The sequence below is a fragment of the Sciscionella sediminilitoris genome (assembly GCF_000737195.2).
GTDB classification, from domain to species: Bacteria; Actinomycetota; Actinomycetes; order Mycobacteriales; family Pseudonocardiaceae; genus Sciscionella; species Sciscionella sediminilitoris.
This window is the reverse complement of the sequence record NZ_JALM01000013.1, coordinates 56321-112989: the sequence shown is the minus strand read 5'-3', so window position 1 is coordinate 112989 and position 56669 is coordinate 56321. Positions and strand designations below refer to the sequence as shown.

The following is a 56669-nucleotide window of genomic DNA, read 5'->3' as shown; positions in this document are numbered from 1 at the left end:
GCCGCCCTCGATCGTCACCGATCCGGACAACGCCGCCTCGCTGCGGCTGGCGCACCGGCTCGGATTCGCCGAGCACCGCAGGCGGATCCGGGACGGGCACCCGGAGGTCATCCTGCGGCCTGCCGGTACGCGGCGACCGTCTCCTCGGCACACCGGCGCCAGGTGAACCCGGCCGCGTGGTTGCGCCGGGCCATCCAGGTCCCCGGTTCCGGTTCGGCGTCCAGTACCTCGGCGAGCGCCGCGCCGAGCGCTTCCGGTTCGCCGTAGGGCACCAGGGTGGCGTGCCCGCCCGCGACCTCGCGCAGCGCGGGCACATCGGTGCACACCACGGGGACATTGCAGGCCAGTGCTTCCAGTACGGGAAGGCCGAACCCCTCGTCACGGGAGGGAAGCACCAGCGCCGCGGCACCGGCGACCACACTGCGCAGGTCCACATCGGACAGATACCCGGTGCGCAGTACCCGGCCCTCGGTACCCGCGCGGTGCGGACCGGCGAGCACCAGCGGGGGCAGCTCGGGACGTGCGGCGTGCGCGGCGATCAGGTGCTCGATTCCCTTGCGTGGCCCGTGATCCCCGACGTGCAGCAGATACTCGGCGGGCAGCGCGAGCTTGCCACGCAGCACCTCGGTCGGCGGGCGCGCGGCGAACCAGGCCGGGTCCACGCCGAGCGGGGTCACCCGGATCCGTTCCACGGGCACCCCGAGCCGGTCCACGACCTGCTCGGCGACCGCCTGCGTCGGGGTGCACACCACCGCGGCCAGTTCCGCGCCCTTGCGCACGAGCGCGGGCAGCCGGGAGTCCGCGGGCGGCAGATCCTCGGGATGGTCGAGGAAGGCGAGATCGTGCACGGTGAGCACACCACCGGCGGCCAGCGAGCGAGGCAGCACGAAATTGGTCCCGTGCACCACATCGGTCGGCCCGGCGAACAACTCGATCGGTGGCATCCGCCCGCGTTCCCAGCAGCGGCGCAGCAACCGCGCCGAGACCGGCATCCCGCGCGCGGTGACCTCGTGCGGCAGCGCCGAACGCAGCCTGCGCCAGCCGCGCAGGGTGAACGCGACCGCGCGCACCCGGACATCCGAGCGCGAGGCCAGTTCCTCGGCCAGCGCCGCCGTGTAGTGCCCGACACCGGTGCGGTTGCCGAGCAACGGGGTGCCGTCGAGCAGGACCCGGACGCGATCAGCTGCCACGGCGGCTCCGAACGTTCGAGGCGAGTTTGCGTACCCGGCCACCGGCCCGCTTGCCGAGCTCGCGCACCCCGCCCGCGGCAAGGTATTCGCGCACCAGGCCGATGTCCCGGAGCACGCCCTGCGCGAGGGTCAGCGGGGCGGGCTCGGTCAGCGGTGCCGCCCCGGCGAGCCGGTCCGCGGCCGGTCGCGGGTTGCGGCAGAACGCCAGCAGCGGGGCGAGGGCGTGCTCCCAGGTGAACCGTTCCCGGACGGCGGCGATGTTGTGCACGCAGTCCTGCGCGAAGGATTCGTCATAGAGCACCGAGGCCAGTGCCGCCGCGAGCGCCTCGGCGTCCTCGGCGGGAACCACCGAACCCAGGCGCTCGGCGCGGACCAGGTCGGCGAAGGAATCCCCGTCGGTGGTCACGATCGGCAGCCCGGACCACAGGTAGTCGAGCACCCTGGTGCGGAACGCGAATTCGGTTTCCACGTGCTGGAAATGCGTCGTGACCCCGGCATCCGCGTCGAGCAGCCAGTTCTGCCGTTCGGTGTAGGGCACCCAGCCCTCGTTGAAGAAGACGTGTTTCCCGGTGAGGCCGAGCGAACCGGCAAGCTGCCTGGTGCGCACCGCGATCTCCATGTCCGGGACATCCGGATTGGGGTGGCGCATGCCGAGGAACACCAGCCGCACATCGGGGTGCTCGGCGCGCAACCGGTCCACCGCCCGGATCAGGGTGAGCGGATCGAACCAGGAGTAGACCCCGCCCGCCCACAGGATCACCTTGTCCCGCTCCCCGATCGCGGGAAAGGCGTCCCGGATTCCCGGGCCGTTCCGGTGTGGCTGCGCGGCGGGCAGCCCGAACGGGACCTCCGCGATCAGCGAGCGCATCGTCGGATCGGTGTCGTAGATCCCCGGGCCGATCCGGCCGAGCGCGGCGAGATGCCCCAGCCAGAAATGCCGCTGCCGTTCCGAGGCGCAGAGGAAGAAATCCCCGCGGCGCAACTGGGTGTTGAGCACCTCGGTCACCCCGGCCACATCCGCGCCGCGCTGCGCCTCCGGGGCCTGCTTGCTCTGTTCGAGCAGTTCCAGGTGCATCGGATCGTAGACATCGCAGACCAGGATCGTGCGGGAGTCCATCCGCGCGAGCTCGGGCACCATCTGCAGGGTGTGCCCCTGCAGCACCACCACATCCGCCCAGTCCACGTGCGCGTGCAGTTCCTTCGGCGTGCACGCGTGCACCTCGAAGCTCGCGTCCGGGGGCGCGTTGTTCGGGTTCACCGAGACCAGCCGGACCGTGTGCTCGACCGCCAGGACCTCCGCGGTGTGCCAGGCCCGGATCGCGGGACCGGCCATCCGCTCGGCGACCGCGTCCCCGGTGAGCACCGCGATCCGGCGCGGGCGGCCGAACACCTCGCCGATCCCGAAGACCTCGGTGAGAATGTCGTGCGCGGCGAGGTAGCGCGGCAAGGGATAGGCCGGCTCCAGCGCCTTGCGCATCAGGGTGACGAGGTCGGCATCGGTGCGGGTGCGCTCGCGCTGCTCGAGTTCGCGGGACTCGCGCAGGTGCGGCAGCAGTTCCACGAACTGGTCGATGGCGAACACCCCGGCCATCGTGGGGCGCGGTACCGAGAGCAGCGGGGCTTCCTCGCCCGCCCGGTTCATCTCCAGCTGCGTGGCATCGAGGTCACCGCGCGCGGTCGCCCTGCGCACCGCGAGCGCGAGTGCGGCGGGCAGCACCCTGGCCAGCGTCTCGTCCTCGAGGTTCTTGTACAGCGCGCACAGGGCGTTGCGCTCGAGCAGGTACAGCTCCCGCGCGGAGTCCTTGCCGTCCACATCGGAGACCGCGGCGTGGTGCCGGTGATAGGCGACCGATCCGGGTTCGAAGCGGAACCGCCAGCCGCGATTGTTCAGCCGCCAGCCCAGATCCACGTCCTCGTAGAACATGAAGAACCGCTCGTCGAAGCCCTCGAGCTCGGCGAACAGTCCCGCGCGCACGAACATCGCCGCCCCGGTGCCGAACAGCACATCGCGCGCGGTGTCCCGTTCCGGGGCGTCCGGCTGACCGCCGCCGTGCGAGTACCCCATGCCGAACCAGGTGAGCCCGGCGTCGGTGAAGTCCACCCGCTCGCCGTCCCAGTCCAGCACCTTGCTCGCCACCGCACCGATCCCCGGCTGGCTGGCGAGCACCTCGACCGCTGCGCTGACCCAGCGCGGATGCGGGCGGGCATCGGAGTTGAGGAAAGCGAGCACCGAACCCCTCGCGTGCCGCGCGCCGAGATTGCAGCCACCGGCGAACCCGGTGTTCCGCGGGGACTCGATGAGCGTGGCCCGCTCGCCGAGCGCCGCGCGGATCCGTTCCGCACTGCCGTCCCCGGAAGCGTTGTCCACGCAGATCAGCTCGAGCCGCTCGGCCGGGTAGTCCAGCTCGGCGGCGAGCGCGCGCAGACACGTGATGGTGTGCTCGGCGCCGCGATAGTTCACCACGACAACCGAGACCAGTGGCAGTACAGCGTCAGTCAATGCGATCCCCTCGGGCGTCCGCGCCGATCCTAGCCGCAGCACCGGAGCTCGCCGCGCGCCACACCCGGGCCCGCCCGCGGCGCGCGATCCGGCCGACCGCCCTGCGCTCGGCGAGCAGCCGCGGCGCTGCGAGCAGTAGTTCCCCGAGCACCCGCAGCCGCAGCCGCGGCGCGAAGTTCGGGGTCGCCGGGAGCCCGGGTTTGAGCGCCAGCAGGGCGAACTTCGCCAGCTGGGCGCCCACGACCGTGGCCGGGGCGCACCGGGCGAGCATGAACAGCCGGTTGCGCTCGTTCCAGTGGTGGAACCGCCAGGAACCGGGCCGGGTCGAGGCGCCGTGCCGGTGCCGGGCGCGGGCCTCGTTCGCGTGCCGGATCCCGTACCCGGCAAGACGCAGCCGCCACGCCGTGTCGGTGTCCTCGTAGTAGCAGAAGAACTCCGCGGGCACCCCGCCGACCGCGTGCAGTGCCCCGGTGCGCAGCAGCACCGCACCACCGCAGAAGCCGAACGGCTCCGCGTCCCCGGTGAGGTCCAGCCCGTACCCGTCCCGGTCCAGCGCCGTGCCCGCCGAGGTGACCGCTCCCCCGGCGTCCACGAGCACCGAGGAGACCGCGGCGGCATCGGGATGGGCGTCCAGCTCGTCCTCGAGCGCGGCGAGCCAGCCCGGTTCGGGGGCGGCGTCGTCGTTGAGCCAGGCGAGGTATTCGGTGCGCACCTGCCCGAGCGCGGCGGCGATCCCGCCCGCGTAGCCGGTGTTCACCGGCAGCCGCAGTACCTCGTGCCCGGCCAGCAGTTCCGCGGTGCCGTCGTCCGAGGCGTTGTCCACCACGAGCGTCCGATGTGGACGTTCCTGGGCGGCGAGGGCGGCGAGGCAGTCCCGGACGTGCTCGCGCCCGCGCCAGGTCACCACCACCACGGTCGTCCGGGTCCGCATAGGGTGCCATTGTGCCTGAGCTCGTCCTGCTTGCCGATCAGCTGCTCGCCCCGGTCCCCGGCGGCACCGGGCGCTACACGCGCGAGCTCGGCGCGGCGCTGGCCGCGACGGCACCACCCGGCTGGACGGTGCGCTCGGTGGTGCCGCGCTGCGCGGATCCCACGGTGGCCGCGATCGAGGGGGTCGCGGGCCCGAGCGTGCTCGCCTTGCCCCGCCGGGCCCTGATCGCGGCCTGGGAGCGGCGGATCCCGCTGTGGCCGGGCGGCGATTCGGTGCACGCCCCCACCCCGCTCGCCCCGCCCGCGCGGCACGGCAAGGGGCTGGTGGTGACGGTGCACGATGCCGTCCCGTTCACCCATCCGGAGACGCTGACCCCGCGCGGTGCGCGCTGGCACCGGAAGGCGATCGCACAGGCAGCGCGCGCGGCGGACACGATCCTGGTGCCCACCGCCGCGGTCGGCGCGCAGCTGGGCCCGCGGATCGGCGGCACACCGCTGACCGTGGTCGGGCACGGCAGGACCGCGGCGCTCGCGCAGCCACCCGGGGACGCGGCGGCCATCGCGGCGCGGTTGCGGCTGCCGCCCGAGTACCTGCTGATGATCGGCACCGTGGAACCGCGCAAGGGCGTCGAGGTGCTGCTGCGCGCGCTCGCCGAGCCGGGCGCGCCCGCGCTGCCGCTGGTGCTCGCCGGGCCGCGCGGCTGGGGGCAGGTCGAACCGGACCGGCTCGCCGCCGGACTCGGGGTACCCGCTCCGCTGGAGCTCGGCGCGGTCACCGATGCCGAACTGGCCACCGTGCTGCACCGGGCCGCGGCCCTGGTGGCGCCGAGCCGTTCGGAGGGCTTCGGTCTCCCGGTGCTCGAGGCGATGGCCGCCGGGGTCCCCGTGGTGCACTCGAACGCGCCCGCCCTCGTCGAGCTCGCGGACGGCACCGGGCTCGGTTTCCCGGTCGGCGACGCCCACGCCCTGGCCGCCGTACTACGCGATGTGTTCGAGAACACGGCGGCCACCGCGGCACGGGTCACCGCGGCCAAGGCCCGCGCGAAGGCGTTCACCTGGGCGGATTCCGCGGCGCGGGTGTGGGCCGCGCATCTGGAGGCGCATCACGTTCGGTGCCCGGGGTGAGGGAATCTCGCCGTAGCCGACCACCGAGGGTTGTCCACGTCGTACCCTGCTGCACGTGACGGTGTCAGATCCACGTGTGCTCATCGACGCCACCGCGGTCCCCGCTGATCGAGGTGGCGTCGGCCGTTATGTGGACTCCCTCGTCGCCGCCCTGGACGCGGACGGTGCCCGGCTCGCCGTCGTCTGCCAGCCGCGGGACACCGAGCTCTACGCCGGACTCGCCCCGCACGCCGAGGTGGTCACCGCGGCCGAGTCGGTCGCCACCCGTACCGCCCGCCTGGTGTGGGAGCAGGTGCAGCTGCCCAGGCTGGTGCGCTCGCTCGGCGCGGATGTGCTGCACTCCCCGCACTACACGATGCCGCTGGCCAAACAGGCCGCCTCGGTGGTGACCATCCACGACGCGACCTTCTTCACCGGCGCCGCGATGCACTCCACGGTCAAGGCGATGTTCTTCCGCACCTGGACCCGCCGTTCACTGGCCGCCGCCGAACTGTGCGTGGTGCCCTCGGAGGCGACGGCGAACGAGCTGGTCCAGGTCGCCGGGGCGGACCGGGGAATGTTGCGGGTGAGCCCGCACGGGGTGGACACCGCGACCTTCCATCCGCCGTCCCCGGAGGAGGTCGCCGAGGTCCGCGCGCTGCTCGATCTCGGGGACGCCGAGTTCATCGCGTTCCTCGGCGCGCTGGAACCACGCAAGAACGTGCCCGCGCTCATCCGCGGATTCACCGAGGCGAGCGCGCACCGCGCGGAACCGCCGGTGCTGGTGCTCGCCGGGCAGCCCGGCTGGGACGGACAGGTCGAGCGGGCGCTGGCCTCGGTGCCGCGGCGGTTGCGGGTGCTGCGCGCCGGATATCTGCCACTGGATCTGCTCTCCGGATTCCTCGGCGGGGCGGGCATCGTGGCCTATCCGAGTTTCGGGGAGGGCTTCGGTCTTCCCGTGCTCGAGGCGATGAGCTGCGGCGGCTGCGTGCTCACCACCGACCGGCTGGCGATCGGCGAGGTCGGCGGGGACGCGGTGCACTACCGGGGAGTGGGCGCCGGGGACATCGCGGCCGGACTGGACGAGCTGCTCGACGATCCCTCGCAGCGTGCCCAGCTCGGTGCGGCCGCGCAGCGCAGAGCCAAGGAGTTCTCCTGGGCGACGACGGCCGCGCAGCACCGCGAGGCCTACGCGCGCGCCGCCGCCCGCTACCGGCGACGGTGACCGGCGCACGGCGCCGCGATGAGCTCGGGCACAATAACCAGCCGTGGACTCCCAGTATCGCGACCAGTACGGCGAGGAACTCGCCGTTGTCACGGTGACCTACTCGCCGGGTGAAACCCTCGACGCGATGTGCGAATCGGTGACCAAGGCGACCGAACGCGCAGTGCGGATCATCGTCGCGGACAACGGATCCACCGACGGCGCACCGGAAAAGGTGGCCGCGGCACGGGACAACGTGACACTGGTGCCGACCGGGAGCAACCTCGGCTACGGCGGCGGGATGAACCGCGGGGTCGCCGAGCTCGGCCCGGAGTACGGCTGGGTGGTCATCTGCAATGCCGACCTGTTCTTCGGCGAGGGCAGCATCGACGAACTGCTCACCGCGACCGAGCGGTGGCCGCGCGGCGGCGCCTTCGGTCCGCTGGTGCGCGAGGTGGACGGCAGCGTCTACCCCTCGGCCCGGCTGCAGCCCTCGCTGTGGCGCGGCGCGCTACACGCGGCACTCGGCGCGGTGTGGCCGGACAACCCGGCCAGCCGCGGTTACCGGCAGTCCGACACGGCGGTGACCGAACGGACCGCCGGATGGCTTTCCGGTTCCTGCATGCTGCTGCGCCGCGAGGCTTTCGAGCAGATCGGCGGCTTCGACACCCGGTATTTCATGTACTTCGAGGATGTGGACCTCGGCGACCGGCTCACCTGCGCGGGCTGGCTGAACGTGTACGTGCCCAGCGCCGAGATCACCCACATCGGCGGGCACTCCACCAAGCAGGCTTCGGCGCGCATGGTGCGAGCCCACCACGACAGCGCCTACCGTTACCTCGCCGACCGGCACCAAGGCCCGCGCTGGCTACCGCTGCGCCTGGCGATCAAGGCCGGACTCGCGGCCCGCGCGGCCCTGCAGATCCGCGCGGAACGGTAGTTCGCCGAGGACCTTTCGGCGGTATGGCCGCTGTTACCACCCTGCCAACCGGCACTGCGGCGGCCCCGCCACGCAGGCCACCCGACAACTATCAATCCAAACCGGACAGACGCTCGGAGAGCGATCGCGGCTTCTTCGGCTGCTGCGCCACGGTCGGGATGAGCCCGCCGAGGTCGGTGGTCGGCTCGTCCTCGGCGACCCGCTGCTCGGCGTGCGGCGCCGCGGCCTGCGGGCGGTGCACGGGCTGGGTGGCGCCTTCGCGCACGTCCCGCACCGGCTGGGTGGTCTCCTCGCCCTCGCGCGGCGCGCCCGGGGCGGGAATCGACTGGGTGTCCTGCTCCTCGACCCTGCGCTGCGCCTCTTCCACGACCGAGCGGCGGATTCTGGAGGTCGCGGAGGCATCCATCGGGGAGGTGGCATTGATGGGGGTGACGACACCGCGCCGCAGAGCACTGGCGCGTTCGAGCACCGCATCCGCCCGATCGCGGGGGTCCATGGCGACCTCCCTTTTCACGCCGCGCATGCTGACGGCGATACGGTTAACTCCTCTGCGTAAAGCGTATCGCCACCAGGGCCCGGTGTCAGGACAAGGAGCGGAATTCGGCATGTCGTCAGGGACAACCGTCAGTGACGTCGACGCGGTCGTGCTCGTCGGCGGCAAGGGCACCCGGTTGCGGCCGCTCACCCTCGCCACTCCGAAACCGATGCTGCCGACCGCGGGGGTGCCGTTCCTGCGTCATCTGCTCTCCCGCATCGCCGCGGCCGGGGTGCGCCACGTGGTGCTCGGCACCTCCTACAAGGCCGAGGTGTTCACCGAGTACTTCGGCGACGGCGAGGAACTGGGGATCGAGCTGGAGTACGTGGTCGAGTCCGAGCCGCTGGACACCGCGGGCGCGATCCGTAATGTCGCCGATCGCTTGCGGCACAAGGATGTACTCGTGTTCAACGGGGACATTCTCTCCGGGGTCGATCCGCGCGCGGTGCTCGCCACGCACCGGGAGAATTCCGCGGACGCCACGCTGCACCTGGTGAAGGTGCACGATCCGCGCCCGTTCGGTTGCGTGCCGACCGATGACGAAGGCTGGGTGACCGCGTTCCTGGAGAAGTCCGCCGATCCGCCCACCGATCAGATCAACGCGGGCTGTTACGCGTTCCGCCGCGAGGTGATCGAGGACATCCCGGCGGGGCGGCGGGTCTCGGTGGAGCGTGAGACCTTTCCCGGACTGCTCGCCGCGGGTGCCCGGGTGCACGGCCACGTGGATTCCTCCTACTGGCTGGATCTGGGCACCCCCTCGGCCTTCGTGCAGGGCGCGGTGGACCTGGCTACCGGGCTCGCCCCGTCCGCGGCGCTGCCCTCCGCGCCGGGCGAGGCGATCCTGCTCGAGGATGCGGTGGTGTACGGCACGGTCACCGGGGGCTCCACGATCGGGGCACGCACCGAGATCGGCGCCGAGGCCCAGGTGACCGCTTCGGTGGTGTTCGACGACGCCCAGGTCGGCGCCGGGGCGCTGGTGCGCCGTTCGGTGATCGGCGCGGGCGCGCGGATCGGCACCGGCGCGGTGCTCGACGGGGCGGTCATCGGGGACGGTGCCGAGGTGGGCCCGAACTGCGAACTGCTCTGCGGGGCGCGGGTGTGGCCGGGCGTGCAGCTTCCGGAAACGGGGATCCGGTTCTCCAGTGACGAGTGAGCGCCGCTGGCGGCCGGGGTACCCGCTCGATGTGCACGCGGTGCTCGCCCCGCTGCGCAGGGGTTCCGGGGACCCGGCGTTCCGCACCGAGCGGACCGGTGCGGTGCTGCTCGCCCGCAACACCCCGCAGGGCCCCGCGCTGCAGCGGATCGCGCAGGCCGGCGGGGAGATCGCGGTACGGGCGAGCGGGCCGGGCGCGGACTGGTGCCTGGAGACCGTGCCCGCGCTGCTCGGCTCCGGCGATGACGATTCGGCGTTCACCGCGCACCACGGTCCGGTCGCCGAGGCGCGGAAACGGTTGCCCGGGCTGCGGCTCGGCGCGACCGGGCACCTCTGGGATGTGCTGCTCGCCGCGATCCTCGAGCAGCTGGTGACCGGGCACGAGGCGCGCCGTTCCTGGCGGGAACTCGCCCGCGGGCACGGCACCCCGCTCGGCGAGGGGATGCACACCGCCCCCGCCCCGGCGACCGTGCGCGGGCTGCGCGACTGGGAATGGCACCGCTGCGGGGTGGACGGGGCGCGGCGGCGCGCCATCCAGCGGGCCGCCGTGGTCGCCGACCGGCTGGAGCAGGCGGTGCGGCTGCGCGGCGAACCCGGGAGGGCGCTGCTGTGCAAGGTCCCCGGGATCGGGGTGTGGACCGCGGCCGAGGTCGCCCAGCGCGCCTGGGGCGATCCGGACGCGGTGAGCTTCGGGGACTTCCACATTCCGAGCGTGGTCGGGCACGCCCTGCTCGGGCACGATCTGGACGACGACGGTCTCGCCGAACTACTCGAACCGTATGCCCCGCAGCGTCATCGCGTGGTGCGTTACCTCGAGGCCGCGGGCTGGCAACGCCCCCGCTTCGGCCCGCGCAGTCCGGCGCGCGACTACCGTGATCGCTGATGGACATCGAATACCGGTGGCGGGACACGGTCACCGACCCCGAACTCGTGGAACTGACCCGCGCGCACGGCGGGAATACCGAACCCGGCTGGTGGGACCGGATCCGCCCGCACAGCCTCGGCTGGGTGAGCGCGCGCACCGGTCAGGGACGGCTCGTCGGTTTCGTGAACGTGGCCTGGGACGGCGGTGATCACGCCTTCCTGCTGGACACCAAGACCCATCCGGAGCACCAGCGGCAGGGCATCGGCACCGCGCTGTGCGGGCACGCGGCCCGGGGCGCGCACCGGGCCGGCTGCGAGTGGCTGCACGTGGACTTCCGCCCCGAACTCGCCCCGTTCTACTTCGACTCCTGCGGGTTCACCTCGACGAGCGCGGGGCTGATCGATCTGACCCAGTTCCGGGTGTGAGTTCCGCGCAAAGCACAATGGGCCGGATGGAGGAACAAACCGAGCACGTCGCGTTCGATGAGATCGGCGAGCGCTACGACGAAGCATTCACCCAGCGCTCGGCTCAGATCGCGGCGGGGGCCTGGCTCACCGACCGCACTGGTCCTCGCTCCCGGGTGCTCGACCTCGGCTGCGGCAGCGGCTGGCCGACCGCGCAGCAGCTCGCCGAGGGCGGTCTGGACATCGTCGGCGTGGACACCTCCGAACGCATGCTGGAGAAGGCCCGCGAACGGGTCCCCTCCGGTGAGTTCGTGCACGCCGATATGCGCGAACTGCCCGAGGACATCGGCCGCTTCGACGCGGTGACCGCCTTCTTCTCCCTGCTCATGCTGCCGCGCGCGGACATCGACCGGGTGCTGGCCACGGTGCGCTCGCTGCTGCACCCCGGCGCCCCGTTCGCACTCGGCATGGTGGACGGCGACCTGGACGACACCCCTGGCGAGTTCTTCGGGGTCCAGGTCCGGTTCAGCGCCTACCCCGAGGACGAACTGATCGCCGTGGTGCGCCGGGCCGGGTTCACCGTGGAAACCGTGCAGCGCCAGGAGATCGAGCTCACCCCCGGCGAGTTCGAGGACCAGCTGTACCTGTACGCGGTCGCCGAATGATGCACGTGTGTTTCGTGTGCACCGGCAACATCTGCCGGTCCCCGATGGCCGAGTCGGTGCTGCGCGCGAAGCTCTCCGAGGAGGGCATCGAGGACGTCACGGTCAGCAGCGCGGGCATCGGGCCCTGGCACGCGGGTGAACCGATGGACGAGCGCGCCGCGGCCGTGCTCGCCGAGGCCGGATACGACAACGAGCACCGGGCGGCGCAGGTCAACCCGAACCACATCGAGGCCGATCTGCTGCTCGCCATGGATTCCGGGCACCGCCGCGCCCTGCTGCGCGCCGCCGATCCGGACCGGGTGCGGCTGTTCCGCAGCTTCGACCCGCTTGCCGAGGATCCCGAGCCCGAGGTGCCCGATCCCTACTACGGCGGCGAACACGGGTTCACCGAACTGCTCGCGTGCATCGAGCGCTGCATGCCAGGCTTGCTGGGGTGGATCAGGACGGCGTGAACATCCAGGCCCTGCTCGGTGAGCGGTACGCGAACGGGCGCGGGGCGGGCGAGCTGCGGCTGCCCGACGGGCGGCTCGCGGTCGCGAAACGGGCGCACGCGCGCGGGGCGAGCCTGGTCGAGGCCGCCGGGCTGGACTGGCTGCGTTCCTCGGGAACGGTCCGGGTGCCCGAGGTGTACGCGGCCGACGAGCAGTGGCTGCTCACCGAGCGGATCGCGGAAGGTTCGGCCGGCGCACCGGCGGAGTTCGGCGCGGCACTGGCCGGGCTGCACGCCAGCGGGGCACCCGCGTTCGGCGCGGTGGCCAGTGCCCAGGAACTCGGCGGGTGGATCGGCACCGCCCCGCTGCCGCTCGCGGAATCCGATTCCTGGCCGCGGTGGTACGCCGAGCACCGGGTGCTGTACTACCTGCGCCTGGCCGTGGACCAGGGCAGCATCGACGCCGAGGGGGCCCGGCTGATCGAACGGGTGGCCGAGCGGCTTCCCGAGCTCGGCGGCCCGCCCGAACCTCCCGCCCGGCTGCACGGGGACCTGTGGAACGGCAATGTGCTCTGGGACGGCGCCGGGCAGGCCTGGCTGATCGACCCGAGCGCGCACGGCGGGCACCGGGAGGCCGACCTGGCGATGCTGGCCCTGTTCGGCTGCCCGCGGCTGCCCGAGATCCTGGACGGGTACACCGATCGGTGGCCGCTCGCGGACGGCTGGCGCGAGCGGATCCCGCTGCACCAGTTGTTCCCGCTGCTCGTGCACACCGTGCTGTTCGGCGGCGGGTACGCCGGATCGGCCCGCAGGGCGGCACTGGCCGCACTGCGAATCGGCTGAGGGGCTACCGTGAAAGGGTGCGGTTGCGGTTTCTGCTTCGCCCCGGATGGCTGGCCACGGTACTCGGTGTACTCGTGTTCGCCGGCGCGTGCTTCTGGATCCTCTCCCCGTGGCAGTTCGGCCGCAATTCCGAGCGGGAACAGCAGAACTCCGCAATCACCAGGGCACTCGACTCCGATCCGGTGGCGCTGAGCTCGCTGCACGGGGACCCGCAGAGCAACGCCTGGCGCGCGGTCACCGTGCGCGGGCACTACCTGCCCGGTAAGGAGGTGCTGGCCAGGCTGCGTTCGGTGGACGGGAATCCCGCCTACGAGGTGCTCACCCCGTTCCGCCCGGACGGCGGCGCCCCGCTGCTGATCAACCGCGGCTACGTCAAGCAGGAGAACGGCAAACCCCCGGCCTACCCGGCCGCTCCCGGTGGCGCGGTCACGGTCACCGCGCGGGTGCATCCGGACGAGACCGGGGAACGCAGCGGGCAGACCATGCGCGCGGACGGGCGCACCCAGGTCTACGCGGTCAACTCGGGCACCGTCGGCAAGGCCACCGGGGTCGCGCTGCGCTCCGGTTCCTACACGCTCACCGAGGGCCAGCCGGGGGCGCTCGGCGTGATCCCGCTCCCCCAGCGCGATTCCGGGCCGTTCCTCTCCTACGCACTGCAGTGGATCGCGTTCGGCGTGATGGCCCTGCTCGGGCTCGGCTACTTCACCTGGCGCGAGCTCAAACCGGGCGGCGCGCTCTCCCCCGAGCGGCGGGCCCAGCGCGCACACGACGGTCAGCGCGGACAGGGCCCCCAGCGCGGCCGTCCGCACGGGCGCAAGGCGGTTGCCGCCGCGATCGCCGAGGAGGAGCGCGCCGAGGAGCTGTCCTCGCGCTGAGTCAGCGGGCGCGCCCGCCGATGGCGAGCCCGAGCAGCCCGCACAGCGCCGCGGCGGCCCAGCCGGTCACCCTCGACAGTTCCACCGCGCGGGTCACGTGCCCGGCATCCGGATTGCGGCCGTCCCCGAGGACCGGGCGGTCCTCCACGCCGTGCCGGTACACGGTGCGCCCGCCGAGCCGGATCTGCAACGCCCCGGCGAAGGCGGCCTCGACCTGGCCCGCGTTCGGGCTCGGGTGCGCGCCCGCGTCCAGGCGCCAGGCGCGCAACGCCGAGGCCGAGGAACCGCCGACCACCGGGGCGCAGAACCCGGTCAGCGCGGCGGCGAGCCGGGCCGGGATCAGGTTCGCCACATCATCCGCGCGGGCGGCGACCATGCCGAATCGCCGGTAGCGCTCGCTGCGGTGCCCGATCATCGCGTCCAGGGTGTTCACCGCGCGGTAGGCGAGCAGCCCGGGAATCCCGGCGACCGCGCCCCAGAACAGCGGGGCCACCACGGCATCGGAGGTGTTCTCGGCGACCGATTCCACGGTGGCACGGGCGAGTTCGGTGCCGTCCAGCAGCTCCGGATCGCGCCCGCACAGGTGCGGCAGCCGGGCGCGGGCGGCCTCGATCTCCCCCGCATCGAGCGAGCGGCCCATGGCGGTGCCCTCGGCGGCGAGTGTGGAACCGCCGACCGTGGCCCAGGTGGCCGCCGCGGTGCCGAGCACGCGCAGCAGCGGATGCCGCTTCCCCAGCCGTTCGGCGAGCAGGCCGATCCCGGCGACCCCGCCGACGAGCACCAGCGTGTGCACCGCGCCGGGCAGCACGCTGTCCCGGTAGGTCAGCCGCTCGGTCTTCGCCGCGGCCGTGCCGAACAGCGCGACCGGATGACCGCGCCGCGGATCCGCGAGCACCTCGTCCACGGCGACGCCGAGCACGATCCCGAACGCACGCGCCATGCCCACAGCAAATCCTCGCCTCGTCTAGCCGCAATCCTGATCGCGCGCAGCCTACCCGGGAGATGATCAGCACCCATCCGGCGCTCTCGATGTGAAAGTTAACAACGAAGCTGGGAAAAGCTCAGGTCACCGGGACCCGGATCACGTCCGTGCGTTCCCCGAGCGCGTCCAGGATCGCCTCGTCCACCTCGCCCGCGATGAGCACGTGGTCGAAGTCCGCGACCGGGGTGAACCGGTGCAGGGCGGTCCTTCCCACCTTGCTCCCGTCCATGAGCAGGACCTTCAACGAGGCCGATGCCATCAGTGCGCGCTTGACCAGGACGATCTCCTGCTCCTGGTGGAAGGTCATCGACTCGGTCATCGCGGAGGTGGACTGGAACATCACGTCCAGGGAGAGCCGCCCGATCGCCTCCTGACAGGAGAGCCCGATGAACGAGTCGTGGGTGCGCGAGTACTCCCCGCCGAGGCCGAGCAGCCGTACATCCTCGGCCTCGCGGAACACCTCGATCGCGCGCAGGTAGTTCGTGGCGACGGTGAGCGGGCCGATGTCCACGAGCAGCCTGGCGAGCGCGAGCACGGTCGTGGAATCGTCCAGGATCACCGACATTCCCGGGTGCACGAACCGCAGCGCGGCCCTGGCCAGCGCCTCCTTCTCCCGGACCGCGGCGTGCATCCGGAAATCCGAACTGCTCTCGAAAACCGTGGAGGGCTGCGCGGAAACCCCGCCGTGGTACTTGCGCAGCACCCCGCGCCCGACGAGCTCGTCGATATCGCGGTGCACCGTCATCAGGCTCACCGCGGTGAGCCCGGCCAGATCCGCGGCGGAGGCGAACCCGTTGCTGACGACGTGGTCCACGATGGTGCGCTGGCGCGACTGCCGTGCCGTCTGGCGTGACTTCCCACTCATGCGGCCATCGTGCACCATCCGGGCGCCGACATCCGCCATTATCGGGATTATTAACACCCAAAACGTGACTATTAACGTCGACAGAGTTATATTCGACGTGCCGGGTAGGGTCGGATTTGACCGGAGGAGTACATGTCCAACGCCAGTCCCCCGTCGACCGCGACCGCGGTCGTCTTCGACATGGACGGGGTGATCGTGGAGAGCGAACACCTCTGGGAGGAACTGTGGACGGCGTTCGCCGCCGAACGCGGGGCGGACTGGGGCAGCGAACAGACCAGGGCGGTACAGGGCATGAGCGCCCCGGAATGGGCGCGCTACCTCGCCGACTTCGCCGGGACGGGGGAATCCGCGGAGGCCACCGAGAAAGCCGTGGTCGACGGCATGGTCCGGGCACTGGAGCAGGGCCGGATCGATCCGCTCGACGGGGCACCCGAGATGGTGCGCGAGGTCAGCGCCCGTGCCCCGATCGCGATGGCCTCCTCCGCGCCGCGCCGGGTGATCGACGCGGTGCTCGCACACCACGGACTGCTCGGGCACTTCACCGCGACCGTGTCCAGCGCCGAGGTGCCGCGCGGGAAACCGAATCCGGACGTCTACCTGGCCGCGGCGCGCAAACTCGGCGCGGCCCCGGAGCGCTGCCTCGCGGTCGAGGACTCCAGCAACGGGCTGCGTGCCGCCGCTGCCGCGGGCATGCGCGTGGTCGCGCTGCCCAATCCCACCTATCCACCGGCCGCGGACGCGCTGGACAAAGCGGTGTTCGCCGCGAAGGACCTCTATCAGGTGCGCGAATACCTGTTGCGCGGGCTGAGCACGAAGGAGAACCGCTGATGGCCAAGATCCTCGCCGCGGGTGACGGGTTCGTCGCCCCGGAGCTGTTCGTCGACGCGCTGCGCGGCGAACAGACCGGGACCGAACTGGAGTTCCGCACCCTGCGCGCACCGTGGCCGCACGAACCGTTCGGCGCGGTCGGCACCGTGGACGAGGCCAGCGGATCCGAGCAGGAACTGATCGCCGCGCTCGACGGGGTCTCGGTCACGCTGACCCAGATGGCCCCGTTCACCGACACGGTGCTCGCCGCCGCACCGGAGCTGAAGTTCATCGGCGTGTGCCGGGGCGGCCCGGTGAACGTGGACCTCGCCGCGGCGACCGCCCGCGGGGTGCTCGTCGGGTTCGCCCCCGGCCGTAATGCCGCGGCCGCCGCGGAGTTCGCGATCGGGCTGATGCTCGCCGCGCTGCGCCGGATCCCGGCCAGCGACGGGGAACTCAAGCAGGGCACCTGGCGCGGGGACTACTACGCCTACCCGAACGCGGGCATCGAACTGGACCGGACCACGGTCGGCCTCGTCGGCTACGGCGCGATCGGGCGCATCGTGGCGCGGGTGCTGCGGGCTTTCGGATCCCGGGTGCTCGTCGCGGATCCGTACGCGGACGCGGCGGAGCTGCACACCGAGGGCGTCGAGCTGGTGGAGCTGGAAACCTTGCTGCGCAACAGTTCCGTGCTGAGCCTGCACGCGCGGCTCACCGAGGAGACCCGGCAGCTGATCGGGCGCGAACAGCTCGAACTACTCCCCGAGGGCGCGGTGCTGGTGAACTCGGCGCGCGGCGGACTGCTGGACTACGAGCCGCTCCCCGAACTGCTGCGCAGCGGAAAACTCGGCGCACTGGCCCTGGATGTGTACGACATCGAGCCACCGCCCGCCGACTGGCCGCTGCACTCGGCGCCGAACGTGATCACCACACCGCACCTGGCCGGGGCCACCCGGCAGACCGCGCACCGGGCCGCGCACATCGTCGCCCGCGATGCGGCCCGTTTCCTGCGCGGCGAGCGTCCGGAGCACCTCGCCAATCCGGACGTACTCGCCCGATGAGGGTTCGCGGCAAGGAGGCTGCGCGATGATCCTCGGCGTCGACATCGGAACGTCCGTGACGAAGGCGTTCCTGCTTGACCGCGCGGGGAAAGCGGTTGTCACGCACACCAAACCCAGCACGCTGAACGTGCTGGAGCACGGGCATGTGGAACAGGATTTCGAGGAGGTACTGACCAGCGCGGTCGAGGTGATCCGGGCGACCGCCGCCGAGGCCCCCGCTCCGGTCACCGCGCTCGCGCTGACCGGTCAGGGCGATGGACTCTGGCTGCGGGACGCCGACGGCGTGGCGGTCGGGCCCGCGATCTCCTGGCTGGACGGGCGGGCGAACCCGACCCTGGAACGCTGGCGCGCGGACGGCACGGTGCGCGCGGTGCACCGGCTGACCGGTTCCGGGATGTTCCCGGGCAGCGCGGGGCCGCTGCTGGCGCATCTCGCCGAGCACGAGCCCGAACGCCTGGAGCGCGCGGCCGTCGCCGGGTACTGCCTCGACTGGGTGGTGCAGCGGCTGACCGGCGCGGTGACCGTGGACGCCTCCGATGCCTCGCTGCCGTTCCTGCACGTGCCGAGCCGTTCCTATGCCACGGCGGCCATCGAGGCCTGCGGGCTCGGCGACCACCGGCGGCTGCTGGTCGATCCCGCCCCGCGCGGCACCCTGTTCTCGCTGACCAGGGAGGCTGCCGCGGCACTCGGGCTGCCCTCCGGGCTCCCGGTCTCCGCGGGCCCGTTCGACCTGCCCGCCTGCTCGCTCGGCGCCGGGGTGAACGCGCCGGGCGACGGGACCATCGTGGTCGGCACCACGCTCGGCGCCGAGGTACTGACCGACCGGGTGGACCTCGATCCGGACAGTGAACCCGCGGGCATGTGGATCGCGCTGCCGAGCCAGCCGAACGACGGACAGTATCTGCGCGCGATGCCCTCCATGGTCGGTACCGCGAGCCTGGACTGGGTGCTGCGCATGGTCGGCGCGAACACCGATGAACTCGACGCGCTGCTGGAGGCCAGCCCACCGGGTGCGAACGGGGTCTCGGCGCTGTCCTTCCTCTCCCCGGCTGGCGAACGCGCTCCCTTCGTGGCCCCCGCGGCGCGCGGCCAGTTCACCGGGCTGCGCATCGACACCACGCGCGCGGATCTGGTGCGCGCGCTGTGCGAGGGCCTCGCCTACGCGGCCCGGCACAGCATCGAGGCGGCCGGGCTCACCGGGGAGCTGTCCGCCTGCGGCGGCGGGATGCGCTCGCGGGCCTGGCGGCAGATCTTCGTGGATGTGCTCGGCAGGGAGGTGCACATCCCCAACGAGGCCGGGGTCGGCGCCCGGGGTGCCGCGCTCACCGCGTGGGACAGTGTCGGTGAACCGGTCGACCGAGAGATCTGGCGCGCCGACCGCACGGTGATCCGCCCGGACGAGCGGGCGACAACGTTCTACGCCTCGGGTTTCCGGCACTACCTGGACAGTGTCGAACACGCCAGGCCCACCTGGAAGGAGTCCTGAATGGACACGAGCGAACACATCGTCGCGGTGTGTCTGCGGATGCTCGAGGAGCGACTGGTCATCGGCACCTCGGGCAATGTCTCGGTGCGTGAGGGCGACCGCATCCACATCACCCCGACCGGGGTGGACTACCGCAGCCTGCGGCCCGGGGACATCCCGGTGGTGGACCCGCAAGGCGTGCAGCTGGCGGGAAAACTCGCGCCCACCAGTGAGCTTCCGCTGCATCTCGCGGTGTACGCGGCCCGTCCGGACGCCTCGGCGATCGTGCACACGCACGCGCTGCACGCCACCGCCGTTTCCACGCTGTGCGAGACGGTGCCCGCGATTCACTACATGCTCGCCACCAGCGGGAACCCGGTGCGCGTCGCCGAGTACGCGACCTACGGCACCGATGAGCTCGCCCGCAACGCGGTGCGCGCGCTCGAGGGTGCGAGTTCCGCGCTGCTGCGCAATCACGGCACCCTGAGCCTTGCCGGAGACCTGGAATCGGCCTACGGCAAGGCGAGCACCCTGGAGTGGTGCGCCCAGCTGTGGCTCACCGCGAAGGCCGCAGGTGAGCCGAATCTGCTCGAGGACAAGGAAATGACCGCCGTGGCCGAGAAGATCCGCGGTTACGGACAGCCAAAGGAGGCTTCGCAATGACCCGGTTGTACGACGATCCGGCGCGGTTCGCCGAGGACATGGTGCGCGGATTCGCCGAGGCGAACGCGAAATACGTGCGGCAGGTTCCCGGTGGCGTGGTGCGCGCGCAGCCCGGGGCCGACGGCAAGGTCGCGGTCATCACCGGCGGCGGCTCCGGGCACTACCCCGCGTTCTGCGGCGTGGTCGGCCCCGGTTTCGCCGACGGTTCGGTGATCGGCAACATCTTCACCTCGCCGTCCGCCGAGCAGGCCTACTCGGTAGCGCTCGAGGCCGAGTGCGGTGGCGGGGTGCTGTTCGCCTTCGGCAACTACGCGGGCGACAACATGAACTTCGGGCTCGCCGTGCAACGCCTCGAGGCCGAGGGGATCCCGGCGGCGAACATCGTGATCACCGACGACATCGCCAGCGCACCGGCCGCCGAACACGGGAAACGGCGCGGGATCGCGGGCGGGTTCACCGTGTTCAAACTGGCCAGCGGGGCGGCCGAGGCCGGGTACTCCTTCGAGGAGGTGCGCCGGGTCGCCGAGACCACGAACGCCCGCACCCGCAGCCTCGGGGTGGCCTTCGACGGGTGCACGATGCCCGGTCAGCAGGAGCCGCTGTTCACCGTTCCGGACGGGAAAATGGGTGTGGGCCTCGGAATCCACGGCGAGCCGGGCATTTCCGAGACGGAGTTGCCCTCGGCTGGCGAACTGGCGCAGCGGCTCGTGGACGGGGTGCTCGCGGAAGCCCCGCAGGGCGCGGGAAACCGGGTCGCGGTACTGCTGAACGGCTTGGGGCGCACCAAGTACGAGGAGCTGTTCGTGCTGTGGTCCCGGATGACCACGCTGTTCGCCGATGCCGGACTGGAGCTGGTCGAACCGGAGGTCGGTGAACTGGTCACCAGCCTGGACATGGCCGGCTGCTCGCTCACCGTGACCTGGCTGGACGAGGAACTCGAACGGTTCTGGTCCGCCGGAGTGGACACCCCGGCCTACCGCAAGGGAGTCGCGGTCGCCGCCTCCTCGGGGACCCATACGCACCGGCACGCGGCCGCCCGCAAGACCGAGCTCGCGGTCGCCCCGGAGGCCGGGCAGCGCTGCGCGCGCACGGTGGCCGCCGCGCTCGGTGCCCTCTCCGCCGCCATCGAACAGGCCAGCGAGGAACTGGGCAGGCTGGACGCGATCGCCGGGGACGGGGACCACGGCCGGGGCATGAGCAAGGGCGCCACCGCGGCTGATCAGGCCGCGCGCCGCACCGCGCAGGCGCACGCCGGTCCCGCGGATGTGCTCGCCGCTGCCGGGGACGCCTGGGCCGCGGACGCGGGCGGGACATCCGGGGTGCTCTGGGGTGCCGCGCTGCGCGCCTTCGGCACCGCGCTGCCCGCGGACCGCGCGGCGAGCACCGCGGATGTGGCCGCTGGGGCGGAAAAGGCGCTGGAAACACTCGTGAGCCTGGGCAAGGCCGAACTCGGGGACAAGACGATGCTGGACGCGGTCGACCCGTTCGTCACCGCGCTGCGCGAGGCGAGCGGGGACGATCCCGCGACCGCGTGGCGGAAGGCGGCGCGGGCGGCGACCGAGGCCGGTGCCGCGACCGCCTCGCTGTCCCCGAAGGTCGGCAGGGCGCGCCCGCTCGCCGAGCGCAGTGTCGGAACCCCGGATCCCGGGGCGGTTTCATTCGGTATCGCGGTCACCGCGATCGCGGAAGTATTGGAGGAGAAAGCATGACGGACAAGGCTTGGCGGATCGTCGTCGGCGGGGATGACGCCGGATTCGGGCTCAAGGAAACGCTCAAGGCGGATTTCGCGGCCGATCCCCGGGTCGCCGAGGTGACCGATGTCGGGGTGGGTGCCGAGGAGCACACCGACTACCCGCACATCGGCGTGGCCGCCGCGCGCCTGGTCGCCGAAGGGAAGGCCGACCGCGCGCTGCTGGTCTGCGGCACCGGGCTCGGAGTGGCGATCAGCGCGAACAAGGTGCCCGGGATCCGCGCGGTCACCGCGCACGATTCCTACTCGGTGCAGCGCTCGGTGCTGTCCAACAACGCCCAGGTGCTCTGCTTCGGGCAGCGGGTCATCGGGGTCGAGCTCGCCAGGATGCTGGCCGGTCAGTGGCTGGACTACACCTTCGACGAGACCTCGAATTCGGCCAAGAAGGTCGCCGCCATCGATTCCTACGATCTCGGCGACTCGTGATCTGGCTCGGTGTCGACCTCGGTACGCAGAGCGCGCGAGCGGTCGCCGTGGCCGAGGACGGCACCCAGCTCGCGGTCGGCTCGGCCGCGCTGCACGGTGACCGCGAAGGAGCCCGCCACGTGCAGGATCCCGCGCACTGGCGCGCGGGAGTGCGTACCGCGCTGCGGGCGCTCGCCGGGGAACTGAGCCCGGCACAGCGCTCGGCGATCGGCGGGATCGCGGTGGACAGCACATCCGGCACCTTCACGATCCTCGGCGCGGACGGGAATCCGCGCGGCCCCGGCCTGATGTACGACGACAACCGCGCGGCGGACCGGGTCGGTGCGGTGCGCGAGGCGGGATCGGCGCTGTGGGAGAAACTCGGCTACACCGCGAGCCCGAGCTGGGCGCTCACGAAACTGTCCGGGATCGTCCACACCGATCCGGATCTCCTTGCCGCACGGGGAAACCGGCTCGCCCACCAGGCCGATGTGGTCACCGCGATGCTCACCGGGAACCCGCGGGTGGCCACGGATTCCAGCCATGCCTTGAAATCCGGTTTCGACATCGTGCACCTGCGCTGGCCGGAGGCGCTGTTCGACCGGCTCGGTATCCCGGAGGCCGTATTGCCGGATGTGGTCACCCCGGGAACCCGGATCGGCGAGCTGTGCGCGAGCGAGGCCGACGAAACCGGCCTGCCACGGGGGATTCCGGTGTTCGCCGGGATGACCGATGGCTGCGCGTCCCAGCTCGGTTCCGGGGCGCTGGCCCCCGGGGACTGGAACAGCGTGCTCGGCACCACCCTGGTACTCAAGGGGGTCAGCACCGAACTGCGCGGCGAGCCGACCGGCGCCGTCTATTCGCATCGCGGTCCGGAGCCGGGAACCTGGCTGCCCGGCGGGGCGAGCGGGGCCGGGGCCGGTGTGCTCAGCGGACTGTTCGCCGGTGCGGAGCTGGATTCGCTGACCGCGCAAGCGGAATCGGCCGAACCGCTGGACTGCTATCCGCTCGCCGCGCAGGGCGAGCGGTTCCCGTTCATCGCCCCCGAGGCATACGGATTCGTTGGTGACCGCAGCCTCGGTGCGCAACCACTCGACGCGCGGGCGGTCGCCGAGTTCGGCGCGGCCCGGGTGTTCTCCTCGGTGCTGCACGCGGTCGCCTTCGCCGAACGGCTGTGTTTCGACCTGCTCGCCACCGCTGGCCTCCCGGTGCACGGCCGGGTGCGGATCGGCGGCGGTGGCACGAAGAACGAGTGGTGGAACCAGTTGCGTGCCGATGTGCTCGGGCGCAGGCTCGAACGCACGGTCAATACCGAGACCGCGGCCGGTATGGCCGTGCTCGCGGCCTGGGCCGCCGGGGACCGGGGCCTCGCCGAGGTGGCCGAGACCATGAGCGGGGTGGCCCGCGTCTACGAGCCCGGCGGCACCCGTCATGATGATCAGTACGCGGCATTCCGCGCGGCACTGCAGAACCGAGGATGGCTCCGATCATGACCACGTTCACCTTCGTACGACACGGGGAAACCGTGTGGCACAAGGAAAACCGCTACGCGGGCGGCACCGATATCGACCTGACCGAGCTCGGCGAAGCGCAGGCCGGGAAGCTGGCCGCCTGGTCCGCGAACGCCGGGCTGGACGCGATCGTGGTCACCGACCTGCGACGCTCCCAGCTGACCGCGGCACCTTCGGCCGAGGCGACCGGGCTGGTGCCGCGTGTCGAACCGCGGCTGCGCGAGATCTCCTTCGGGTCCGGCGAAGGACTGACCAAGGCGGAAATGCTCGAACGGTTCCCCGAGGATGTACGCCGGTTCCACGCCGCACCGGCGACGAATCCGCTCCCCGGCGGGGAACCCGGGGCGCGGGTGATCGCCCGCGCGCTGCCCGCGATCCGCGAACTGGTGCACGAGTTCCCGGACGGGCACCTGCTCGTGGTCGGGCACTCCACCACGAACCGCCTGCTGCTGTGCGAATTCCTCGGCATCGCCCCGGATCGCTACCGCGAGCTGTTCCCCGAGATGCGCAATGTGGCCCGCACGACCCTGCGCGTCAGCCGGGACTCGATCGCGCTGCTCGAGTTCAACGCCGAGGTGTGAGCGGCCCGCCGAGTGCCGAGCGGATCCTCGTGTACGGGGTGACCGGCAGCGGGAAAAGCACCACCGCGCACCGCATCGCCACGGCGACCGGGCTGCCGCTGACCCTGGTCGACGAACTGACCTGGGAACCCGGCTGGGTTCCGGTCGACACGGCGAGCCAGCGCGAACGCATCCGCGCGGTCGTCTCCGGCCGGCGGTGGGTGCTCGACAATGCCTACGGGAAATGGGCGGATCTCGTACTCGACCGCGTGGACCTGATCGTCTGCCTGGACTTCCCGCGGCTGGTCTCCCTGGGGCGGCTGGTGCGCAGAACGGTGCGCCGCATCCGCACCAGGGAGTTCGTCTGCAATCAGAACGTCGAGACGGTCGGCACCATGCTGAGCCCGGACTCCATCCTGGTCTGGCATTTCCGCTCGTTCGGCCGCAAACGCCGCCGGATGCGCACCTGGGCCGCCGCGCAGGACGGTCCCGAGGTGCTGCTGTTCCGTTCCACCCGTGAACTCGAGGCCTGGCTCAGACGGTGGTGACGACGTCCTCGTAGGACAGTCGCGGCAGCCTGCCGAACCAGGCGTCCTCCCCCGGCTTGCCGATGTTGATCGCGACCAGCGGGTGCTGGGTTCCGCCGGGGAAGAACTCCTCGGCGATTCCGGCCCCGTCGAATCCGGTCATCGGGCCCGCGGCGAGCCCGGCCGCACGCACCCCGATGATGAAGTAGGCCACCTGCAGGGAGGCGTTCAGCTTCGCGTTGGTGTGCCGGAGGTCTTCGTTGCCGGCGAAGAGGTTCTTGGCGTCCGGGTTGTGCGGGAAGACCTCGGGCAGCCGTTCGTGGAATTCGGTGTCCGCGGCGAGCAGCGCGGTCAGCGGGGCGCGCTCGGTCTTGGCCCGGTTGCCCTCCATCAGGTGCGGCAGCAGGCGCTGCCGTGCTTCCTCGCTGCGCACCAGCACCACCCGGAGCGGCTGCTGGTTCATCGAGGTCGGGCCCCACTTGACGAGGTCGTAGATCGCGCGCAGCTGCTCCTCGCTCACCGGTTCCTCGGTGAACGTGTTCGCCGTGCGTGCCTCACGGAACAGCAGGTCCTGAACCTCGGCGGGAATCGAGAGCAGCTCGGTTGCGGTCGTCATCGGGTGTCTCCTTCTCACTCGGCTTTGCCCACCCGTGCAACGTAGTTGAGCGTTCAACGATTCCGCGAGGCGGGTTTCCACCGACGTGGCACCCGTCACAACCTCAGCGAGCCTCAGCCTGCCTGCGCCCAGGAGCGCAACATCGAGGCGGCGATGGAGGAATTGCCCGGCATCATGAGGCCGTCCACGACCTCGCCACGCGCCTCGATCGCCGCGCGCAGCGTGTCCCGGGACACCCAGCGCGCCTCGGCGATCTCCCCGTCCGCGGGCCGCAGCGGCGCGGACCGGTCGGCGACGGCGGTGAACCCGAGCATCAGCGAGCGCGGGAACGGCCAGGGCTGACTGCCGAGGTAGCGCACCGCATCCACCTCGATGCCCACTTCCTCGCAGATCTCCCGGTGCACACAGGCTTCGAGTGCTTCGCCCGCCTCGACGAACCCGGCGAGCACCGAGAAGAAGGTCTCCGGCCAGCTCGGCTGGCGCGCGAGCAGCACGTGCTGGCCGTTCTCGCCCTCGCCGTCGTGCACGAGGCAGATCACCGCCGGATCGGTGCGCGGATAGTCCTCGATCTCGCAGTGCGCACACCAGCTCGCCCAGCCGGAGCGGATGATCCGCACGGGATTACCGCAACGCGTGCAGAATCGCGTGCTCCGCTGCCAGTTCAGGGTGGCGACCGCGGTGACGAACAGCCCGGCGCCGGTGTCGTCCAGCAAGGCCCCGCCAAGCCTGAGATCGGTGTGCCGCGCGTCCTCGGGAAGTTCGGCGCGCACCGCCCAGTAGGCGAGCTCGTCCTGCTCACCGAGCAGCACCGCGCCATCCGGGGGCAGCTCGCCGAGTTCCTTGGCCGGCTGGAAAACCAGGGCGCCACCGTCCTCGGTGACCTGCGCACGCCCCTTCTCGTCGACACCGAGCACGAGCGCGTCCGCCCAGCCGGAGCGCAGCCGCTGCACGTCGTCGCGCAACGGTTCCGTCCTGTCCACAGTGGACCGCGAAAGCCTCGGCAGTCCGTCGAGGGCGAACTTCACGGGATCACCACACCGCCGAGCACGCGCAGCTTCGCCGACAGCAGCTCGGCATCGCCGACGACCACGCCGGTGAACCTGGACGGGGCGAAGAACTCCGCGGCCGCCTCGGCGATCTGCTCCCGGGTGACCGCCTCGAGCCTGGCCTGGTGCCCGGAAAGCCACTCCACGCCGAGCCCGACCGCCACCAGCGCGGCCAGCTGGCTGGCCAGCCCGGCCTGTGAGGAACGCGCGGTCAGCAGCGAACCGATGGCGTACTGGCGAACGGATTCGGTCTCCGCCTCGCTCGGTTCCACGATCGCCAGGCGCGCGAGCTCGTACCGGGTCTCGAGCAGGGCGGCCGCGGTGACCTCGCTCGCGGTGTCCGCGCCGACCAGCACCGAGCAGCCCGCCGGGGTGAACTCGAGCCTGCTGCTCGCCCCGTAGGTGTAGCCCTTGTCCTCGCGGATGTTCTCCACCAGCCGGGAGGAGAAGTACCCGCCGTAGATCATGTTCGCCAGCTGCAGCGCGGCATAGCGCTCATCGGTGCGCGCGATTCCCTGTGCGGCAAGGCGAATCTGCGACTGCACCGCGCCGTCCCGGTGCACCAGCGCGGTATCGCCGCCGGTGAGTTCCGGAAGCGGCGGCATCTCCTGCGCGGTCTGCTCCCCGGTCCAGCCGCCGAGCGCCTGCGCGAGCCGCCCGGTCACCTCGGCCGGGTCGAAATCGCCGACCAGCACCAGGCTCGATCCGCGCGGCAGCACCGATTCCGCGTGCATGGCGCGAACGTCCTCGCCGGTGACGGCGGTGACGTCCGAGGCCTGCGGAACCTCGAGCGCGTACGGGTGATCGGCGTAGCGGTGCCGTTGCAGCGCGGCGCGGGCGATGATGCTCGGCTGGGACCAGGCGACCGAGAGCCGTTCCACCAGCCGGGCCCGCTCATTGTCCACTTCGGACGGAACATAGCTCGCCGAGGTGAGCGCGTCGGCGAGTACCTCGAGCAGTCTGTCCAGCCCCTCGGCCAGGCAGCTGCCCTCGATGAGCAGTTTCTCCGGGTCCACGACCGCGTCGAGCTCGCCGCCGACCAGCGCCAGATCGGTGTCCATGGCGATCCGGTCCCGGTTGCTCGTCCCGGTCAGGATCGTGCCGGCCAGCACCTCGGCGCGCGCGGCGTAGGCGGGGTCGCCGGTGCTCGCCCCGCGCTTGGCGAACGGGATGCGCAGTCGCAGCTCCACCAGCGGCACCCCGCGCGAGGCCACCGCGAGTACCCGCAATCCGTTCGGCAGCACCGTGTCCACGTGTTCGAGCTCGGCGGCGGGCGGCTGGACGCCGAGCGGGGGAAGCTCGCGCGGTCCGCGCTCGGTGCTCGCGATCTCCGCTGCGGTTCGGGTCACTGCTGTCCTCCTGGGGTCACGGTCTGCACGGCGCGGGCCGTGGTTCGTTTCGCGGCGGCCGCCTCGGCGACCTGGTTCGCGGTCACGGCGCCGATGCGCTCGGGCAGTTCGGCGACGAGTTCGGCGCTCCCGTGCAGCAGCTCGGTGGCACCGTAGTCCAGCGCGCGGGAGACCAGCCGGTCGTGGTTGCCGTGCAGCGCGGCGGCCCAGCGGGCGGACACCCGGGCCAGTTCGGTCTCGTCCGGGCCGGTCTCGGCGAGGCGCTCCAGTTCCTCGTCCACGACCGCGAGCACCTTCTCGCTGGCCACCTCGTCGGTGTGGATCGCGGTGAGCACGAAGGTGTCCGGATCACGGGAATCCAGCGGGGCGCCCATCAGCCCGCAGCGCGCGTTCACCTCCACCACCAGCGGTTCGGTGTGCACCATCCGCTGCTGCAGCCGCGAGGCATCGCCCTCGGTGAGCACCGCGCCGAGCACGTGACTGGCGAGGTAGCCGTCCAGGTCGTTCACCGGGTCGGGCAGCCGGTACCCGACCGCGAGGGCGGGAAGCGGGGCGTGCGCGTCGACCACGTTCCCGGTGCGCTGGCTCTCGGGTGCCGGCTCGCCGAAGTCCGGGCGGACCGGGCGCGGGCGGGCCGGAACATCGCCGAAGTGCTTCTCCACCAAGGCGATCGCGGTGTCCACATCGAACTCTCCGGCGATGGTGAGCACCGCGTTCGACGGGGCGTAGTAGGTGTCGAAGAAGGAGGCGCAGTCTTCGACGGTCGCGCTCTCCAGTTCGGAGAAGTCGCCGTAACCGTTGTGCGCGTTCGGGAACGTCTGGTAGAGCACCGGTGGCAGGGTGATCCACGGGAACCCGCCGTAGGGCCGGTTGAGCACGTTGAGCCGGATCTCCTCCTTGACCACGTCGACCTGGTTGCGCAGGTTCTCCTCGGTGATCCGGGGCGCGCGCATCCGGTCCGCCTCGAGGAAGAGGGCTCGTTCCAGCGCGGCTGAGGGCAGCACCTCGAAGTAGTCGGTGTAGTCCGGGTGCGTGGATCCGTTGAACGAGCCACCCGACCCCTGCACATGCCGGAAATGCGCGAGTTTCTCCAGCGATTCGCTTCCCTGGAACATCAGGTGCTCGAACAGGTGCGCGAACCCGGTCCGGCCCTCGGGTTCGGAGCGGAAACCGACGTCGTAGTGCACGCTCACCGCGACGAGGCCGAGCCCGCTGTCCGGGGCGAGCAGCACCCGAAGGCCGTTCGAACACGTGAACCGATGGATGTCCGGGCTGATCATGCTCCCCACAGTAGCCGCAGGCGCGCGGGCTCGTCGTGACCCGGTCCACACCGGGCGCGAAGCCTCAGAGCGCGTGCGGGCGCCGGACGACCGGGCTGAATCCGATGAACAACCCACCGCAGATCCCGGCGAGCGCGAGGCCGACGAACGAGAGCCGCTTGGAACCCGCTCCACTGCCCGCGCTGTTCGCCAGGCTGGCGTACTGCTCGCCGGGCCCGGGGAGCACGACCCGCACCTGCTGGCCGACCTCGCTCCCGCAGCCGTCGAGCTTGGCATTGTGCGACTCGCCGGAGACCGTGTAGCTGACCGTGTCGTGCGGATCCGCTCCGGTGCACTGCGCGCTCGACTTGACCGTCGCGTCCACGGCGTTCTGCTGCCCGGCAGCGGTGTCTCCGCCGAGCACACTCGGGAGCAGCCACAGCACCAGCGCGGCGAAGCCGACGCCGAGTACGGCGGCGATCGCGATCGGGAGCAGCCGGGTCCTGCGCGAGCTTGTCACCCTTCGATACTGACAGATTCACCGGCGCATCGCTGCCCGTTGAGCATCCGATCACTCGGTAGCGGGGGTCACCTTTCGCACGTACAACAGTCGGTCACCCCGTTCGATGGTGTCCGCCTCCGGCGCGTCCACCCGATAGAGTCGGCCGCCGCGCACCACGCCGAGCACCAGGTCGGGCAGATGCCGCGGTGACCCGCCGATCTCGGCGCGCTCCACATCCCGTTCCGCGATGGCCAGGCCCGCGTCCGGGGTGAGCAGGTCCTCGACCATGTCGACCACGTTCGGTGTGGAGGTCGCCATGCCGAGCAGCCGCCCCGCGGTCTCGCTGGACACCACGACCGAATCGGCGCCCGACTGGCGCAGCAGGTGCACGTTCTCGGTTTCCCTGATGGACGCGGCGATCTGTGCCTTGGGGGCGAGTTCGCGCGCGGTGAGCGTGACGAGCACGGCGGTGTCGTCCCTGCTCGGCGCGACGACGATGGCCCGTGCCCGGTTGGTACCGGCAACCCGGAGCACATCGGAACGGGTTCCCGAGCCGTGCACGGTCACGCAGCCGAGCCCGGACGCGGCCTCCAATGCCCACTGGTCGGTGTCCACGACGACCACCTGGCCCGGATCGGTGCCCTCGCCGAGCAGCGCACCGACCGCCGAGCGGCCCTTGGTCCCGTAGCCGATGACCACCACATGGTCGCGCACCTTGGTCCTCCAACGCTGAATGCGGAATACCTGCCTGGAACGTTCGGTGAGCACGGAAAGTGTCGTACCGACCAGGACCACCAGGAACAGCACCCGCAGCGGGGTGACCAGCACGATGTTCACCAGCCGGGCGGTCGCGGTGACCGGTGTGATGTCCCCGTATCCGGTCGTGGAGAGCGAGACGGTCGCGTAGTAGAGGCAGTCCAGCCAGGACAGCGGTCCCGGCTTGGACGAGTCCCGGTAGCCGTCCCGGTCGACGTAGACGATCACCACCGCCGCGGCGAGCGCGAGCAGTGCCCACAGCACCCGCCTGCCGATCGACCGGACCGGGCTGACCTTGATCTCCGGCATCGTCACGACACCCACGAGCGAGTGGTCCGGCTGATCGGACAGTTCCTCGCGCGAACGCAGTTTGGTGAAGATGCCGCCTCGCTGCTTCCCGGTCACGATCGGGCAGCGTACTGGGCGCGCACCGGGAGTACACCCGCGACACGGACGAACCGCCCTTATTCGCGAACCCGCATCCGGGCAAGGCCCGAACGGAGGGTTTCCCCGCACGCACGGGCGTTTACCGTGGTGCCTATGACTCGGATCACAGACTTGGCACGAATCACCGACGGCCGCTCGCGTTCGATCTCCCCGGAGAACTTCACCGGGGACAAGGGCGCGGGCGGAGCCGCGACCGAAGGCACCGGCGCACACCCGGCACGCGAGCTCGGACAGGGCTGGAAGGTCTCCCCGAGCGTGGACATCCCAGCGGGCACCGGGTTCACCATGGCCGAGATCTCCGGGCCCGCCGTGATCCGGCACATCTGGCTGACCACCGACGCGAAGAACTGGCGCAGCATGGTGCTGCGCATGTACTGGGAGCACGACGAGCAGCCCGCCGTGGAGGTCCCGCTCGGGGATTTCTTCTGCCAGGGCTGGGGTGAATTCGCGCAGGTGAATTCGGTGCCGATCGCGGTGAACCCCAAGGGCGGGTTCAACAGCTACTGGGAAATGCCCTTCACCGAGCACGCGCTGCTCACCCTCACCAATCTCGGCCCCGAACAGGCCCGCGTCTACTACCAGGTCGACTACGAACTCACCGAGGTTCCGCAGGGTTCGGGTTATCTGCACGCGCAATGGCGGCGGAACAATCCCCTGCCGTACAAGGAAGTGCACACGGTGCTCGAGGGCGTCGAGGGAGCCGGGCACTATGTGGGCACCTATCTGGCGACCGGGACACACAATTCCGAGTGGTGGGGCGAAGGGGAATTCAAGTTCTACGTGGACGGGGACGGGGAATTCCCGACCATCTGCGGCACCGGAACCGAGGACTACTTCGGTGGCGCGTGGAATTTCGACCTGCCCGGCGAGGGCTACACCGCCTACAGCACCCCGTACCTCGGACTGCCGCAGATACTCCGACCGGACGGGCTCTACCGCAGCCAGCAGCGCTTCGGCATGTACCGCTGGCACATCCCGGATCCGCTCCGGTTCTCCGAGAACCTGCGGATCACCGTGCAGGCGCTCGGCTGGCGTTCACTGGACCGGTACCTCCCGCTCCAGGACGACATGGCCTCGACCGCGCTGTTCTATCTGGACCGGACGAGCACCCACCGCCCGCCGGAACCGGACTACGACCGCATGGAGGTGCTGTGACGTTGGAGGTGCTGTGACGTTGGAGGTGCTGTGACGTTGGAGGTGCTGTGACGTTGGAGGTGCGGTGAGCTGAGCGCGGGTCACTCGCTCGGCACGGTGCGCAGCAGCTCGCGCAGGCCGTCCACGTCGAGCAGGTCCGCGGGGGCCACGGTGCGGTCGGCGCGCACGTAGTAGAACGCCGCCCGCACCCGCTCGACCCCGACACCGGCGATCGCGGCCCAGGCCAGCCGGTAGATCGCCAGCTGCACCGAAACGGCGCGCATGTGTTCCTCGTCCGGGACCATGCCGGTCTTCCAGTCCACGACGGTCCAGCCGCCGTCGGAGTCGGCGAACACGGCGTCCATCCGCCCGCGCACCACGATTCCCTCGACCTCGGTCTCGAAACCGACCTCGACCTCCTGCGGCACCCGGTTTCCCCATTGGCCGCCGAGGAAAGCGGCGCGCAGCCGGTCGAGATCGGCCTCCGGGGTGTCGTCCCCGTCCGCGGCCCCGGGCAGCTCGTCGAACTCGAGCAGGGCGTTGGAGGCAAACCTGTGCTCGAGCCAGGCGTGGAAGGCGGTACCGCGCCGGGTCGCCGGGTTGGGTTCGAACGGGAGCGGGCGGCGCAACCGGGTGGCGAGCGCGCCGGGGTCCTCGGCGAGTTCCACGAGCTGGCTCACCGAGAGCTGGGCGGGGAGCGCGACCCGTTCGGCGCGTTCGGCCCGCGCGGCCCGTTCGGCGAGCAGCACGTCGACCTCGGCGGCCCAGCCTTCCGGGTCGTCCGCGGTTTCGGGATCCTCGGCGTCTCCGGAGTCCTCGGTTTCCAGCGCGGCGCGCACCAGGGCCGCGCCCTCGGCGACAGCCTCCCGGCGGTCACCGAGCGGATCGGCGGGCCATTCGGCGCTGTGCTGGCGGGCCGCGACCGGGTTCTCCGCGTCCGGTTCGGGTTCCGGTGCCCAGCAGGAGATCTCGCCGAGCTCGGGATCGGCCTCGAGCAGTTCGCGCACCTCTTCGAGCAGCAGCGAGGGTTTGCGCGGTTTCTTCCCGGTGGCCCCCCACCAGTGCGCGGAGGCGAGCAGGGTGTGCTCGGTCCGGGTGAACGCGACGTAGCAGAGCCGCCGTTCCTCGGTGAGCCGCCGGTCGTCGAAGTCCTCCTCGTGTTTGGCGAGCGCTTCCTCGAGTTCCTTGCGGTCCCCGCCCGCGGGCAGCCGCAGATCCGGGAGGTCGATGGAATCCCCGCGCAGTTCGGCGGGCAGTTCGGCGACGTTCCCGAGCCAGCTCGAAGCCTGTTTACGGGCCGGGAACACCCCTTCGACCAGATGCGGCACGGCGACCAGCTGCCATTCGAGGCCCTTCGCCGCGTGCACGGTGAGCACCTGCACCCGGTCCTCGGCGACGACCACCTCGCCCGGTTCGAGCCCGTCCTCGGCGTCCTCGGCGGTGGCCAGGTAGTCGAGCAGGGCACGCAGGTTCGCGTTCGGGCTGGACGCCGCGTAGTCGGCGACCACCTCGGCGAACCGGTCGAGCTGGGTGCGTCCGACCGGACCGGGCCGGGACAGGGTCTCGATGTCCAGCCGCATGGTGCGTTCCACATCGGCGACCAGTTCGGCCAGCGGCTGGTCCATCCGGGAGCGCAACATGCCGAGTTCCCTGCCCAGCGCCCGGATCCGGGCATAGCCCACCTCGGTGTAGCGCTCCGGCGGACCGGGATCGTCGATCGCGTCCACCAGCCCGGCCTGTTCGGCGAGCTCACCGGGCAGCGCGCCGCGCACATCCACCCCGGCGAGCAGTTCGGGGCTGGACTGCCCGGATTCGTCGGCCTCGGCGAGTTCCCGGCAGCGGGCCCACAAGGCGGAGAGGTCGGCCGCCCCGATCCGCCAGCGCGCCCCGGTGAGCAGGCGCGCGGCCGCGGTGCCCGCGAGCGGATCGATGAGCACGCGCAGGGTGCTGACCAGATCGCGCACCTCAGGTTCGCGCAGCAGCCCGCCGAGCCCGACCACCTCGACCGGCAGTCCGCGCGCCCGCAGCGCCGCGGCCAGTTCGGCCATGTCCGCGCGCCTGCGCACGAGCACCGCTGCGGTCGGCGCGCTTCCATTGCGCTCCACGTGGGCGTGCCAGCGCGCGGCGAGCTCTCCCGCGACCCATTCGCGCTCGGCCTCCACATCGGCGTGCAGTGCGGCGCGCACCTCGGCGGGCTCGGCGTCCGCGCGGGCGCGCAGCTCGCCGACCCGCAGCCCGGCGTCCCGCAGTTCCTTCGCGGTCCGGTTGGCGATCGCGAGCACCTGCGGCGGATTGCGGAAACTGGTCAGCAGCGAGTACTCCCCCGCCGGCCGCCCGCCGTTGGGGAAGTCGGTGGTGAACCGCGGCAGGTTCGCCGCGCTCGCCCCGCGCCAGCCGTAGATCGACTGCGCGGGATCGCCGACCGCGGTCACCGGGACGCTTTCCGGCGCCCCGTTGCCGAACAGGGTGCGCAGCAGCACCCGCTGGGCGTGCCCGGTGTCCTGGTACTCGTCGAGCAGCACGGCCCGGTAGCGCCCGCGTTCGGCCTCCCCCACCTCCGGATGCTCGGCGGCCAGCCTTGCGGCGAGCGCCATCTGGTCGGCGAAGTCGATCGCGCCCTCGGCCCGTTTGCGCCGCTGGTATTCGGCGACCAGCGGGAGCAGGGCGACCCGCAGCCGCTGCACATCCAGGCGTTTGCGGGTCTCCTCCTTGATCGCGGTGCCCTGCCCCTTGGCCCGCGGCGCGTGCTCCACCGCCTGGCAGATCCGTTCGGCGTGCGCGGCGAGGGTTTCGGTGTCCACGAGGTGTTCGGCCAGTTCCCCGGCAAGGGCGAGCAGGTGCGCTGTGACCGTGGCGGGCACGTAGCTCGTCTCCAGTTCACCGTCCCATGTGGACACCACGTTGCTTGCCAGCTGCCAGGCCGCGGTCTCGGTGAGCACCCGCGCTCCCGGTTCCACGGGCAGCCGCAGCCCGTGCTCGGCGACCAGCCGTCCGGCGTAGGCGTTGTAGGTCAGCACGGTCGGCTCGCTGGCCAGTACCTCGGCCCGCAGTGCCCCGCTGGGGTCGGTCTGTTCGAGCAGCGGCGAACCGGCCAGCCGCCGCAACCGGGCCCGCACCCGTTCGGCGAGCTGGCGCGCGGCTTTGCGGGTGAAGGTCAGGCCGAGCACGTGTTCCGGGGTCACGAAGCCGTTCGCCACCAGGTACACCACACGGGCGGCCATGGTCTCGGTCTTGCCCGCGCCCGCACCGGCGACGACCAGTGCCGGTTCGATCGGGGCGCCGACCACCTCGGCCTGTTCCCCGGTCGGCGCGGGCAGGCCGAGCGCGGCGGAGATGTGCAGCGGCGAGAGCGGTTCCCTCATTCGGTCACCTGCCTGCCGTCCTCGTGCGCCGGGCAGCTGGTGCGCGCCGGGCAGGTCGGGCACTGGTCGTTGGCCACGGCCAGATAGCCGGGGCCGGCCGCGGTCTCGGCGGCATCGATGACCATGCGCGCCCAGGCGGCGAGGCGTTCGGCATCCGGTGCGTCCTGGCCGCGTTCGGTGACCCCGGTGCGTTTCTTGGGTGCGGCGACGTAGAGCAGCCGCGCCCCGCCGGGCTGCCGGGACACGCCCTCGAACGCACCGAGCGCGGCGGCGAGCTGGTACACGGCCAGCTGCGCGTGTTCGGCGGCCTGTTCGGCGGAGACCGCGGTCTTGCTGGTCTTGATGTCCACGATCACCGGCCTGCCCTCGGCGTCCACCTCGAGCCGGTCCACCCGGCCGCGCAGCCGGACCCGGGAATCCTCCAGCTGCACCGAGAGCGGCGCCTCGAGCGCGCGCTGGGTCAGCTCCTCGCGGCTGCCCTTGAGCCAGGTCTCGAAGGCGCGCAGCATCCCGCGCAGCCGGTCCTGCTCGCGGCGGGAGAACCAGGGCGCGGCGATGTCCAGCTGGGACCAGGCCTTGTCCAGCTCGGCGTCCACCTCCTCGGTGCTCGCGCCCTCGGCGGCGGCCTGGGCGAGCGCGTGGATCAGGCTCCCGGTCGTCGCGGGCAGCTCGGCCGGATCGGTGCCGCCGACCCGCTGCACGAGCCAGCGCAGCGGGCAGGTGGTGAGCACATCCACGGTGGAGGGGCTCAGGTCGACGGTGTCCTCCGGGCCCCAGAGCGGGGCGGTGCTCGACGGTTCGGCCAGCGCGTACCAGGTGTCCGGATGCGCACCGGGGACCCCGGCGCGGGCGAGCCTGGCCAGCTGGCGGGCGGCCCGAGCGCGCCGATCGTCCGGGGTGCCCGGATCGGCGAGCGCCTTGCGCAGTTCCCCGATCAGTTCGGCGAGCACGAGCCCGCGTTCGGGTTTGCTCGCCTGCTGCGGCTCCGGTATCGGGTCCTCCTGCTCGGTGACCAGTTCGTCGAGGAATCGTGAAGGCTGCTCCTCCTCCCCGCGCACCGCGCTGACCAGCAGGGTGTGCCGGGCCCTGCTCGCCGCGACCACGAACAGCCTGCGCTCCTCGGCGAGCAGTTCGGATGTGGTGGACGTGTTGTCGGTCTGGATCCCGGACAGCGTGTCGACCAGCCGCTCCACCCCGAGCAGGGTGCCCCTGGTGCGCAGGTCCGGCCAGCTCCCCTCGGCGACCCCGGCGACCGCGACCAGGTCCCATTCCCGCCCGCACGCGGCGTGCGCGCTGGTCACGGTGACCGACTCGGAGTCCGGGGCGGTCGGGGCGAGTGAATCCCCCGCGATCTGCTGGCCGCCCAGGTATTCCACGAACCCGGCGGGCGAGGCGCCGGGCAGCCGGTCCACATAGCTGGCCGCCGCGTCGAACAGGGCGACCATCGCGTCCAGGTCCCGGTCGGCCATCCGGCCCAGATGCCCGCCCCGTGCCGCGGCCTCGGTCCAGCGCCGTTGCAGCCCGCTGCGTTCCCAGACCCGCCACAGCATCCGTTCGACGCCTTCGTCGAGCGCATCCACGGCGGTGTGCAGCAGATCGGCGACCCGGCGCACCGGGGCGGCCGCGTCCGGTTCGAGCGCGGTGAGCGGATCGTTGTCCCGCAACACCTCGGCGAGCACTTCCCCGCTCGGCCGGTCCCCGCCACCGGCGAGCTCCAGCCTGCGCAGGCCACGGCGCACCCGGCGCATGGCAAGCGCATCGGCCCCGCCCAGCTGCGAGGACAGCAGCGCCGCCGCGGTCTCCGCATCGAGTTCACGCAGGTCGGCGGCGCAGCGCAGCAGGGTCAGGAACCCGCGCACCGCCTCGTGGGTGGGCAGCGGGATCTCCCGGGCCGGGATCGAGACGGGGACCCCGGCGGCGAGCAGGGCCCGGCGCAGCGCGGCAAGCGAGCGGGGCACCGACCTGGTCACGATGGCCATCCGGGACCACGGAACGCCCTCCATCAGGTGCGCGCGGCGCAGCCGTCCCGCGATCCAGTTCGCCTCCGCCGCCTGGCTGGGCAGCAGCCGTACCTCGACCGAGCCCTCCGCGCGTTCCCCCTCGGGGACCGGGAACCGGGTACCCGGCAACCGGGAGCACACCCGGCCGACCGCGGTCGCGATCGGTTTCGCCATCCGGTGCTGCTCCCCGAGGCGCACCTCGTAGTCCGGTTCCGCGCCGGTGAACAGGCCCGCGTCCGCACCGCGGAAGGAGAACACGCTCTGGTCCGCGTCCCCGGCGAGCACGAACTCGGCCCCGGTCTCCCCGAGCAGCTTGGCGAACGCGAACGCCTGCGGGTCCAGGTGCTGGGCGTCGTCCACCAGCAGATGCCGGATCCGGGCGCGTTCCGCGGAGAGCAGCACCTCGTCGGTGTCGAAGGCGAGCAGCGCCGCGGCGACCAGTTCGGCGGCGTCCAGCGCGGGCGCGGTCGCCTGCGGGTGCTGCGCGCCCACCGTGCCCTGCAACAGGGTGACCTGCTCATAGGTGCGGCCGAACTTGCCCGCTGCCACCCATTCCGGGCGCTTGTGCGCGCGGCCGAGCTTGATCAGGTGCTCGGGACCGAGCCCGCGTTCGGAGGCCCGCAGCAGCAGATCCCGCACCTCGCTGGCGAACCCCGGCAACCCGATCGCCGGGCGCAGGCTCGCCGGCCAGTAGTCGGCCTCGTCCTCGATGTCCCCGGCGAGCAGTACCCGCACCATCGCGTCCTGTTCCGGCCCGGGAAGCAGCCGCGGCGAGGGCTGCTCGTGCATGGCCGCGTGCCTGCGCAGCACGCCGAAGGCATAGGAGTGCACGGTGCGCACCAGCGGTTCGCGCCGCGTACGCACCCCCTCGCCCGCGAGCAGCGCCGAGATCCGGATCCGCATCGCGTTCGCCGCCCGGCGATTGGGTGCCAGCACCAGCACCTGTTCGCCGTCTCCGGCCAGGATGCGCGCCGCGGCCAGTTCCGCGAGCAGCGTGGTCTTGCCGGTTCCCGGTCCACCCCGCACCCGGACGAAGCCGTGCGCGCGTTCCAGGAGGGCGCGCGCGGACTCGTCCCACCGGGTCCGTTCATCGCGCCGCTGCTGGCGCACGAGTTGGGGTGTCACGCCAACATGCAACCACGCGGGGCCGACAATGGCGGATGTGGACGAGGAACTGCACGAGCGGGTGCGCGAGATCGTGCGCACCATCCCCGAGGGCACGGTGGCCAGCTACGGCGATATCGCGGCACGCGCGGGTGCGCCCTCACCCCGGCTCGTCGGCCGCATTCTCGCCGAGGACGGGCAGGACATCCCGTGGCACCGGGTGCTGCGCACCAGCGGATACCCGGCCCCGCACATCGCGCGCGAGCAGCTGGCCCGGTTGCGCGCGGAAGGAGTGCTCGCCGACGGGGAGCGGATCCCGATGCGCCGTTACCGGTGGACGGACTGACCGCCTCAGCGCGATCCGGTGGCACGCTGCCGGGTGACCTCGGCGATGCTCGCCCAGTCCAGGTCCGCGCCGACCTGCTCGACCGCGGTGGTGAACACCTCGTGCAGTACCGGCCCGGTCGGCAGTGCGGTACCGAGCTCGTCTGCCGCACTCAGCGCGAGATTCAGGTCCTTCAACCCGAGCGTGGTGGTGAACCCCGGTGGCGAATAGGTCCCCGTGGCGATGGCCTCGCCGTAACCGCGGTAGGCCGGTCCGGGGAAGACCGAGTCGTTGATCATGTCGACGAACCGCCCGGCGTCGAGACCGGCTTTCTGGAGCAGGGTGATCGATTCGGACAGTGCCTGCAGCGCGTGGATGAGCAGGTAGTTGACCGAGATCTTCGCCGTCGGCGCGGCGTCCACGGCGGTACCGAAGTCCCACACCCCCTTGCCGAGCGCGGCGAGCATCGGCGCCACTGCGGCCTGGACCTCCGCGTCCCCGGAAAGCAGCACCGTCAGGTTCCCAGCGGTGATCGCCTCCGGTCGGCCGACGACCGGGGCACTGAGGTATCCCCCGCCGAGCGCGGCGAACTCACGGGCCGCTTCCGGGCTGATCGTGGCGTGGTTGACGTGCACGAAGCCCTCCGGAGCCGCGGCCACGCGTTCGGCGGTGAAGACCGCGCGCACTGCTTCCTCGTTGCTGAGCATCGAGAAGACGGTCCCGGTCGCGATCGCGTCCTCCGGCCGGTCACCGCGCCGCGCGCCGCGGGCCACCAGTTCGTCCGCCTTGCCCGCGCTGCGGCTCCACACGGTGACCCGGTAACCGGCATCGAGCAGGCGGTGCGCCATCGCGGTACCCATCCTGCCGAGCCCGATGAACCCGATGTGCTGATTCGTCATGATCGTTTCTCCGTTCTCCGCGCGGATCGCGGTCTATCGGCTCGCCTCGAGTGTCACGGTCAGCTGCTCGTCGATCCGGCGCAGCAGCTCCCGGTTCGGCTCGAGCGTGGCCCCGGGATCGCGCAGCTGCCAGTTCTCGTCCACGTCCTGGTCCGTGATGACGGCTTCGACGTGCGTGTCGAGCACGTGCATGTGCAGTCCGTGCAGCACGCCGAGGAACTGTTCGGCGGCCTTGTCGCCACCGCGGGTGCCGTAGGTGACCAGGCTCGCGGGCCGGTCCCGCCATTCGTGGTAGAGGTAGTCGAGCGCGTTCTTCAGCACGCCCGGGTAGCCCCAGTTGTACTGCGGGAACACGAACAGGAATCCGTGGTAACTCTGCACGAGCCGGCTCCAGGCCCTGGTGTGCTCGTGCTCGTACTGCCATAGCGCGGCCCTGCGTGGTTCGTCCAGGAACGGCAGTCCCACCGCGGCGAGGTCGACCAGGTCATAGTCCAGCTCGCTGTCCTCGCCGAGGACCTCGCGCACCCAGGCGGCGATGGCACCGCAGATCCGGGTGGGACGCGTGCTGCCGATGAGCACGGCGATGCGTTTCTTGCCTGCCATGGGAGTACCGCTTCCACACTATTGTTCGCTATACACACTGTTGGTGTCACGAACCAAAATAGTTGGTGTCACGAACTCGGTCAAGCTAGGCTCGGGCGCCGTGGACACTCACTCACCCGACCACGATCCCGCGCCGGAGCTGGGCCTCGTCGACGGGCTGATCCAGCTCTCGTTCATCCTGCAGGCGATTCTCGGGCGCCTGGCCAGCCAGGAAGGGCTGTCGGTCACCCAGTTACGGATGCTCGCCGTACTCGAGGATCGGGAAATCGGCATGCGCGCGCTGGCCGGGATCCTGGAACTGGAGAAGTCCAGTGTCACCGGCCTCGTCGACCGGGCCGAACGGCGTGGCCTGGTGCAGCGGGTCGCCGTTCCCGGCAACCGGCGCGCGGTCCACGTCACCGTCACCGACTCCGGCCGGTCCATCGTGCGCCTGGTGCACGATGCGGTCCGAACCGAGATCGGGCATCTGGCGGACACGCTGAGCGAGCGGCAACAGGGCTCGTTCCGCCGCTGTCTCGAAACCCTGATCCACCACTACGTCACCCGGCACGCCATCCCGCTGTGAGCCGGGTGGGCGGTTCTCAGGCGTGGGCGCGGGCCGGTTCCACCAGCTCCACGAGCACCCCGCCCGCGTCCTTGGGATGGATGAAGTTCACCCTCGAGTCCGCGGTTCCGCGCTTGGCCTCGGGGTAGAGCACCCGCAGACCGGCTTCCTTGAGCGCCGCGGTCGCCGCGTCCACATCGCTGACCCGGTAAGCGAGCTGCTGCAGGCCCGGCCCGTTGCGCTTGAGGAACTTCGCGATGGTGGAGTCTTCGGAGGTCGGCGCGAGCAGCTGCACCGCGGTGCCCTCGTCGCCGGGCACCCGCAGCATCGCCTCACGTACGCCCTGCTCGTCGTTCTCCTCGACGTGGTAGGCGTCGAGCCCGAAGTGGGTCCGGTAGAACTCGATGGCCTCGTCGAGGTCCGCTACCGCGACACCGACATGGTCGATCGCGACAACGTAGGGGCTGATGGCGTTGTCCATGCCCCAACGGTAGGGGGAAGAACCGATTCCGTGTTGTGGCGTGCGTGACATCGTGGTCACATCAACTGTCAACTCGTGACCAAGATGGTGCAACTTCCGACCTCGAAGCCCTGCCGGACCAGTTTCAGGAGGCTTGACGCATGACCGAATCAGTGATCGTCGCGGGCGCACGGACCCCGATGGGCAGGCTGCTCGGCTCGCTCAATCAGTTTTCCGGCGCTGACCTCGGTGGATTCGCCATCAAGGCCGCGCTGGAGCGTTCCGGGGTCGCCCCGGACGCGGTGGACTACGTGATCATGGGCCAGGTGCTCACCGCCGGTGCGGGCCAGATCCCGGCACGCCAGGCCGCGAGCAAGGCCGGGATCCCGATGGATGTGCCCGCGCTCACCGTCAACAAGGTGTGCCTTTCCGGGCTGGACGCGATCGCGCTCGCCGACCAGCAGATCCGGGCCGGGGAGTTCGACGTGGTCGTGGCCGGTGGCCAGGAGTCGATGACCCAGGCACCGCACCTGCTCACGAAGTCCCGTTCGGGATTCAAGTACGGCGACACCACGCTGACCGACCACATGGCCTACGACGGGCTGCACGACGCGTTCACCGACCAGGCCATGGGTCTGCTCACCGAACAGCGCAACGACTCCGACGGGCTCAGCCGCGAGGCGCAGGACGCGTTCGCCGCCCGCTCGCACCAGCGCGCCGCCCGGGCCTGGAAAGACGGCCTGTTCGCCGACGAGGTGGTGCCGGTGGAGATCCCGCAGCGCAAGGGTGACCCGGTGGTGTTCAACGAGGACGAGGGCATCCGCGCGGACACCACCGCGGAATCGCTGGCCAAGCTCAAGCCCGCGTTCCGCAAGGACGGCACGATCACCGCGGGCACCGCATCGCAGATCTCCGATGGGGCCGCCGCGGTCGTGGTGATGAGCAAGGCCAAGGCCACCGAGCTCGGCCTCGAATGGCTCGCCGAGATCGGCCCGCACGGCGTGGTCGCCGGTCCGGACTCCACCCTGCAGGAGCAGCCCGCGAACGCGATCGTCAAGGCCTGCGCCAAGAACGGCACCGATCCGGGCAAGCTCGACGTGGTCGAGATCAATGAGGCCTTCGCCGCGGTCGGGCTCGCCTCGGCCCGCAAGCTGGGCTACGCCGAGGACGACGAGCGGATCAACCCGAACGGCGGCGCGATCGCCATGGGGCACCCGATCGGCATGTCCGGCGCCCGGCTCGCGCTCACCCTCGCGCACGAACTGCGCCGCCGGGGCGGCGGAACCGGGGCGGCCGCGCTGTGTGGTGGCGGCGGCCAGGGTGACGCGCTGCTGCTCACCGTGCCGCGCTGACCGAGGCCCGACGCAATTAGAGTGATCACGTGGCCAAACAGAGCATTCCGGAGCTGATCGAACAGGCCCGTGACGGTCGTCCGCGCGCGGTGGCGCGGCTGATCTCGATGGTGGAGGACGCGAGCCCGGCGCTGCGCGAGGTCGCCGCCGGGCTCGCCCCGCTCACCGGGAACGCGACGGTCATCGGGATCACCGGTTCACCGGGTGTCGGCAAGTCCACCTCCACATCGGCGCTGGTCTCGCTGCTGCGCGAGCAGGGCAAGCGGGTCGGGGTGCTCGCCGTGGACCCGTCCTCACCGTTCTCCGGCGGCGCGCTGCTCGGGGACCGGATCCGGATGCAGGACCACGCGCTCGACGAGGGCGTGTACATCCGCTCCATGGCGACCCGCGGTCATCTGGGCGGGGTGGCCTCGGCCACCGGTCAGGCGCTGCGGGTGCTCGACGCGGCCGGTTGCGATGTGGTGCTCATCGAGACGGTCGGGGTCGGCCAGTCCGAGGTGGACGTGGTGAGCCTCGCCGACACCACCCTGGTACTGCTCGCCCCGGGCATGGGCGACGGTATCCAGGCGGCGAAGGCGGGGATCCTGGAGATCGCCGACGTGTTCGTGGTGAACAAGGCCGACCGGGACGGCGCCGATCAGGTGGTTCGCGACCTCAAACACATGATCTCGCTCGGCCGCAGGGAACGCGAGGGCCCGAGCTGGCGCCCGGAGATCGTGCCGACCGTGGCCAGCCGGACCGAGGGGGTCGGCGATGTGCTCACCGCGATCGACGCGCACCGGACCTGGCTGACCGAGCACGGTGAGCTCGAGGCGCGGCGGCGGCACCGGGCCGAGCGGGAGATCGAGGCCATCGCACTGGCCGCGCTGCGCGCCGAGATGGGCGATCTGCGCGGCGGGGACACGCTCGGTGACCTCGCGGCCGAGGTCGCGGGCGGCAAGACCGACCCGTACGCGGCGGCCGACCGGCTGATCGCTACCTTGCGGAACACATGAGCCCCGACCCAGTCACGGCCCGCCGCGCGATCGACGGGCTTGTCCGGACCACCCCGGTGCTGCACGCCCGCCCGGATCTGCTGTTCAAGCTCGAACAGCACCAGGTGTCCGGGACCTTCAAGGCACGCGGGGCGTTCACCGCGCTCAGCCTCGCCAGGGAGCAAGGCACCCTGCCCGCCGCCGGAGTGGTCGCGGCCTCCGGCGGGAACCACGGGATCGCCGTGGCGACCGCGGCGACCACGCTCGGCATCCCGGTGCACGTGTTCATTCCGGAGGCCGCCTCCCCCGCCAAGCGCGCCCTGCTGGAGGCCAGCGGGGCGAAGGTGACCGTCGCCGGTGCGCTCTACGCCGACGCGCTGGAGGCCAGCCGCGCCGAGATCGAGCGGACCGGCGCGATGCAGATCCACGCCTACGACCAGCCCGAGGTGGTGGCCGGTCAGGCGACACTCGCACTGGAACTGCTGGAACAGGCGGAGTTCGACACGGTGCTCGTGGCGGTCGGCGGTGGCGGGCTGCTCGGCGGGATCGTCGCCGGGCTGGCCGGTTCGCCTGCCCGGATCGTCGCGGTCGAGCCGGAACTGATCCCCTCCATGCATTCGGCACTCGCCGCGGGCGGCCCGGTTCCGGTCGAGGTCTCCGGGCTCACCAAGGATTCCCTCGGCGCGAGCAAGGTCGGTGCGCTGCCCTACCGCCTTGCCGCCGAGGCCGGAGTGCACAGCGTGCTGGTGCCCGAGGCGGAGATCCGGGCCGCGCACACCGCGCTGTGGCAGGAATTCCGGATCGCCGCCGAGTACAGCGCGGCGACCGCCTATGCCGCCCTGCGCTGCGGCGCCTACCGGCCGCGCGATGGCGAGCGGGTCGTGGTGCTCATCTGCGGGGCCAACATCGAATCCCCGCGGGTGTAGCCGTGTCCCGCCCGGTGATCGTCGATCCGGCCGCCGCGACCCGGCGGCTGCTCCGGTTCGCCGCGCTGATCTGCGCGCTGGTGGGGCTCGGTGGCATCGCGGGTGCGATCACCGGGGGCAGCCTGGCGACCTTCCTGCTCGTCGGCGTGTTCTTCCTGCTGTTCGCGGTGTTCCTGGCGATCGGGAGCAGCCGGGCGCGCACCGGGGAACGGCTCGTGTTCGACGAGCACGGCATCAGCGGATCCGGCGGGGAACGCGACTGGTCCATCGGCTGGGCGCAGCTGCGCACCGCGCGCACCACGACCGCGCGGGTGTCCACGGGTTCCGGTACCGCGCTCGGGGTTCCCTGCCTGGAACTCACACCCTCCGATGTGGACAGTGCGACCGAGTACCCGGACCTCGCCCATCTCTGGGATGCCGAGGCCGGGGTGTGGCGCTGCCCGGTCAGCCCGGCGGGCAACGCGCTGCGCCGCACCGCCCGCGGGATCCGCCGGTTCCGCCGCCGCTGACCGCGGCAGCGGAACCGGACGTTATGCGGGCTCCCCCGGCGCCGGTGGCCTGCAGTGGATCGAGGTGGCCTCGCCGATCGCCTCGATGGCCCCGGCCGCGTACGGAATCACCGCGGTGTTTCCCTTGCTCAGCACCACTTCCTCGCCGTTCTCCGGGATGAGCCGCAGCTCCCCCTCGAGCACGATCAGCACCGAGTACCCGGCGCGCAGCAGCACCCCGCGCGCGGTGGAGAGCCGGTGCGCCCGGAAATACCGTTCCTGTTCCCCGTCGAGCAGCCAGCGGCACGGCGCGTCCGCCTCCGCACGGTGCACGATCGCGCCGAGGCGGCGTTCCTCCCAGCCGGTCCGGTCCACGCAGAACATCGCGAGGTCGAAGCCCAGTCCGAGCGATCCGGTCTCGGCGTCGGCCAGAAACCCTTTCCACTCGAGGGTTATGGACAGATCGGTTGGCTGCTGCAGCTCGGCGATGAACACGCCCTCGCCGATCGCGTGCGGCAGACCCGCCGGGATGAACACGGTGTCCCCGGGCGCCACGCTGAGCCGGTTGAGCGCACCGAGCATGGCCGCGCTGTCCTGGTTCTCCACCCAGGAACGCAGCGTCTCCTCGTCGACATCCTCGCGGAATCCCGCGTACACACAGGGATCCTCGCCGTTGGTCTCGAGCACCACCCAGGCCTCGGTCTTGCCGAAGCTGCTGTCCAGGTGCCGCTGCGCGAACCCGTCCGAGGGGTGGCAGTGCACCGGGAGCCGCTGGCCCGCGTCGAGCAGTTTCACCAGCAGCGCGGGATCCGAGCCGAACCGCGCGGTGTGCGCGGGCCCCAGCCAGCTGTACGGGTCGAGCTTGATGGCCTCGCGCAGCAGGGTGCCGTCCGGCAGCCGGGAAAGCCCGGATTCCTCGTGCCCGAACCGGGTCGTCGTCGAGGCGACCCAGTCCTCCGGACCGTATTCCGCGCTCGCGGGCATCCCGCGCAACCGGGCGATCGCCGCGCCCCCTCGATAGAACTGCTCGGGCTGATTCGCCGCGAGCACCGCCGGTGCCGGCCCGTTGACATTCATGGTGATATCTCTCCTGATCCTCGTGGAACGAGTCGTGCGGGGAGGACGAGATCGCGATGCGGCGAGTCATCCCCCTGGATTCTCGCGAACAGCCGCCCGGCCGCCGCGTGCCCGAGCGCCTTGGCGTCGTGCGCGATCACGGTGACGGGTGGATCGAGCAGATCGGCGAGTTCGAAGTCATCGAATCCGATCAGCGCCGGCCGTTCGGGCATTCCGGCGAGCACCCGCAGCAGGCCGATCGTGATCCGGTTGTTCCCGCCGATCAGCGCGGTCACCGAACGGTCGAACATGGCGCGCAGCGCGGTGCCGATGCTGTGCTCATCGTGCGGTCCCATGGCGGCGAATTCCGCACCGCGCTCGATCCCGGCCCGCGCGCATCCCTCGCGGAATCCGCGCAGCCGCTCGGCCGCGGTGAAGATTTCCGGGTCGTCACCGAGGAATCCGATGTGCCGGTGCCCGTGCTCGGCGAGGTGCGCCACCGCCATCATGGTGCCGCCGACGTTGTCCATCAGCACGGTGTCCGCCGTGACATCGCCGCCCGGCCGGTCGATGAACACCACCGGGGTGCCCGCGCGGATCTCGGCGGCGAGGTATCCCTGCTCACGCCCGGCGGGCACGATCAGCAGCCCGTCCACCCGCCGCGCGCAGAAATCCAGTGCGAGTTCGCGGGCCTGCACCGGATCCTCGTCCGAGGACGCGGAGAGCACCCGCCTGCCGAACTGGCGCGCCACCTCTTCCACGCCGCGGGTGAGCCCGGAGTAGAAGGGGTTCGACACATCCTCGAGCAGCAGCCCCACGGTCGCGGTGGTGACGCCCTGGCGCAGATTGCGCGCGCCCATATTGCGCCGGAAGCCGAGGCTCTCGATCGCCGCGAGCACCTGCCGCGCGGTCTGCTCATGCACTCCCGGTTCGTCGTTGACCACCCGGGAGACCGTCTTGATGGACACACCGGCCAACCGCGCGACATCGTTCATCGTCGCGCGGCGCGCCCGTTTCTCCCGTGTCCCTGACAACGTTGTCATCGTAGCCGATTCAACACGGGCACCGAAGGCACGTCAACATGTCCCGCGAACGCGGGACCCCGCCGTGGTCCGGATGGCGCATTCCTTGTCCGGTTCCGGACAGGCCCCGCACCACGCATTGACCGGCGCCCGGCAGCTGAGCACAGTGACAGTGTCCCAGCGTCAGCTGTTCATCACGCTGTGTTCGCACGGAGGTGGGTCATGCCGTCCCGGTTCCCGATCGCGGTGCTCGCGCTCATTCTCGCCGCCGGGTCTCTTTCCGTACCCGCTCAGGCGCGCGTTCACGATCCCGCGCGCTACGTGAATCCCTATCTGGGCACCAAACCGGGCGCACCCGATCAGGGAACCGGCGGCGGGGCGGGCAACAACTTCCCTGGTGCCGATGTGCCGTTCGGCATGGTGCAGCGGAGCCCGGACACGGTGACCGAACAGCATGGCGGCTATTTCTACGACGACAACCGGATCAAGGGGTTCAGCCTCACCCATCTCTCCGGTGCGGGCTGCGATACCTATCAGGACATTCCGTTCCTGCCCATTTCCGGCGAGGTCACCGAATCCCCGCCGTTCACCCGGATCGCTACGTCGCCCGGTTCTCCCACCGGAACGAAACGGTCCGCCCCGGCTATTACGGCGTCCGGCTGGACAACGGCGTGCACACCGAGCTCTCGGTGACCCGGCGCAGCGGGGCGGCCCGATTCGCCTTCCCACAGGGAAAACCCGCCACCCTGCTGGTGAACACCTCCGGATCGGTGACCGGAACCCGCGATTCGCGGATCTCGATCGGCAGGGACAGCATTTCCGGCTGGGCGGCAAGCGGCGACTTCTGCGGCACGAAGAACCGGTACCGGGTGTATTTCCACGCGCAATTCGACAAACCCTTCCAGAGGACCGGAACCTGGCGCGGTGGCACGGTCACCCCGCGGCGCAGCGGCGTACAGGACAGCGGCGGCTACGCGGAATTCGAGCCGGGTTCCACGGTCAATGTGCGGCTCGGGCTCTCCTTCGTCTCGGCCGAGGGCGCGAAACGCAATCTGGCCGCCGAGAACCGCGGCCGGGATGTGGACGCGATCGCGAGCCAGGCGAACGCGGCGTGGAACAGGCGGCTCGGCGAGATCGCGGTCACCGGCGGTACCGAGGAACAGAAACGCACCTTCTATTCCTCGCTCTATCACGCGTATCTGCAGCCGAACGTGTTCTCCGATGTGGACGGCCGCTATCCGGGTTTCGACGGGAAAATCCACACCGCACCGAAGGGCAGGACCATCTACACCGACTTCTCCGGCTGGGACATCTACCGCTCCGAGGTGCCGTTGCTTTCCGTGCTCGCGCCGAAAGAGATGTCGGATATCGCCTACACCATGCGGGAATTCGCCGAACAGGGCGGAGCCTGGGACCGCTGGACGGTCGCCAACGACTACACCGGGGTGATGAACGGCGATCCCGAGCACATCATCCTCGCCTCCGCGTATGCCTTCGGCGCCAAGGATTTCGGAGCGCACCGGGCCCTGCTTTCCATGCTGCGCGGGGCGAATCAGCCGACCAGCGGCTACGAGGAACGTCCCGGACTCGGCGAATACCTGAAACTCGGCTACGTTCCGGGAAAAGCAGCGGACACACTCGAGTACACCAGCGCCGATTTCGCGATCGCCCAGCTCGCGCACCGGCTCGGTGACGACGACACTTATCGCGGTTTCATGAAACGCGCGCGGTACTGGCACAAACTCTACAATCCGGAGACCGGTTATCTGCAACCGCGCAATGCCGACGGCGGTTTTCCCGCCGATTTCGACCCGGCGACCCCGGACGGCTGGGTGGAAGGAAACGGCGCACAGTACGCCTGGATGGTCCCGTACGACTACGCTGGACTCATCCGCGCCTACGGCGGCAGGAAAGCGGTGAACAACCGGCTGGACGCGTTCTTCGCACGGCTCAACGCGGGAACCAGGAAACCGTACGCCTTCCTGTCCAACGAACCGGGCGCCGCGAGCCCCTGGGTCTCCGATTTCACCGGGGCACCGGCGAAAACCCAGCAGCTGACCAGGCGGGTGCTGCGCGAACTGTTCCGCAGCGGACCCGACGGCCTCGCGGGCAACGACGACCTCGGGCAGATGGGCGCCTGGTACGTCTGGACCGCGATGGGACTGTATCCCGAATATCCCGGCCGCGCCGAGCTCGTGACCGGATCACCGGTGTTCACCGGGGTTGCGATCCACAGCCCGGACGGCCGCGAATTCCGCATCACCGCACCGGATTCCAGCGAGACGAACCAATACGTGGCCGGGTTACGGGTGAACGGACGGGATTCCGCACGGCCCTGGTTGCCGGAGTCCTTCGCCGAGCGCGGTGGTTCGCTCGAATTCGCCATGGCCGCGCGGCCGACGGATTGGGGAACCGCGAACGCGGACGCGCCGCCTTCCCCATAATCTAGGGCCATTGGGTACGGACGACCTCGAGGTGGATGAATAGGGAATACACCTTCGGTCTGACCGAGCAGGACCCAAAAAGCTCGACAAAGCCGCGGTGTCCCAGGACCGCGACCGCGATTACGTGCTGCCTCAGGCTATTCGGCATTTGGCCGACGAGAGGGAGCTGATTCACGTCGATCCCCTCCCCGCCCCGGGTGAGTAGCGGTTCACCGCGGAGCTCCGCGGTCACCCATTTCCCGCATTGACCGGCGAACACCGCCTCACTACCGTCGATTCATGCCCCGCACGCGCCTGGCTTTCCTGGCCCTGGCCGTGGTCCTGCTCGCCCCGTTCGGCCTGCCGTCCGCGGGCGCCGAACCGGCCCCGTTCCACTGGGGTGTGGCCACCTCCGGATACCAGGCCGAGGGCAGCGCCCCGGACAGCAACTGGTCGCGCTATATCGCCGCGAACGCCGGAACGGGCGGCATCGATCCGTACGGGAACGGGGTGGATTTCCGGCATCGCTACCGCGAGGACATCCGGCTCGCCGCGGGGATGGGCGTGAACACTTTCCGGTTCAGCCTCGAATGGGCGCGCGTACAGCCCCGGCCCGGGGTGTGGGATCGGCGGGAGCTGGCCTATTACGACGATCTCGTCCGGCGGATCCGCGCGGCGGGAATGACCCCGATGATCACGCTCAGCCATTTCGTCTACCCGGGATGGGTGCGGGACAACGGCGGGTTCGCCGCACGCCGCACCGTAACGGATTTCCTCGCTTTCACCGAGCAGATCGTGCGCCGCTACCGGGGCGAGCACGTGTTGTGGGTGACGTTCAACGAGCCGACCGTGTTCCTCGGCGACGAACTCAAGCTCGGCACCCTCGATCTCGGCCGGATTCCCGCGTGGCGGGCGAATCTCGTCGCCGCGCACCGGCAGGCCTACGATCTGATCCACCGTATCGATCCCGGTGCGCTCGTCACCAGCAACCAGTCCTTCACCTCGGTGTTCAACCCGGCGACCGACCTGCTCGTGCTCGATGCGATCAAGGACAAGCTGGACTACCTCGGCATCGACTACTACTACGGCGCCAGCCTGGACAATCTGTCCGCGATCAACGGCGCATTCGGGAAACTGTGGGACATCCGGCTCGAGCCGGAGGGTATCTACGATGCGCTGCGCTACTACGCGAACCGCTATCCGGGGCTGCCGCTGTACATCGTGGAGAACGGTATGCCGACCGACAATGGCTTACCGCGTGCCGATGGCTACACCCGCTCGGCGGCACTGCGCGATTCGATCTTTTGGGTGCAGCGCGCCAAAGCCGACGGGATGAACGTGATCGGCTACAACTACTGGAGCATCACCGACAATTACGAGTGGGGCAGCTACCGGCCGAGGTTCGGGCTGTACACGGTGGACGCCCGCACCGATCCGCGGCTGAGCAGGAGACCAACCGATGCGGTGGCGGCCTACCGGGATGTGATCGCCCGCGGCGGGGTTCCCGGCGACTACCGGCTGGTGCGCGGACCGGCCTTCTGCTCGCTCGACGATCCCCCGGTCAGCTGCCTGCACCCGGCCGACCCGAACGGTCCGCGCGCCCGGCTCGGTGCCACCGCCGGGATCAGCGCAGCACGTGCCGGGGTCGGCTAGGTCCGGCCAGCAGCGAGACCGCGATCGCGCCCGCCCGCCGCAGCGCGCCCGGGCTGCCGTTCAGCCCGCTGTGCACCGTCGCACCTTCGAGCAGCAGGAACAGATGCTCGGCGAGCTCGGCCGGTTCGGCGATGTGCGGGTGGTCCTCGATGATCAGTCTGGCCAGCAGCTGCTGTACCTGGTTCTTGTGGTCCTCGATGACCGCTCTGCCCTCGTGCCCTGGCGGCAGTTCGGCCGCGGCGTTGAGGAAGGCGCAGCCCCGCGAGAGGTCCACCCCGGGATGTTCGAGGTAGGTGTCGAACACCACGAGCACCCGCGGCGGGGCGGCCGCGGCCAGCTGCGCCTGCAGATACTCCCACCAGTCCAGGTGCCGGTGCCGCAGGTACGCCACCACGAGCGCGTCCTTGGAGCCGAAGCAGTCGTAGAGGGTTTTCTTGGTCACGGACGCTGTTTCCGCGATCGCGGCGACCCCGACGGCGTTGATCCCCTTGCGATAGAACAGCTCGGCCGCCGCGGCGAGCACCCGGGAACCAGCATCCGTGAGCACCGCTCGTTCCGTCATACCTCGACTATACCGACCGGTGGGTTGACCTCGCGGCAAACCCTCTGGCATCGTAAACGAGGTATACCAGTCGGTATAGATCAGGCGAACCCCGAGGATGGATCATGCGAACGATGACCGCTGCCGTGCTGACCAGGCACGGCGAACAGGACGCGCTCGAGGTGCGCCGCGATCAACCGGTGCCGACACCGGGCGAGGGCGAAGTGCTGGTGGCGGTACGGGCGGCCGCGATGAACAACACCGATCTCTGGACGCGCAGGGGCGCCTACGGAGTGCCCGGCGATCCGGAGGCGCGCACCGGCTGGCGTGGTCCGATCGACTTCCCGCGGATCCAGGGCGGGGACAGCGCCGGGGTCGTCGAGCAGACCGGTCCGGGTGTACCGGCCGAACTGCGCGGCACGCGGGTGCTCGTCGATCCGGCGCTCTATCGCGATGCGGGCGAGCACGCCCCGCCGGTCGGGTTGCTCGGCAGCGAGGCGGACGGTGGCTTCGCCGAATACGTCGTGGCGCGGGCGGAGCGGGTGCACGATGTCAGCGGCTCACCGCTGCCCGATGAGCAGCTGGCCGGTCTCCCGGTCGCCTATGGGACGGCGATGGGCATGCTCGAACGCGCGGAGATCGGTGCCGGGGAGACGGTGCTGGTCACCGGGGCCTCCGGCGGGGTGGGGCTCGCCCTCGTCCAGCTCGCGGCGGCCCGCGGTGCCGAGGTCATCGCGGTGACCACGGCCGCCAAGCGGGAGGCCGTGCTCGCCGCGGGCGCGGCCCGCGCCGTTTCCCGCGAGGACGGCCCGCTCACCATCGCCGACCGGCTCGACGCGGTGGCCGATGTCGTCGCCGGGCCACTGGTCGAGCAGTTTCTCCCGCTGCTGCGCGATGACGGGCGCTGGGTGATCGCCGGCGCGGTGGCCGGTGCGGTGCTCCCGATCGATGTGCGCCGGCTGTACCTGCACAACCTGCGGATGATCGGTTCCGCGATGCACACCAGGGCACACTTCGCGAAACTGGTGCAGGAGGCGCGCGCGGGCTCGATCCGGCCGTTGGTCGCGGAACGGTTCCCGCTCAGCGAGATCCACGCGGCGCAGCGCCGATTCCTCGAATACCGGCACATCGGCAAGATCGTGCTCGACCCGGCGGCCTGACCGGCCCGCCCGGCCACTGCACCGGCATACTTCCCGGCATGCCCGAGATATCCCCGAAGGCCGTGCTGATCGCCGGGACGCACAGCGGTGCGGGCAAGACGACCGTGACCGCGATCCTGCTGACTGCCCTGCGCGCACGGGGACTGCGGGTACGGGCCTTCAAGCTCGGACCGGATTTCATCGATCCGGGTTATCACGCCGAAATCACCGGCGAACCCTCGATCAATCTCGATCCGTGGCTGATGGGCGAACACGGAGTGCGCCGCAGCTTCGGCCGGTGGTCGCGGGATGCGGACATCTGCGTCATCGAATCCATGGGCGCTCTCTACGACGGAGCGGACGGCACCGAACGGGGCAGCGCGGCACAGCTGGCGAAACTGCTCGGTGTCCCCGTGGTCGTCGTGCTCGACGTGTGGGGCATGACCAGGACCGCGGGCGCGATCCTGGACGGACTGCGCGCCTTCGACCCGCAGGTTCGCATCGCCGGTTGTGTGCTCAACCGGACCGGAAGCCAGGCGCATGCGCGAATGGTGCTCGACGCCCTTCCGGAACGGCTGCGCGGCCTGGTGCTCGGGAACGTGCCGCGCTCGGCCGAACTCGACATTCCCGAACGGCATCTCGGCCTGCTCACCGTGCAGGAGAATCCCGCCGCACGCGCGCCGAACTGGGCACGGGCGGGCGAACACATCGAGACCGGGCGCCTGTCCGCGATCGCCTGTGGCGCCCCGGTTCCCGCTCCGCCCGTGGCACCCGTCCGGGAACCGCTCGCCCGCCTGGCGATCGCGCGGGACCGGGCGTTCTGCTTCTACTACGCGGAAAACCTGCACGCATTGCGCGCGGCGGGATTCGAACTCGTCCCCTTCGCCCCTGCCGAACAGGAACGCCTGCCCGGAAACATCGACGCGGTGTATCTGGGCGGCGGTTATCCGGAAAGTTTCGCCGAACAGCTCGCCGGCAACACCGCGCTGGCCAGGCAACTGCGCGACCGGGCGGCAGCCGGGCTCCCGGTCTACGCCGAGTGCGGTGGCCTGCTGTATCTCGCCCGCTCGCTGACCGGTTTCGACGGGCGGAAACACCCGATGGCCGGAGTGCTGCCGATCGATATCGCCATGGACCCGGACCATCTGGTGATCCGGTACACCGAATCGCGCACCACCCGGGCGAGCGTGCTCGGGCCGCGCGGAACCGTGTTGCGCGGCCAGGAATTCCACCAGTCCCGGGTGATCGACGCCGATCTCGAGCCGGGTCTTTTCACGGTCACCACGAGTACCGGTGACTCCTTTCCCGCCGGCTACCGGAGCGGAAATGTGGTGGCGAGCTATATCCACCAGCATTTCGGAGCGCGGCCGGATATCGCGGAAAACCTGCTGCGGTCCGCGCTCGGGAACCGCCCGGAACAATCGACATCCGCCGGCTGTCAATAAGCAGCCGGTAATTGTCCTGATCACCAGGTGGTGATTATTCTCGGCCGGTCACCGGGCAATGCCGCATTTCGGGCACATCCGGGCGGGGATTGCGCCATTCAGGTCATTCCGGTGCGCATCGCGACTGTGCTGCAATCGATATGACGCAAAGATTCCGTACCGAGGATGGTCACATGGGTCTGCTTCGTCGTATCGGTCTCCTCGCCACCGCCGCCGCGCTGACCGCGGGAACGGTGGCCACTCCGGCGCTCGCCGCGGGTGGATCGGATTGGCCGCCGCAGACCGGCCGCGGCCCCTGCTCGGTGAGCAAGACGGACAATGCCGGTGTTCCGATGCGGGACGGAACCATGCTGCGCGCCGATGTGTACCGCCCGGACACCACGAAGAAAGTACCGGTGATCCTGTACCGCACGCAGTACGACAAGGTGCAGGCACAGATGTCCCCGTACCGGTACCAGAGTCCGGACTGGTTCGCCTCGCACTGCTATCTGGTGGTCACCGAGGACATCCGCGGGCAGTACGCCTCGAACGGAACCTTCTCCGAATTCACCCACGACCAGAAAGACGGCTACGACAGCGTGGAATGGGCCGCGCGGTTGCCCGGCTCGAACGGCAGGGTCGGGATGTACGGTTCCTCGTACGTCGGCGCGACCCAGTGGCTGGCCGCCGAAACCGCGCCGCCCCATCTGAAGACGATCATCCCGGCGAACACCGCCGCCGACTACTACAACAACTGGACCTACGAGGACGGCGCCTTCCGGCTGGCCTTCGTCGAGCCGTGGACCATGGGCGATCTCGCCCTTTCCGCGGCGCAGAACCGGGGCGATATGGCGCTCGCGGATCAGCTCAAGAAGGCGAGCGGGAACGCCCAGCGCTGGCTCGCCTACCGGCCTTACACCGAACTCCCGCCGCTGCGGCCACAGGATCCGAAGGTCGCGCCGTATTTCTTCGACTGGCTCCGGCACCGTACCGACGGCCCCTACTGGCAGAAATGGGCGCCACAACGGTACTACCACAAGATCGGTATCCCGGTACTCGACTTCGAGGGCTGGTACGACGCCTTCCTTCCCGGCGGTATCCAGAACTTCACCGGGATGACGCAGTCGGCCGGATCCGCGTACGCCCGCGCGAACCAGCACATCGTCATCGGGCCGTGGGACCACGTCGGCTGGGGCAGGCCGCAGAGCACCGAGGCGCCGCTGCTCAAGCAGATCGGCCCGGTCGGCAATTCGCCGATCAACGAGATGATGCTGGACTGGTGGGACCACTACCTCAAGGGCAAGGACAACGGCATCGACAAACAGCCCAAGGTCCGCTACTTCGAAATGGGCGCCAACAAGTGGAAGACGGCCGCGCGGTGGCCGATCCCCGGCACCCGGTGGACCGACTACTACCTGGCCAGCACCGGAAACGCGGGCGGCTCGGGCGGAACGCTCGGATCGGCCCCGCCCGCACGGAACACGGCCGACCACTACCGCTATGACCCGCGCAACCCGGTGCCGAGTGTCGGCGGGCACTCCTGCTGTTCGGCGAGCACCGGACCGCAGGGACCCTACGATCAGTCCACCGTGGAGCGCCGCCCGGATGTGCTCGGCTACACCTCGAAACCGCTCACGAAGGACACCGAGGTCACCGGACCGATGACGGTCACCCTCTATGCGAAGTCCTCGGCACCGGACACCGACTGGACGGCCAAGGTCAGCGATGTGCACCCGGACGGCAGTGTGGTGAACCTCAACAATGGGATCGTGCGGGCCAGTTTCCGCGAGTCACACACAAATCCGACCCCGATCGTGCCGGGCAAGGTCTACCGGTACACGATCAAGGTCTGGCCGTCGAGCAATCTGTTCAAGGCCGGGCACCGGATCCGGCTGGACATCTCCTCCAGCGACTACCCGCAGTTCGATCCGAACCCGAACAACGGTTCCTGGGCCGGGGAAACGGATCGGACCACGGTCGCGCGGCAGACGGTGCTGCACGATGCGGCGCACCCGTCCAAGCTCACCCTGCCGGTCATCCGCTGACCGGGCCGAGATCGGGCGTGTCGCGCAGTTCGATCGTGGTGCCCGCCTCGTGGAGTTCGAGCACGATCAACTCGTTACGCCCGGAACGCCACAGCGGAGCCGGCGCATACAAGGTCTGCTGCGGGCCCACATTCCAGTACCGGCCGAGCAGGAACCCGTTCAACCACACCAGACCCTTCGTCCATCCCGGCAACCCGATGAACCCGTCCGCGGGCGAACCCACCCTGGCATGCGCGCGATGGAACACCGGTCCGGCGGCATCGGTGCCACCGCGCCGGAACCGCAGTCCGGCGAGATCGTCCAGCGGAAGCGGGCGCATCTCCCAGCCGAACAGTGTCTGCCCGGCGAGCTTGACCCGGTCGGTGATCCCTTTCGGATCGGCCAGCTTGTCGGTGAAGTTGATCCGTCCCCCGGTGTCCACGAGGATGTCCAGGGTGCTCGAGGGCCCGGCGATCGCGGTTTCCACACTCTGCTCCGGTTTGTTGCGATCCAGCGTGCCGAGCGGTTTCCCGTCCAGCCAGAGCAGCGCGCGGTCGGCGAGCCCGGAGATGGTGATGGGGGATTTCTCCTGTGGCCCCTGGATTTTCGTGCGATAGTGCACCAATCCGTTGGCCTGGCCCAGTTTCTCCATGGTCAGCGGGCTCGGCCCGGTCTTCGGCGTACTGAGCGCACCGAGTGAGTCCAGTAGCCCGGCCGATTCCGCAGGGCGCACGGTCTGCGGCGCCATCCGCTTCGGTGTCGGCGGCAACGGCTCGTCGGGCACCGGTGCGTGTTTGCCGATCGCCGCGCGGAAAACGTGGAACTTCTCGGTCAGTTCGCCGGATTCGCTGACCGGGGAGTCGTAGTCGTAACTGGTCACGGTCGGCTGATAGGTGGTGCCATCGTGGTTCGCGCCCGCTCCCCAGCCGAAGTTGGTGGATCCCGCGGCCATGTACAGATTGATCGAGGCGCCCTTGGCCAGGATCTTCTCGATGTTCGCCGCATGC

54 protein-coding genes (2 of these 54 running past the window's edge) are annotated in these 56669 nt (G+C 70.7%); 33 read left to right on the top strand and 21 right to left on the bottom strand.

Annotated features, from left to right (window positions below; translation table 11 throughout):
• On the top strand, positions 1-166 hold the end of the coding sequence (locus tag AD72_RS37105; RefSeq protein WP_051898056.1) for a GNAT family N-acetyltransferase. It extends 404 nt beyond the left edge of the window; only the last 166 of its 570 coding nucleotides appear in the window; the start codon falls outside the window, past its left edge; it ends in the stop codon at positions 164-166.
• Here the strand turns inward: AD72_RS37105 and AD72_RS06360 are convergent.
• Genes AD72_RS06360 through AD72_RS06350 form a run of 3 tightly spaced genes read right to left on the bottom strand, consistent with a single transcriptional unit; the run spans position 108 to position 4621 of the window.
• Complete coding sequence (locus tag AD72_RS06360; protein ID WP_031465463.1) at positions 108-1190, bottom strand: glycosyltransferase family 4 protein; 1083 nt, start codon at positions 1188-1190, stop codon at positions 108-110. The genes AD72_RS37105 and AD72_RS06360 overlap by 59 nt on opposite strands.
• Positions 1180-3696, bottom strand: a complete 2517-nt coding sequence (locus AD72_RS06355; protein WP_031465462.1) for a glycosyltransferase — start codon at positions 3694-3696, stop codon at positions 1180-1182. The genes AD72_RS06360 and AD72_RS06355 overlap by 11 nt, the downstream gene beginning before the upstream one ends.
• Positions 3683-4621, bottom strand: coding sequence for a glycosyltransferase family 2 protein (locus AD72_RS06350; RefSeq protein WP_037344986.1), 939 nt, complete (start codon positions 4619-4621; stop codon positions 3683-3685). Before AD72_RS06350 ends, AD72_RS06355 begins: the two co-directional genes overlap by 14 nt.
• An 11-nt stretch (positions 4622-4632) precedes the next feature.
• On the opposite strand from AD72_RS06350, the gene AD72_RS06345 reads away from it, so the two are divergent.
• The 3 genes from AD72_RS06345 to AD72_RS06335 all read left to right on the top strand — a co-directional run bounded on the left by AD72_RS06345 (position 4633) and on the right by AD72_RS06335 (position 7868).
• Positions 4633-5745, top strand: coding sequence for a glycosyltransferase family 4 protein (locus AD72_RS06345; RefSeq protein WP_031465460.1), 1113 nt, complete (start codon positions 4633-4635; stop codon positions 5743-5745).
• Between the two features lie 76 nt (positions 5746-5821).
• Complete coding sequence (locus AD72_RS06340; protein WP_031465459.1) at positions 5822-6949, top strand: glycosyltransferase family 4 protein; 1128 nt, start codon at positions 5822-5824, stop codon at positions 6947-6949.
• Between the two features lie 43 nt (positions 6950-6992).
• A complete protein-coding gene (locus tag AD72_RS06335; RefSeq protein WP_031465458.1) occupies positions 6993-7868 on the top strand; it encodes a glycosyltransferase family 2 protein in 876 nt (291 codons plus the stop codon).
• Positions 7869-7959: 91 nt separating this feature from the next.
• Here AD72_RS06335 and AD72_RS06330 read toward each other — a convergent pair whose 3' ends face one another.
• Positions 7960-8364 carry a hypothetical protein gene (locus AD72_RS06330; RefSeq protein ID WP_031465457.1) on the bottom strand — a complete coding sequence of 135 codons (405 nt, stop codon included), beginning with the start codon at positions 8362-8364 and terminating at the stop codon, positions 7960-7962.
• Between the two features lie 109 nt (positions 8365-8473).
• Here AD72_RS06330 and manB point away from each other — a divergent pair, with 109 nt between their 5' ends.
• The 7 genes from manB to AD72_RS06295 are packed head-to-tail and all read left to right on the top strand — an operon-like array spanning position 8474 to position 13638.
• Entirely contained in the window at positions 8474-9556 is a 1083-nt protein-coding gene (gene manB / locus AD72_RS06325) for a mannose-1-phosphate guanylyltransferase (RefSeq protein ID WP_031465456.1), read from the top strand.
• Entirely contained in the window at positions 9546-10439 is an 894-nt protein-coding gene (locus AD72_RS06320) for a DNA-3-methyladenine glycosylase family protein (protein WP_031465455.1), read from the top strand. The genes manB and AD72_RS06320 overlap by 11 nt, the downstream gene beginning before the upstream one ends.
• Complete coding sequence (locus tag AD72_RS06315; RefSeq protein WP_031465454.1) at positions 10439-10846, top strand: GNAT family N-acetyltransferase; 408 nt, start codon at positions 10439-10441, stop codon at positions 10844-10846. The genes AD72_RS06320 and AD72_RS06315 overlap by 1 nt, the downstream gene beginning before the upstream one ends.
• 26 nt (positions 10847-10872) lie before the next feature.
• The gene (locus tag AD72_RS06310; RefSeq protein ID WP_231644744.1) at positions 10873-11490 is read left to right on the top strand and encodes a class I SAM-dependent DNA methyltransferase; all 618 of its coding nucleotides are present in this window, start codon (positions 10873-10875) and stop codon (positions 11488-11490) included.
• Positions 11487-11942, top strand: coding sequence for a low molecular weight protein-tyrosine-phosphatase (locus AD72_RS06305; RefSeq protein ID WP_197284888.1), 456 nt, complete (start codon positions 11487-11489; stop codon positions 11940-11942). The genes AD72_RS06310 and AD72_RS06305 overlap by 4 nt, the downstream gene beginning before the upstream one ends.
• Positions 11924-12763, top strand: coding sequence for a fructosamine kinase family protein (locus AD72_RS06300; RefSeq protein ID WP_031465451.1), 840 nt, complete (start codon positions 11924-11926; stop codon positions 12761-12763). The genes AD72_RS06305 and AD72_RS06300 overlap by 19 nt, the downstream gene beginning before the upstream one ends.
• A 17-nt stretch (positions 12764-12780) precedes the next feature.
• The gene (locus tag AD72_RS06295) at positions 12781-13638 is read left to right on the top strand and encodes an SURF1 family cytochrome oxidase biogenesis protein (RefSeq protein ID WP_051898054.1); all 858 of its coding nucleotides are present in this window, start codon (positions 12781-12783) and stop codon (positions 13636-13638) included.
• A 1-nt stretch (position 13639) separates the two neighbouring features.
• Here AD72_RS06295 and AD72_RS06290 read toward each other — a convergent pair whose 3' ends face one another.
• Positions 13640-14578: a cobalamin biosynthesis protein gene (locus AD72_RS06290; RefSeq protein WP_031465449.1), complete on the bottom strand. Its 939-nt coding sequence runs from the start codon at positions 14576-14578 to the stop codon at positions 13640-13642.
• 121 nt (positions 14579-14699) lie between these two features.
• Entirely contained in the window at positions 14700-15485 is a 786-nt protein-coding gene (locus AD72_RS06285) for a DeoR/GlpR family DNA-binding transcription regulator (RefSeq protein WP_031465448.1), read from the bottom strand.
• A 132-nt stretch (positions 15486-15617) separates the two neighbouring features.
• Between AD72_RS06285 and AD72_RS06280 the strand changes: the two genes are divergently transcribed.
• Genes AD72_RS06280 through AD72_RS06240 form a run of 9 tightly spaced genes read left to right on the top strand, consistent with a single transcriptional unit; the run spans position 15618 to position 24255 of the window.
• Complete coding sequence (locus AD72_RS06280) at positions 15618-16313, top strand: HAD family hydrolase (RefSeq protein ID WP_031465447.1); 696 nt, start codon at positions 15618-15620, stop codon at positions 16311-16313.
• A complete protein-coding gene (locus tag AD72_RS06275; RefSeq protein ID WP_031465446.1) occupies positions 16313-17353 on the top strand; it encodes a 2-hydroxyacid dehydrogenase in 1041 nt (346 codons plus the stop codon). The genes AD72_RS06280 and AD72_RS06275 overlap by 1 nt, the downstream gene beginning before the upstream one ends.
• A 25-nt stretch (positions 17354-17378) precedes the next feature.
• Positions 17379-18839 carry an FGGY-family carbohydrate kinase gene (locus AD72_RS06270; RefSeq protein ID WP_031465445.1) on the top strand — a complete coding sequence of 487 codons (1461 nt, stop codon included), beginning with the start codon at positions 17379-17381 and terminating at the stop codon, positions 18837-18839.
• On the top strand, positions 18840-19481 hold the full coding sequence (locus AD72_RS06265; protein WP_031465444.1) for a class II aldolase/adducin family protein: 642 nt from the start codon (positions 18840-18842) through the stop codon (positions 19479-19481).
• Positions 19478-21190: a dihydroxyacetone kinase family protein gene (locus AD72_RS06260; protein WP_031465443.1), complete on the top strand. Its 1713-nt coding sequence runs from the start codon at positions 19478-19480 to the stop codon at positions 21188-21190. Before AD72_RS06265 ends, AD72_RS06260 begins: the two co-directional genes overlap by 4 nt.
• Positions 21187-21657, top strand: coding sequence for a ribose-5-phosphate isomerase (locus AD72_RS06255; protein ID WP_031465442.1), 471 nt, complete (start codon positions 21187-21189; stop codon positions 21655-21657). Before AD72_RS06260 ends, AD72_RS06255 begins: the two co-directional genes overlap by 4 nt.
• Entirely contained in the window at positions 21654-23129 is a 1476-nt protein-coding gene (locus AD72_RS06250; RefSeq protein ID WP_051898049.1) for an FGGY-family carbohydrate kinase, read from the top strand. Before AD72_RS06255 ends, AD72_RS06250 begins: the two co-directional genes overlap by 4 nt.
• Positions 23126-23728, top strand: a complete 603-nt coding sequence (locus AD72_RS06245; protein ID WP_031465440.1) for a histidine phosphatase family protein — start codon at positions 23126-23128, stop codon at positions 23726-23728. Before AD72_RS06250 ends, AD72_RS06245 begins: the two co-directional genes overlap by 4 nt.
• Positions 23725-24255: a P-loop NTPase family protein gene (locus AD72_RS06240; RefSeq protein WP_031465439.1), complete on the top strand. Its 531-nt coding sequence runs from the start codon at positions 23725-23727 to the stop codon at positions 24253-24255. The genes AD72_RS06245 and AD72_RS06240 overlap by 4 nt, the downstream gene beginning before the upstream one ends.
• Here the strand turns inward: AD72_RS06240 and AD72_RS06235 are convergent.
• The 6 genes from AD72_RS06235 to AD72_RS06210 form a co-directional block, all read right to left on the bottom strand.
• A complete protein-coding gene (locus tag AD72_RS06235) occupies positions 24242-24850 on the bottom strand; it encodes a malonic semialdehyde reductase (protein WP_031465438.1) in 609 nt (202 codons plus the stop codon). The genes AD72_RS06240 and AD72_RS06235 overlap by 14 nt on opposite strands.
• A 113-nt stretch (positions 24851-24963) precedes the next feature.
• A complete protein-coding gene (nudC, locus tag AD72_RS06230; RefSeq protein ID WP_031465437.1) occupies positions 24964-25875 on the bottom strand; it encodes an NAD(+) diphosphatase in 912 nt (303 codons plus the stop codon).
• Entirely contained in the window at positions 25872-27245 is a 1374-nt protein-coding gene (locus tag AD72_RS06225; RefSeq protein ID WP_031465436.1) for a M16 family metallopeptidase, read from the bottom strand. Before AD72_RS06225 ends, nudC begins: the two co-directional genes overlap by 4 nt.
• Positions 27242-28525: a M16 family metallopeptidase gene (locus AD72_RS06220; protein WP_031465435.1), complete on the bottom strand. Its 1284-nt coding sequence runs from the start codon at positions 28523-28525 to the stop codon at positions 27242-27244. The genes AD72_RS06225 and AD72_RS06220 overlap by 4 nt, the downstream gene beginning before the upstream one ends.
• A 64-nt stretch (positions 28526-28589) precedes the next feature.
• Complete coding sequence (locus AD72_RS06215) at positions 28590-29024, bottom strand: hypothetical protein (RefSeq protein ID WP_031465434.1); 435 nt, start codon at positions 29022-29024, stop codon at positions 28590-28592.
• A gap of 51 nt (positions 29025-29075) precedes the next feature.
• Entirely contained in the window at positions 29076-30071 is a 996-nt protein-coding gene (locus AD72_RS06210) for a potassium channel family protein (RefSeq protein ID WP_231644747.1), read from the bottom strand.
• A 231-nt stretch (positions 30072-30302) separates the two neighbouring features.
• Here AD72_RS06210 and AD72_RS06205 point away from each other — a divergent pair, with 231 nt between their 5' ends.
• Positions 30303-31364, top strand: a complete 1062-nt coding sequence (locus AD72_RS06205; RefSeq protein WP_031465432.1) for a glycoside hydrolase family 172 protein — start codon at positions 30303-30305, stop codon at positions 31362-31364.
• A gap of 80 nt (positions 31365-31444) precedes the next feature.
• Here the strand turns inward: AD72_RS06205 and AD72_RS06200 are convergent, their stop codons facing one another.
• Positions 31445-34705 (bottom strand): ATP-dependent helicase, encoded by a 3261-nt coding sequence (locus tag AD72_RS06200; protein ID WP_031465431.1) that lies wholly within the window; start codon positions 34703-34705, stop codon positions 31445-31447.
• Entirely contained in the window at positions 34702-37830 is a 3129-nt protein-coding gene (locus AD72_RS06195) for an ATP-dependent helicase (RefSeq protein ID WP_231644743.1), read from the bottom strand. Before AD72_RS06195 ends, AD72_RS06200 begins: the two co-directional genes overlap by 4 nt.
• Before the next feature lie 28 nt (positions 37831-37858).
• Here AD72_RS06195 and AD72_RS06190 point away from each other — a divergent pair, with 28 nt between their 5' ends.
• On the top strand, positions 37859-38155 hold the full coding sequence (locus AD72_RS06190) for an MGMT family protein (protein ID WP_031465429.1): 297 nt from the start codon (positions 37859-37861) through the stop codon (positions 38153-38155).
• A gap of 5 nt (positions 38156-38160) precedes the next feature.
• Here AD72_RS06190 and AD72_RS06185 read toward each other — a convergent pair whose 3' ends face one another.
• Both AD72_RS06185 and AD72_RS06180 read right to left on the bottom strand, forming a co-directional pair.
• Positions 38161-39033: an NAD(P)-dependent oxidoreductase gene (locus AD72_RS06185; RefSeq protein WP_031465428.1), complete on the bottom strand. Its 873-nt coding sequence runs from the start codon at positions 39031-39033 to the stop codon at positions 38161-38163.
• A 33-nt stretch (positions 39034-39066) separates the two neighbouring features.
• A complete protein-coding gene (locus AD72_RS06180) occupies positions 39067-39636 on the bottom strand; it encodes an NADPH-dependent FMN reductase (protein WP_031465427.1) in 570 nt (189 codons plus the stop codon).
• A 100-nt stretch (positions 39637-39736) separates the two neighbouring features.
• Here AD72_RS06180 and AD72_RS06175 point away from each other — a divergent pair, with 100 nt between their 5' ends.
• Complete coding sequence (locus AD72_RS06175; protein WP_031465426.1) at positions 39737-40201, top strand: MarR family winged helix-turn-helix transcriptional regulator; 465 nt, start codon at positions 39737-39739, stop codon at positions 40199-40201.
• 16 nt (positions 40202-40217) lie between these two features.
• Here AD72_RS06175 and mce read toward each other — a convergent pair whose 3' ends face one another.
• Positions 40218-40661 (bottom strand): methylmalonyl-CoA epimerase, encoded by a 444-nt coding sequence (gene mce / locus AD72_RS06170; protein ID WP_031465425.1) that lies wholly within the window; start codon positions 40659-40661, stop codon positions 40218-40220.
• Between the two features lie 140 nt (positions 40662-40801).
• Between mce and AD72_RS06165 the strand changes: the two genes are divergently transcribed.
• From AD72_RS06165 to AD72_RS06150, 4 genes are read left to right on the top strand one after another with little or no spacing between them, the layout of a single operon-like run.
• The gene (locus AD72_RS06165; protein ID WP_031465424.1) at positions 40802-41992 is read left to right on the top strand and encodes an acetyl-CoA C-acetyltransferase; all 1191 of its coding nucleotides are present in this window, start codon (positions 40802-40804) and stop codon (positions 41990-41992) included.
• Positions 41993-42021: 29 nt separating this feature from the next.
• Positions 42022-42987: a methylmalonyl Co-A mutase-associated GTPase MeaB gene (gene meaB / locus AD72_RS06160; protein WP_031465423.1), complete on the top strand. Its 966-nt coding sequence runs from the start codon at positions 42022-42024 to the stop codon at positions 42985-42987.
• Entirely contained in the window at positions 42984-43892 is a 909-nt protein-coding gene (locus tag AD72_RS06155; RefSeq protein ID WP_031465422.1) for a serine/threonine dehydratase, read from the top strand. The genes meaB and AD72_RS06155 overlap by 4 nt, the downstream gene beginning before the upstream one ends.
• 2 nt (positions 43893-43894) lie before the next feature.
• Positions 43895-44401 carry a hypothetical protein gene (locus tag AD72_RS06150; RefSeq protein WP_031465421.1) on the top strand — a complete coding sequence of 169 codons (507 nt, stop codon included), beginning with the start codon at positions 43895-43897 and terminating at the stop codon, positions 44399-44401.
• 21 nt (positions 44402-44422) lie between these two features.
• Here the strand turns inward: AD72_RS06150 and AD72_RS06145 are convergent, their stop codons facing one another.
• Both AD72_RS06145 and AD72_RS06140 read right to left on the bottom strand, forming a co-directional pair.
• Complete coding sequence (locus AD72_RS06145; RefSeq protein WP_031465420.1) at positions 44423-45457, bottom strand: class I mannose-6-phosphate isomerase; 1035 nt, start codon at positions 45455-45457, stop codon at positions 44423-44425.
• The gene (locus AD72_RS06140) at positions 45454-46431 is read right to left on the bottom strand and encodes a LacI family DNA-binding transcriptional regulator (RefSeq protein WP_031465419.1); all 978 of its coding nucleotides are present in this window, start codon (positions 46429-46431) and stop codon (positions 45454-45456) included. The genes AD72_RS06145 and AD72_RS06140 overlap by 4 nt, the downstream gene beginning before the upstream one ends.
• A gap of 249 nt (positions 46432-46680) precedes the next feature.
• Here AD72_RS06140 and AD72_RS37905 point away from each other — a divergent pair, with 249 nt between their 5' ends.
• The 3 genes from AD72_RS37905 to AD72_RS06120 all read left to right on the top strand — a co-directional run bounded on the left by AD72_RS37905 (position 46681) and on the right by AD72_RS06120 (position 50534).
• Positions 46681-47151, top strand: coding sequence for a hypothetical protein (locus tag AD72_RS37905; RefSeq protein WP_051898041.1), 471 nt, complete (start codon positions 46681-46683; stop codon positions 47149-47151).
• Positions 47034-48902, top strand: coding sequence for a GH92 family glycosyl hydrolase (locus tag AD72_RS06130; protein WP_255357144.1), 1869 nt, complete (start codon positions 47034-47036; stop codon positions 48900-48902). The genes AD72_RS37905 and AD72_RS06130 overlap by 118 nt, the downstream gene beginning before the upstream one ends.
• A gap of 279 nt (positions 48903-49181) precedes the next feature.
• Positions 49182-50534, top strand: coding sequence for a glycoside hydrolase family 1 protein (locus AD72_RS06120; protein ID WP_082468783.1), 1353 nt, complete (start codon positions 49182-49184; stop codon positions 50532-50534).
• On the opposite strand, the gene AD72_RS06115 is transcribed toward AD72_RS06120, so the two are convergent.
• Positions 50506-51096 carry a TetR/AcrR family transcriptional regulator gene (locus tag AD72_RS06115; RefSeq protein WP_051898037.1) on the bottom strand — a complete coding sequence of 197 codons (591 nt, stop codon included), beginning with the start codon at positions 51094-51096 and terminating at the stop codon, positions 50506-50508. The two genes, AD72_RS06120 and AD72_RS06115, sit on opposite strands and share 29 nt — an antisense overlap.
• A 104-nt stretch (positions 51097-51200) precedes the next feature.
• On the opposite strand from AD72_RS06115, the gene AD72_RS06110 reads away from it, so the two are divergent.
• The 3 genes from AD72_RS06110 to AD72_RS06100 all read left to right on the top strand — a co-directional run bounded on the left by AD72_RS06110 (position 51201) and on the right by AD72_RS06100 (position 55683).
• Complete coding sequence (locus AD72_RS06110; RefSeq protein WP_343123698.1) at positions 51201-52235, top strand: zinc-binding dehydrogenase; 1035 nt, start codon at positions 51201-51203, stop codon at positions 52233-52235.
• Positions 52236-52273: 38 nt separating this feature from the next.
• Positions 52274-53659 (top strand): cobyrinic acid a,c-diamide synthase CobB, encoded by a 1386-nt coding sequence (locus tag AD72_RS06105; RefSeq protein WP_031465414.1) that lies wholly within the window; start codon positions 52274-52276, stop codon positions 53657-53659.
• Positions 53660-53832: 173 nt separating this feature from the next.
• The gene (locus AD72_RS06100) at positions 53833-55683 is read left to right on the top strand and encodes a CocE/NonD family hydrolase (protein ID WP_037344979.1); all 1851 of its coding nucleotides are present in this window, start codon (positions 53833-53835) and stop codon (positions 55681-55683) included.
• Here AD72_RS06100 and AD72_RS06095 read toward each other — a convergent pair.
• Positions 55673-56669 carry the 3' portion of a glycoside hydrolase family 35 protein gene (locus tag AD72_RS06095; RefSeq protein ID WP_031465412.1) on the bottom strand. It continues 902 nt past the right edge of the window, so the window shows 997 of its 1899 coding nt (coding positions 903-1899); its start codon lies off the right edge, out of view — the gene reads right to left on this strand; it ends in the stop codon at positions 55673-55675. The two genes, AD72_RS06100 and AD72_RS06095, sit on opposite strands and share 11 nt — an antisense overlap.

Excerpts from the sequence above, each read along its gene's own strand:
- AD72_RS06350 (WP_037344986.1), bottom strand. The coding sequence starts at position 4,621 with ATGCGGACCCGGACGACCGTGGTGGTGGTGACCTGGCGCGGGCGCGAG.
- AD72_RS06330 (WP_031465457.1), bottom strand. The coding sequence starts at position 8,364 with ATGGACCCCCGCGATCGGGCGGATGCGGTGCTCGAACGCGCCAGTGCT.
- manB (WP_031465456.1), top strand. The coding sequence starts at position 8,474 with ATGTCGTCAGGGACAACCGTCAGTGACGTCGACGCGGTCGTGCTCGTC.
- AD72_RS06315 (WP_031465454.1), top strand. The coding sequence starts at position 10,439 with ATGGACATCGAATACCGGTGGCGGGACACGGTCACCGACCCCGAACTC.
- AD72_RS06310 (WP_231644744.1), top strand. The coding sequence starts at position 10,873 with ATGGAGGAACAAACCGAGCACGTCGCGTTCGATGAGATCGGCGAGCGC.
- AD72_RS06305 (WP_197284888.1), top strand. The coding sequence starts at position 11,487 with ATGATGCACGTGTGTTTCGTGTGCACCGGCAACATCTGCCGGTCCCCG.
- AD72_RS06290 (WP_031465449.1), bottom strand. The coding sequence starts at position 14,578 with ATGGCGCGTGCGTTCGGGATCGTGCTCGGCGTCGCCGTGGACGAGGTG.
- AD72_RS06285 (WP_031465448.1), bottom strand. The coding sequence starts at position 15,485 with ATGAGTGGGAAGTCACGCCAGACGGCACGGCAGTCGCGCCAGCGCACC.
- AD72_RS06280 (WP_031465447.1), top strand. The coding sequence starts at position 15,618 with ATGTCCAACGCCAGTCCCCCGTCGACCGCGACCGCGGTCGTCTTCGAC.
- AD72_RS06275 (WP_031465446.1), top strand. The coding sequence starts at position 16,313 with ATGGCCAAGATCCTCGCCGCGGGTGACGGGTTCGTCGCCCCGGAGCTG.
- AD72_RS06270 (WP_031465445.1), top strand. The coding sequence starts at position 17,379 with ATGATCCTCGGCGTCGACATCGGAACGTCCGTGACGAAGGCGTTCCTG.
- AD72_RS06265 (WP_031465444.1), top strand. The coding sequence starts at position 18,840 with ATGGACACGAGCGAACACATCGTCGCGGTGTGTCTGCGGATGCTCGAG.
- AD72_RS06260 (WP_031465443.1), top strand. The coding sequence starts at position 19,478 with ATGACCCGGTTGTACGACGATCCGGCGCGGTTCGCCGAGGACATGGTG.
- AD72_RS06255 (WP_031465442.1), top strand. The coding sequence starts at position 21,187 with ATGACGGACAAGGCTTGGCGGATCGTCGTCGGCGGGGATGACGCCGGA.
- AD72_RS06245 (WP_031465440.1), top strand. The coding sequence starts at position 23,126 with ATGACCACGTTCACCTTCGTACGACACGGGGAAACCGTGTGGCACAAG.
- AD72_RS06235 (WP_031465438.1), bottom strand. The coding sequence starts at position 24,850 with ATGACGACCGCAACCGAGCTGCTCTCGATTCCCGCCGAGGTTCAGGAC.
- AD72_RS06220 (WP_031465435.1), bottom strand. The coding sequence starts at position 28,525 with ATGATCAGCCCGGACATCCATCGGTTCACGTGTTCGAACGGCCTTCGG.
- AD72_RS06210 (WP_231644747.1), bottom strand. The coding sequence starts at position 30,071 with ATGCCGGAGATCAAGGTCAGCCCGGTCCGGTCGATCGGCAGGCGGGTG.
- AD72_RS06205 (WP_031465432.1), top strand. The coding sequence starts at position 30,303 with ATGACTCGGATCACAGACTTGGCACGAATCACCGACGGCCGCTCGCGT.
- AD72_RS06200 (WP_031465431.1), bottom strand. The coding sequence starts at position 34,705 with ATGAGGGAACCGCTCTCGCCGCTGCACATCTCCGCCGCGCTCGGCCTG.
- AD72_RS06190 (WP_031465429.1), top strand. The coding sequence starts at position 37,859 with ATGGCGGATGTGGACGAGGAACTGCACGAGCGGGTGCGCGAGATCGTG.
- AD72_RS06185 (WP_031465428.1), bottom strand. The coding sequence starts at position 39,033 with ATGACGAATCAGCACATCGGGTTCATCGGGCTCGGCAGGATGGGTACC.
- AD72_RS06180 (WP_031465427.1), bottom strand. The coding sequence starts at position 39,636 with ATGGCAGGCAAGAAACGCATCGCCGTGCTCATCGGCAGCACGCGTCCC.
- mce (WP_031465425.1), bottom strand. The coding sequence starts at position 40,661 with ATGGACAACGCCATCAGCCCCTACGTTGTCGCGATCGACCATGTCGGT.
- AD72_RS06165 (WP_031465424.1), top strand. The coding sequence starts at position 40,802 with ATGACCGAATCAGTGATCGTCGCGGGCGCACGGACCCCGATGGGCAGG.
- AD72_RS06155 (WP_031465422.1), top strand. The coding sequence starts at position 42,984 with ATGAGCCCCGACCCAGTCACGGCCCGCCGCGCGATCGACGGGCTTGTC.
- AD72_RS06145 (WP_031465420.1), bottom strand. The coding sequence starts at position 45,457 with ATGAATGTCAACGGGCCGGCACCGGCGGTGCTCGCGGCGAATCAGCCC.
- AD72_RS06140 (WP_031465419.1), bottom strand. The coding sequence starts at position 46,431 with ATGAACGATGTCGCGCGGTTGGCCGGTGTGTCCATCAAGACGGTCTCC.
- AD72_RS37905 (WP_051898041.1), top strand. The coding sequence starts at position 46,681 with ATGCCGTCCCGGTTCCCGATCGCGGTGCTCGCGCTCATTCTCGCCGCC.
- AD72_RS06120 (WP_082468783.1), top strand. The coding sequence starts at position 49,182 with ATGCCCCGCACGCGCCTGGCTTTCCTGGCCCTGGCCGTGGTCCTGCTC.
- AD72_RS06115 (WP_051898037.1), bottom strand. The coding sequence starts at position 51,096 with ATGACGGAACGAGCGGTGCTCACGGATGCTGGTTCCCGGGTGCTCGCC.
- AD72_RS06110 (WP_343123698.1), top strand. The coding sequence starts at position 51,201 with ATGCGAACGATGACCGCTGCCGTGCTGACCAGGCACGGCGAACAGGAC.
- AD72_RS06105 (WP_031465414.1), top strand. The coding sequence starts at position 52,274 with ATGCCCGAGATATCCCCGAAGGCCGTGCTGATCGCCGGGACGCACAGC.
- AD72_RS06100 (WP_037344979.1), top strand. The coding sequence starts at position 53,833 with ATGGGTCTGCTTCGTCGTATCGGTCTCCTCGCCACCGCCGCCGCGCTG.